The sequence below is a fragment of the Litorivivens sp. genome, from assembly GCF_057445395.1.
Window position 1 is genome coordinate 1 of record NZ_JBVBUV010000031.1, and the last position, 42,206, is coordinate 42,206.

Annotated in this window: 40 protein-coding genes and 1 riboswitch; of the genes, 28 read left to right on the forward strand and 12 right to left on the reverse strand. The window is 56.2% G+C overall.

The window, feature by feature from the left end:
- Positions 1–125 precede the first annotated feature (125 nt).
- Together egtD and egtB are read right to left on the reverse strand one after the other, a co-directional pair.
- Complete coding sequence (egtD, locus tag AC222A_RS10465) at positions 126–1,088, reverse strand: L-histidine N(alpha)-methyltransferase (RefSeq protein WP_372758445.1); 963 nt, start codon at positions 1,086–1,088, stop codon at positions 126–128.
- Complete coding sequence (gene egtB / locus AC222A_RS10470; protein ID WP_372748500.1) at positions 1,069–2,304, reverse strand: ergothioneine biosynthesis protein EgtB; 1,236 nt, start codon at positions 2,302–2,304, stop codon at positions 1,069–1,071. The genes egtD and egtB overlap by 20 nt, the downstream gene beginning before the upstream one ends.
- A gap of 99 nt (positions 2,305–2,403) precedes the next feature.
- Here egtB and AC222A_RS10475 point away from each other — a divergent pair, with 99 nt between their 5' ends.
- The 19 genes from AC222A_RS10475 to ribA all read left to right on the forward strand — a co-directional run bounded on the left by AC222A_RS10475 (position 2,404) and on the right by ribA (position 19,298).
- Positions 2,404–3,240, forward strand: a complete 837-nt coding sequence (locus tag AC222A_RS10475; protein ID WP_372748501.1) for a PhzF family phenazine biosynthesis protein — start codon at positions 2,404–2,406, stop codon at positions 3,238–3,240.
- A gap of 205 nt (positions 3,241–3,445) precedes the next feature.
- Entirely contained in the window at positions 3,446–4,708 is a 1,263-nt protein-coding gene (gene glyA / locus AC222A_RS10480; RefSeq protein ID WP_372748502.1) for a serine hydroxymethyltransferase, read from the forward strand.
- A 102-nt stretch (positions 4,709–4,810) separates the two neighbouring features.
- Complete coding sequence (gene nrdR / locus AC222A_RS10485) at positions 4,811–5,296, forward strand: transcriptional regulator NrdR (protein ID WP_372748503.1); 486 nt, start codon at positions 4,811–4,813, stop codon at positions 5,294–5,296.
- Complete coding sequence (ribD, locus tag AC222A_RS10490) at positions 5,296–6,408, forward strand: bifunctional diaminohydroxyphosphoribosylaminopyrimidine deaminase/5-amino-6-(5-phosphoribosylamino)uracil reductase RibD (protein WP_372748504.1); 1,113 nt, start codon at positions 5,296–5,298, stop codon at positions 6,406–6,408. Before nrdR ends, ribD begins: the two co-directional genes overlap by 1 nt.
- The gene (locus AC222A_RS10495; protein WP_372748505.1) at positions 6,408–7,070 is read left to right on the forward strand and encodes a riboflavin synthase; all 663 of its coding nucleotides are present in this window, start codon (positions 6,408–6,410) and stop codon (positions 7,068–7,070) included. The genes ribD and AC222A_RS10495 overlap by 1 nt, the downstream gene beginning before the upstream one ends.
- 24 nt (positions 7,071–7,094) lie before the next feature.
- Positions 7,095–8,234 carry a bifunctional 3,4-dihydroxy-2-butanone-4-phosphate synthase/GTP cyclohydrolase II gene (gene ribBA / locus AC222A_RS10500; RefSeq protein ID WP_372748506.1) on the forward strand — a complete coding sequence of 380 codons (1,140 nt, stop codon included), beginning with the start codon at positions 7,095–7,097 and terminating at the stop codon, positions 8,232–8,234.
- Positions 8,235–8,257: 23 nt separating this feature from the next.
- Positions 8,258–8,731 (forward strand): 6,7-dimethyl-8-ribityllumazine synthase, encoded by a 474-nt coding sequence (ribH, locus tag AC222A_RS10505; RefSeq protein ID WP_372748507.1) that lies wholly within the window; start codon positions 8,258–8,260, stop codon positions 8,729–8,731.
- 7 nt (positions 8,732–8,738) lie between these two features.
- Complete coding sequence (gene nusB / locus AC222A_RS10510; protein WP_372748508.1) at positions 8,739–9,194, forward strand: transcription antitermination factor NusB; 456 nt, start codon at positions 8,739–8,741, stop codon at positions 9,192–9,194.
- On the forward strand, positions 9,195–10,160 hold the full coding sequence (thiL, locus tag AC222A_RS10515) for a thiamine-phosphate kinase (protein WP_372782428.1): 966 nt from the start codon (positions 9,195–9,197) through the stop codon (positions 10,158–10,160).
- Positions 10,157–10,627, forward strand: coding sequence for a phosphatidylglycerophosphatase A family protein (locus AC222A_RS10520; protein ID WP_486774946.1), 471 nt, complete (start codon positions 10,157–10,159; stop codon positions 10,625–10,627). The genes thiL and AC222A_RS10520 overlap by 4 nt, the downstream gene beginning before the upstream one ends.
- Before the next feature lie 42 nt (positions 10,628–10,669).
- Positions 10,670–11,107, forward strand: a complete 438-nt coding sequence (locus AC222A_RS10525; RefSeq protein ID WP_372798009.1) for a thiol-disulfide oxidoreductase DCC family protein — start codon at positions 10,670–10,672, stop codon at positions 11,105–11,107.
- A 94-nt stretch (positions 11,108–11,201) separates the two neighbouring features.
- A riboswitch (TPP riboswitch) is annotated at positions 11,202–11,306 on the forward strand.
- A gap of 63 nt (positions 11,307–11,369) precedes the next feature.
- Entirely contained in the window at positions 11,370–13,247 is a 1,878-nt protein-coding gene (thiC, locus tag AC222A_RS10530) for a phosphomethylpyrimidine synthase ThiC (RefSeq protein ID WP_372759512.1), read from the forward strand.
- Positions 13,248–13,358: 111 nt separating this feature from the next.
- The gene (gene thiO, locus AC222A_RS10535; RefSeq protein WP_372799241.1) at positions 13,359–14,465 is read left to right on the forward strand and encodes a glycine oxidase ThiO; all 1,107 of its coding nucleotides are present in this window, start codon (positions 13,359–13,361) and stop codon (positions 14,463–14,465) included.
- Positions 14,466–14,509: 44 nt separating this feature from the next.
- Complete coding sequence (thiS, locus tag AC222A_RS10540; protein WP_372749005.1) at positions 14,510–14,713, forward strand: sulfur carrier protein ThiS; 204 nt, start codon at positions 14,510–14,512, stop codon at positions 14,711–14,713.
- Between the two features lie 40 nt (positions 14,714–14,753).
- Complete coding sequence (locus tag AC222A_RS10545; protein WP_372749006.1) at positions 14,754–15,542, forward strand: thiazole synthase; 789 nt, start codon at positions 14,754–14,756, stop codon at positions 15,540–15,542.
- 36 nt (positions 15,543–15,578) lie between these two features.
- A complete protein-coding gene (locus AC222A_RS10550) occupies positions 15,579–16,481 on the forward strand; it encodes an LOG family protein (RefSeq protein WP_372749007.1) in 903 nt (300 codons plus the stop codon).
- Positions 16,482–16,532: 51 nt separating this feature from the next.
- Entirely contained in the window at positions 16,533–18,017 is a 1,485-nt protein-coding gene (gene thiD / locus AC222A_RS10555; protein WP_486774947.1) for a bifunctional hydroxymethylpyrimidine kinase/phosphomethylpyrimidine kinase, read from the forward strand.
- Positions 18,014–18,637, forward strand: coding sequence for a retropepsin-like aspartic protease family protein (locus tag AC222A_RS10560; RefSeq protein WP_372749009.1), 624 nt, complete (start codon positions 18,014–18,016; stop codon positions 18,635–18,637). Before thiD ends, AC222A_RS10560 begins: the two co-directional genes overlap by 4 nt.
- Positions 18,638–18,707: 70 nt before the next feature.
- Entirely contained in the window at positions 18,708–19,298 is a 591-nt protein-coding gene (ribA, locus tag AC222A_RS10565) for a GTP cyclohydrolase II (protein WP_372749010.1), read from the forward strand.
- A gap of 116 nt (positions 19,299–19,414) precedes the next feature.
- Here the strand turns inward: ribA and AC222A_RS10570 are convergent, their stop codons facing one another.
- Entirely contained in the window at positions 19,415–20,788 is a 1,374-nt protein-coding gene (locus tag AC222A_RS10570) for an FAD-dependent oxidoreductase (RefSeq protein ID WP_372758499.1), read from the reverse strand.
- 170 nt (positions 20,789–20,958) lie between these two features.
- Here AC222A_RS10570 and AC222A_RS10575 point away from each other — a divergent pair, with 170 nt between their 5' ends.
- The 3 genes from AC222A_RS10575 to AC222A_RS10585 are packed head-to-tail and all read left to right on the forward strand — an operon-like array spanning position 20,959 to position 23,580.
- Complete coding sequence (locus tag AC222A_RS10575; protein WP_372750147.1) at positions 20,959–21,516, forward strand: chorismate--pyruvate lyase family protein; 558 nt, start codon at positions 20,959–20,961, stop codon at positions 21,514–21,516.
- Between the two features lie 58 nt (positions 21,517–21,574).
- Positions 21,575–22,456, forward strand: coding sequence for a 4-hydroxybenzoate octaprenyltransferase (ubiA, locus tag AC222A_RS10580; RefSeq protein ID WP_372750146.1), 882 nt, complete (start codon positions 21,575–21,577; stop codon positions 22,454–22,456).
- Complete coding sequence (locus tag AC222A_RS10585) at positions 22,456–23,580, forward strand: GNAT family N-acetyltransferase (RefSeq protein ID WP_372750145.1); 1,125 nt, start codon at positions 22,456–22,458, stop codon at positions 23,578–23,580. Before ubiA ends, AC222A_RS10585 begins: the two co-directional genes overlap by 1 nt.
- A 75-nt stretch (positions 23,581–23,655) precedes the next feature.
- Here AC222A_RS10585 and AC222A_RS10590 read toward each other — a convergent pair whose 3' ends face one another.
- Positions 23,656–24,213, reverse strand: coding sequence for a porin (locus tag AC222A_RS10590; RefSeq protein ID WP_372763706.1), 558 nt, complete (start codon positions 24,211–24,213; stop codon positions 23,656–23,658).
- Between the two features lie 266 nt (positions 24,214–24,479).
- Here AC222A_RS10590 and AC222A_RS10595 point away from each other — a divergent pair, with 266 nt between their 5' ends.
- Together AC222A_RS10595 and AC222A_RS10600 are read left to right on the forward strand one after the other, a co-directional pair.
- Entirely contained in the window at positions 24,480–24,917 is a 438-nt protein-coding gene (locus AC222A_RS10595; RefSeq protein ID WP_372749117.1) for a carboxymuconolactone decarboxylase family protein, read from the forward strand.
- Positions 24,914–25,426, forward strand: coding sequence for a carboxymuconolactone decarboxylase family protein (locus tag AC222A_RS10600; protein WP_372749118.1), 513 nt, complete (start codon positions 24,914–24,916; stop codon positions 25,424–25,426). Before AC222A_RS10595 ends, AC222A_RS10600 begins: the two co-directional genes overlap by 4 nt.
- Positions 25,427–25,476: 50 nt before the next feature.
- Here the strand turns inward: AC222A_RS10600 and folE are convergent, their stop codons facing one another.
- Positions 25,477–26,157 (reverse strand): GTP cyclohydrolase I FolE, encoded by a 681-nt coding sequence (folE, locus tag AC222A_RS10605; protein ID WP_372749119.1) that lies wholly within the window; start codon positions 26,155–26,157, stop codon positions 25,477–25,479.
- A 105-nt stretch (positions 26,158–26,262) separates the two neighbouring features.
- Here folE and AC222A_RS10610 point away from each other — a divergent pair, with 105 nt between their 5' ends.
- Positions 26,263–27,297, forward strand: coding sequence for a 1-acyl-sn-glycerol-3-phosphate acyltransferase (locus AC222A_RS10610; RefSeq protein ID WP_372749120.1), 1,035 nt, complete (start codon positions 26,263–26,265; stop codon positions 27,295–27,297).
- On the opposite strand, the gene AC222A_RS10615 is transcribed toward AC222A_RS10610, so the two are convergent.
- The 6 genes from AC222A_RS10615 to AC222A_RS10640 form a co-directional block, all read right to left on the reverse strand.
- A complete protein-coding gene (locus AC222A_RS10615; RefSeq protein WP_372749121.1) occupies positions 27,250–28,332 on the reverse strand; it encodes an EAL domain-containing protein in 1,083 nt (360 codons plus the stop codon). The two genes, AC222A_RS10610 and AC222A_RS10615, sit on opposite strands and share 48 nt — an antisense overlap.
- A 91-nt stretch (positions 28,333–28,423) precedes the next feature.
- Positions 28,424–31,012, reverse strand: coding sequence for a TonB-dependent receptor (locus tag AC222A_RS10620; RefSeq protein ID WP_372758417.1), 2,589 nt, complete (start codon positions 31,010–31,012; stop codon positions 28,424–28,426).
- Between the two features lie 125 nt (positions 31,013–31,137).
- Positions 31,138–31,533 (reverse strand): DoxX family protein, encoded by a 396-nt coding sequence (locus tag AC222A_RS10625; RefSeq protein WP_372758416.1) that lies wholly within the window; start codon positions 31,531–31,533, stop codon positions 31,138–31,140.
- A complete protein-coding gene (locus AC222A_RS10630) occupies positions 31,533–31,961 on the reverse strand; it encodes a DUF2784 domain-containing protein (protein WP_372749460.1) in 429 nt (142 codons plus the stop codon). Before AC222A_RS10630 ends, AC222A_RS10625 begins: the two co-directional genes overlap by 1 nt.
- A gap of 50 nt (positions 31,962–32,011) precedes the next feature.
- Entirely contained in the window at positions 32,012–32,569 is a 558-nt protein-coding gene (locus AC222A_RS10635; protein ID WP_372749461.1) for a lipocalin family protein, read from the reverse strand.
- 52 nt (positions 32,570–32,621) lie between these two features.
- Positions 32,622–33,761 carry a zinc-binding dehydrogenase gene (locus tag AC222A_RS10640; protein WP_486774948.1) on the reverse strand — a complete coding sequence of 380 codons (1,140 nt, stop codon included), beginning with the start codon at positions 33,759–33,761 and terminating at the stop codon, positions 32,622–32,624.
- 443 nt (positions 33,762–34,204) lie between these two features.
- Here AC222A_RS10640 and AC222A_RS10645 point away from each other — a divergent pair, with 443 nt between their 5' ends.
- Positions 34,205–36,511 (forward strand): TonB-dependent receptor, encoded by a 2,307-nt coding sequence (locus AC222A_RS10645; protein WP_372764771.1) that lies wholly within the window; start codon positions 34,205–34,207, stop codon positions 36,509–36,511.
- 22 nt (positions 36,512–36,533) lie between these two features.
- Here AC222A_RS10645 and AC222A_RS10650 read toward each other — a convergent pair whose 3' ends face one another.
- On the reverse strand, positions 36,534–37,793 hold the full coding sequence (locus tag AC222A_RS10650; protein WP_486774949.1) for an NADH:flavin oxidoreductase/NADH oxidase family protein: 1,260 nt from the start codon (positions 37,791–37,793) through the stop codon (positions 36,534–36,536).
- Positions 37,794–37,976: 183 nt separating this feature from the next.
- Here AC222A_RS10650 and AC222A_RS10655 point away from each other — a divergent pair, with 183 nt between their 5' ends.
- Entirely contained in the window at positions 37,977–39,158 is a 1,182-nt protein-coding gene (locus AC222A_RS10655; protein WP_486774950.1) for a DUF1214 domain-containing protein, read from the forward strand.
- Between the two features lie 236 nt (positions 39,159–39,394).
- Positions 39,395–41,614 (forward strand): catalase/peroxidase HPI, encoded by a 2,220-nt coding sequence (gene katG, locus AC222A_RS10660; protein WP_486774951.1) that lies wholly within the window; start codon positions 39,395–39,397, stop codon positions 41,612–41,614.
- Positions 41,615–42,206 lie beyond the last annotated feature (592 nt).

The window sequence follows — 42,206 nt, forward strand, 5'->3', positions numbered from 1 at the left end:
GTTTGTTGCTCTCGTTGGAGCAATTCATTTGATGGGTCCATTCTAGGGAGCGCGCGGGCAGCGCAATATTCGGGGATACTGAAGGTGGAGTAAGGGGTTTCTCGTAGGCGAATTGCGCAATCCCGCTATAGTGTGAAGTAGTGAACAGAGAACAGGTTGTCGTCATCCAGCCAGCAGGCCTCGGGCTGAAAGCCAGCGCTGGCGGCAAGTTCGGTGAATTCTTCCACGGTATACTTGAAGCTGTTCTCGGTATGTACGCTGTCGCCGGGACTAAACAGAAAGGCGTCGCCGTTGATCTTGACCTGTTGTTCGCGCTGGCTTACCAGATGCATTTCGATAGCACCCTGCGTTGGGTTCCAATAGGCACGGTGCTGCCAGTGCTCCAGGCAAAAGTTAGCGCCTACTTCGCGATTCAAGCGTTGCAGCAGGTTAAGGTTGAATTGTGCGGTAATGCCGCGACTGTCGTTATAGGCTGCTTCCACACGCTGTCGATCCTTTTTCAGGTCGACACCCACCAGCAGGCCTCCGGGTTCCTGTCCTTGTTGAGCAAGCGCCGCAAAGCGGCGCAGTAAGCCCAGTGCCTCTGCAGGCGCAAAGTTGCCAATAGTGGATCCCGGGAAAAACACCACCGTACGTCGGAAGTTGTGGGTCGGTCTGGGTAGTGACAATGCGCTGCTATAGTCTGCACACACGGGCTGGATATCGACCGCCGGGTAGCTCTCGCTCAGGGCGTTGGCCGCGCGCTGTAGTTGTTCGCGTGATATATCGATGGCGGTGTAGGCCGCGGGCGAGCTGAGGGCGTCCAGCAGCAGGCGAATTTTCAGCCCTTCGCCACTACCGTACTCGACAATACGTGCCTGCGGGCCAATATGCTGGGCCATATCCGGCAGATAGCGCCTGAGGATGCTTATTTCGGTGCGGGTGGGGTAGTACTCAGGCAGTTCGCAGATCTGTTCAAACAGCCTGGCTCCTACCGCGTCATAGAAATACTTGCAGGGCAGATGGCGCGGTGTTGCCTTGAGGCCGGCCAAGGCCTCTTCGAGCAGTGTGCGAGTATCGGGTTTCAGGTCAATCAGTGGTGCGGTCACGGGCCAGCCTTAGTCCGGCAAATTGCCAGCGTTGCTGTGGATAGAAGAAGTTTCGGTAGGTGGTGCGCTCATGGCCTGGTGGCGTAATGCAAGCGCTGCCACGCAACACCATCTGGGATGACATGAACTTGCCGTTGTATTCGCCCAGGCTGCCGGGCAGAGGTTTGAAGCCGGGGTAGGCTTGGTAGGGCGAGCTCGTCCACTGCCATAACTGGCCGAAAAAACCATCGCCGCCGGGGTGCAGCAGGTGTTGGTGCGACCCGGGCCTAGCGGCAACCTCCCACTCTGCCTCGCTCGGCAGGCGGGCGCCCGCCCATTCAGCGAAGGCGGCGGCCTCGTAGTAGCTTATATGAGAGACCGGCCGGTCTGGGTTGAGTGTCTGTAGGCCATGCAGTGTGAACTCGAGGATTTCGTCGTCATACACCCAATAGAGAGGTGCAGCGATATCGTTCTGCTGACACCAGTCCCAGCCCTCCGACAACCACAGGCGCGGGGTGTGATAGCCACCGTCTTCGATAAAGTCCAGCCAGTCGCCGTTGGTAACCAGAGCGTCGGCCAGCGCAAAGGGTTCAAGCCAGACCTTGTGACGGGGTTGCTCATTATCAAACGAAAAGTCGGCGCCGTGATGGCCAATTTCTACAAGCCCGCCGGGATGCTCTAACCACTCCCCAGTCTGGCCTGTAGCGAAAGCTGCGGGCATTGGTGTTTTACTGTAGGCGGGAAACAGCGGGTTGCAGAAAAACACGTGTTTGATGTCCATCAACAGCAATTCCTGGTGCTGCTGCTCGTGATTCAGTCCCAGTGTAATGAGGGTGTCAATGGTGTCTGGCGGGTCGCTCTGCTCCAGCCACTGGATCAAACGCTCATCAATGGCGTGGCGGTAGGCGAGTATCTCGTCCAGTGTGGGTCGCGACAGCAGGCCACGCGCGGGTCGTGCATGGCGGTCACCCTTGGAGATATAGTAACTGTTGAAAAGGTAGGCGTACTGGGGGTGAAAAGGCTGGTAGCCCTCACAGTATTCTGCGAGGATAAATTGCTCAAAAAACCAGGTGGTGTGCGCTAGATGCCACTTGCTCGGGCTGACATCCGGCATCGACTGAATACAGGTGTCTTCGGCGCTCAGGGTGGCGCAGAGCTGCTCACTGAATTGTCTCACCGTGCGGTAAGACTGAAGGCGTTGCGGCTGTGCGCTGATAGCGGTTTCTGCCATGGGCATAAACGGGCCTTGCTCTGTTGGTTGAGTTTACGCTGCTTTATCAATGACCGATCACCACACCATAAACCGATAGTGTGTAAGAAGGGTTAACCTGCCTTTATGATGAAAATATATCAAGTCGACGCCTTCGTCAGTGACCAGTATCGCGGCAATACTGCCGGAGTTTGCCTGCTGAAAGAGTCCTTGCAGGCCAGTCAGATGCAAGCAATCGCCACTGAAATGGGGTTTGCTGAAACAGCCTTTGTGGTGCCTGAAGGCGACAAGCGCTGGAATATTCGCTGGTTTACCCCGGCCGTTGAGGTCGATCTGTGTGGCCATGCCACGTTGACCGCTGGCTGGGTGCTGGCCGAGATTGCTGGCGAGGAAGGCGAATTGACCTTTTCCAGTCGCAGCGGTGATCTGTCGGTGACGGCGGAGGGCGATTACCTGACCTTGAACTTTCCGGCGCAGCGGGTCGAGCCGGTGACATTGCCCCCTGAAATTCTTGAGGCGATTGGCCTCGACGGTGAGATTCAGGGGTTTCGCGCCTGTGTAAACGCCGGCAATTGGATAGCACAGGTGTCGACCGAAGGAGAGGTCCTAGCAATAGATCCGGATATGGAGCTGCTACGCAAGGTTCCTGAGGGCGGGCTGATTGTTACCGCGCCGGGTGAACGCTGTGATTTTGTGTCGCGTTTCTTTGCGCCGAACTACGGTATTGACGAAGATGACGTGACCGGTAGCGCCCATTGTTCGCTGGCGCCCTACTGGGCGAAAAAACTGGGTAAGCAGGTCCTGCTCGCCCATCAGTTGTCTGACCGGGGAGGCGAGATTCACTGTACCGTGCAGGGCGAACGGGTGTTGCTGAAAGGGCAGGCCCGCTTGCGCACAGTAAGGCAGCTTAGTGGATCGTTTTTCACCAATGAATTTGTAGAGGGTGAGGGGCGGGCGTCCTAGGCCTGCTCGCGTGCGCTGCGCACTAGCGCAGCTTGCGCTTGGTGCCCGTTTGCCGCGATCCATCTATCGCGGTTGAAACACCCTGAAAACCCTTGCCATCGAAGGATGCCCCTCGGGCCCAATTATTGTACAATGCGCGCCTTTTCCAGCCGGGTTCAGCCACTATTGAGGGCAGCACCCCTATCACTTCTGTGGGAGACCGTGAATGTTTTCAAAAGACATGGCCATCGCCGGTTATGACGACGAGATTTGGACTGCTATCCAGGAAGAGGAAACTCGCCAGGAAGAGCACATCGAACTGATTGCCTCTGAAAACTACACCAGCCCGCGCGTGATTCAGGCGCAGGGCACGGTGCTGACCAATAAATACGCGGAAGGCTACCCCAAAAAACGCTATTACGGCGGATGTGAATACGTCGACAAAGCCGAAGAACTGGCCATTGAGCGTGCCAAGGCCCTGTTCGGCGCCGACTACGCCAACGTTCAGCCGCACTCCGGTTCTCAGGCCAATTCGGCGGTTTATCAGGCCCTGCTATTGCCCGGTGAGACTGTGCTCGGTATGAGCCTGGATGCTGGTGGCCACCTGACTCACGGTGCTAAGCCCAATTTCTCCGGCAAGATATACAACGCAGTGCAGTACGGTTTGAACCCTGAAACGGGTCTGATCGACTACGATCAGGTGGAAGCACTGGCACTTGAACACAAGCCGAAAATGATTGTGGCGGGCTTCTCTGCCTACAGCGGCATCGTTGATTGGGGCCGTTTCCGCGAGATTGCCGACAAAGTGGGCGCTTACCTTATGGTTGATATGGCCCATGTGGCCGGACTGGTTGCCGCGGGCGTTTACCCCAACCCGGTGCCGTTTGCCGATGTGGTAACCACCACAACGCACAAAACCCTGCGCGGCCCACGTGGCGGCCTGATACTGGCCAAGGCCAATGAAGCGCTGGAAAAGAAATTCAATTCAGCTGTTTTCCCCGGTGGTCAGGGCGGCCCCTTGATGCACGTGATTGCAGCTAAAGCGGTCAGCTTCAAAGAAGCGATGGAGCCCGAGTTCAAAACCTACCAGGCGCAAGTGGTGAAGAACGCGCAGGCGATGGCAGCTACTTTTATAGAGCGCGGTATCAATATAGTTTCGGGCGGTACTGAAAACCACCTGATGCTGGTTGATCTGATTGGCAAACCCTATACCGGCAAAGACGCCGATGCGGCGCTGGGTGATGCCAATATCACCGTGAACAAGAACGCCGTGCCTAATGATCCGCGTTCACCCTTCATTACCAGTGGGTTGCGTGTTGGTACACCGGCAGTGACCACCCGCGGCTTTAAAGAAGCCGAGTGCAAAGAGCTGGCCGGCTGGATGTGCGACGTGCTGGAAAGCCTGGAAAATGGTAACGCCGAGCAAGTTATTGCCGAAGTTAAGGGCAAGGTGCTGGAAATCTGCAAGAAATTTCCGGTTTACAAATGAGTCGGCCGTCAGGCGTTTCACGCCTGACCGGTTCTTCGTAGCGGCGCCAGAGTAGATAAGCTCTCTTCTGGCCCGCGATTGACTCAAACAGAGGCTCCACCCATGCGCTGTCCCTTCTGCACCCACGACGATACCAAAGTCATTGATTCGCGCCTGGTCGCTGAGGGTGGGCAGGTGCGTCGCCGTCGCGAATGTCTGTCCTGCGCCGAGCGCTTTACCACCTACGAATCCGCTGAGCTGTTAATGCCCAAGGTGATCAAGAGTAACGATCGCCGGGAGCCCTTCGACGAAGACAAATTGCGCGCCGGTATTTTGCGGGCACTGGAAAAACGCGCTGTCAGCGTGGAAAAAATTGAAGCGACGCTTACCGATATCAAGCGGGTATTGCAGTCTAAGGGTGAGCGCGAGATTCCATCACTGTTGATCGGTGAGCTGGTCATGGATCATTTGCAGAAGATTGATCACGTTGCTTATGTGCGATTTGCGTCGGTTTATCGCAGCTTCCAGGATCTTGATGAATTCCGGGCGGAGATCGACAGGCTGTCGGCCAACCCGATTCCGTCAACACCGGAGACGAAAGGTCAGTAATGTCTGCCGCCACTGATGCGCGCTGGATGGCGCGCGCCATCCAGCTCGCCGGGCGCGGTCACTATACGACCAGCCCCAACCCCAAGGTGGGTTGTGTACTGGTGCGTGACGATACGCTATTGGCGCAGGGCTGGCATATCAAGGCCGGCCAGGGGCATGCAGAGGTCAATGCGCTGGCCCAGTGTGCGGAAGCTGCAGGCGCCACCGCCTACGTTAGCCTGGAGCCTTGCTCCCACCACGGCAAGACCCCCCCCTGCGCAGAAGCCCTGATTGCAGCTGGAGTAGCGCGAGTGGTTGTGGCAATGCAAGATCCCAACCCGGAAGTTTCCGGGCGTGGTATTGCTCGTTTGCGTGAGGCCGGTATAGACGTGGTAGTCGGGATTGCGCAGGCCGAAGCCGAGGCCCTCAATCCCGGCTTTATTAAGCGGATGAAAACGGGTTTGCCGCGATTGCGCGCCAAGCTGGCGATGAGTCTGGATGGTCGTACCGCGATGGCGTCCGGGGAAAGCCAATGGATTACTGGAAGCGATGCGCGTCGCGACGTGCAGCGCCTGCGCGCGGCGAGCTGCGCGATTGTCAGTGGTGTAGAAACCCTGTTGCATGATGACGCCGCGTTGACCGTTCGCCCAGAGCAGGCGGGTTTGCCCGCCGAGCAGTGTCGCCAGCCGCTGCGCGTTATTCTTGATTCGCACCTGCGCACTCCGGTGGCTGGCAAGCTCTTTCAAGGTGGTGGCCCGATCCTGATTATCGGCGCCGAAAACGCGCCTGAGTCGCGCAATAAACTTGAGGCCGCCGGCGCTGAAGTGTTGCTGATGGCGGGTGCTGATGGTCGCGTAGATTTGACGGCAGTGGCTAAAGAACTGGGCCGGCGCCAGTGTAACGAGGTGCTGGTGGAAAGCGGTGCGACGCTGGCTGGTGCATTTTTGCAGGCAGACCTGTTGGATGCCTTGACCGTGTATATGGCGCCAACGCTGCTTGGCAGCATGGCTCGCCCCCTGTTTGAGTTGCCGCTGAATGACATGAACTCCCAGCGTCGCCTCCATATAGACAGTGTGCGCGCAGTGGGTAGCGACTGGCGCTTCGACGCGACTTTGCATACGGTGGCGCACTGATGTTTACCGGTATTATTGAAGCCGTAGGCGAAATCGTCACCATAGCAGACACGGGTGGCGACAAGCGTCTGACCATTGATGCGGGTGCACTTGATATGTCCGCGGTTAAGCTCGGTGACAGTATCGCAACCAATGGGGTCTGCCTGACGGTAACGAGCCTGAATGGCAGCCGCTTTACCGCAGACGTGTCGCGTGAAACCCTGTCCTTGGCGACTTTGGGCGCACTCAAGCCTGGCGCCTCGGTCAATCTGGAGCGGGCCATGCCAGCCAACGGCCGGTTTGACGGTCACATTGTCAGTGGCCATATTGACGGCACAGGGCAGATTTCGAGTCGGTCTGAGGATGCCCGCTCTGTCCGTCTGTCGGTGGCGGTACCCGCGGCGCTGCGCAAATACACGGCGCACAAGGGCTCAATCTGTATAGATGGCGTGAGCCTGACCATCAACGCCTTGAGTGCAGATGGCGTAGAATTGAACATTGTGCCGCATACGGCGGCGCAGACCATTATCACCCACTACCAGGTGGGGACAGTGGTCAATCTTGAAGTCGATGTGATTGCCCGTTATCTGGAGCGGTTACTGACGGGTGAAGCACACACGGAACCCTCGCGATTGAGCGAGGCTTTTTTGGCAGAACATGGATTTACCGGGCGCAAACGCTAGCGTTCGGCAGCAACGGGAAAGGTTATGAATCTGAACACGGTGGAAGAACTCATTCAGGATATTCGCCTCGGTAAGATGGTGATACTGATGGATGATGAAGATCGCGAAAACGAGGGCGATATTGTGATGGCCGCTGAGTGTGTGCGGCCACAGGATATCAACTTTATGGCGATGCACGCGCGCGGCCTGATTTGCATGCCCATGACCCGTGATCGCTGCGAGCGCCTCGGGTTGCCACTGATGGTGGATCGCAATGCGTCTGGTTTTGGCACCAAGTTCACCTTATCTATCGAGGCAAAAGATGGTGTTACCACCGGTATTTCAGCGGCGGATCGCGCGCATACCGTGCGAGTTGCGGCTGCGAAAAATGCCACGGCGGCGGATATCGTCCAGCCCGGCCATATCTTCCCGCTGATGGCGGAAAGTGGCGGCGTACTTACCCGCGCTGGCCATACCGAGGCGGCCTGCGATCTGGCGCGCTTGGCGGGTTTTCAGGCCTCTGGCGTTATCTGCGAGATCATGAATGACGACGGCACTATGGCGCGACGGCCCGACCTGGAAAAATTCGCGGAAAAGCACGACATCAAGATTGGTACGATCGCCGACCTGATCCATTATCGGGTGGTCAATGAACAAACCATTGAAAAGCTGGCTGTAGAATCGATAAACACAGATTTTGGCGAATTCCAGCTGCACAGCTACCGCGATAATGTGAACGATGATGTGCACTTTGCCGTGGTAAAAGGCGAGATTGATCACAATACTCCCGCACTGGTGCGGGTGCACTTGGGCTCATCCATTCGCGATCTGCTGCATATCCAGCTGCCGGGTGAAAACAGTGGTTGGAATATGAATCGCTGTCTCAAGAAAATTGCAGAAGAGGGCGGCGCGGTCGTACTGTTGGCAAACAGTGAATCGTCAGATGATCTGATTAGCAGTCTGGATATTGCCCGTGGCAATCGCCCGGCGCCGATGGGTGATAGTGCCCAGCATCAGAACACTTATATGAATGTGGGGCTTGGCTCTCAGATTCTGCGTGACCTGGGCGTCGGCAAAATCCGCCTGATGGGCGCGCCGATCAAGTATAATGCGATCTCAGGTTTCGATCTGGATATCGCGGAATTTGTAAGCGCCGACGGTGAAATCACCCCGGCCGAGCACTGAGTAAGAAGGGACAGGAATCGATTATGAGCACAAACAAACCTATCGAAGGCACCTTTGCCAATTGTGAAGGCAAGTATGCCATCGTGGTCGGCCGCTGGAATGCTTTTGTGGTCGAGAGCCTTCTGGAAGGTGCAAAAGACTGCCTGATTCGCCACGGTATTGCCGAAGGCGATGTCACCGTGGTGCGAGCTCCCGGTGCGTTTGAAATTCCGCTGGTTTGCCAAAAAGTGGCAGAAACCAAAAAGTACGACGCGATTATCGCTCTTGGTGCGGTGATCCGTGGTGGCACCCCGCACTTTGAATATGTGGCGGGCGAGTGCACCAAAGGTTTGGCGCAGGTTTCCATGCAGTATGGCCTGCCAGTTTCCTTCGGTGTGTTGACCGTCGACACCATCGAACAGGCGATTGAGCGCGCCGGTACCAAAGCGGGCAACAAGGGTGAAGAAGCCGCCCTGTCTGCGTTGGAAATGGTCAGTCTGCTCAAGAATATTGGCTGAGGTTTCTGTGTCGCAACCCCCGGAAAGTAACTTACCCGCGCTGCGCCGCAAAGCGCGGCACTACGTATTGCAGGCCCTTTACCAGTGGGAAATGGCCAAGCAGCCGCTGCATGAAATTCAGGCCCAGTTTCTGACCGACTACGATATGAAACATGTCGATACAGAATTTTTTGGTGAGCTGTTACATGAAATTCCCGCCAATTTGAATGAACTTCAGGCGGAGTTTGAGCCGTTGCTCGACCGCAAGCTGAGTGATCTGGATCCAGTTGAGCTTAATCTGTTGAGGATGGGGGCGTATGAGCTCAAGCACCGTATCGATGTGCCCTATAAAGTAGTGATCAACGAGTGCGTCAATCTTGCCAAGCGTTTTGGCGCTACCGATGGCCACCGTTACATCAACTCCGTACTGGACAAGGTGGCCGCCCAAACTCGCAAGATAGAAGTGGCTGCCGCGCAGAAATAAATGGCGCTCTGCGAATTTGAACTGATTCAGCGTTACTTTACTTCCTTTCAACAGGGCTCGGCGGTGGTTACCGGTATCGGTGACGACTGCGCAGAGCTGAGCCTTTCTCCCGGACACACCCTGTGCACCTCCATCGACACGATGGTGGAGGGTGTGCACTTTCCGAAAAAGGTCGATGTGAGTGGTCTTGGCTGGCGCGTGCTGGCGGCTGCGGTGAGTGACCTGGGCGCCTGTGGTGCCAAACCACTTGGTTTCTGTCTGGCGTTGACCCTGCCTGAAGCGAACGAAGCGTGGCTAGCTGATTTTGCCCGTGGGCTTGCCGACGCCTCAAACGCGTTCGGGATTCCACTGGTGGGTGGCGATACCACTAAAGGCCCCTTGTGCCTATCAGTGCAGGTATTTGGTGAGACCCCTGCCGGCAAGGCCCTGCTGCGTAGCGCCGCTAATAGCGGTGACGATATCTGGGTGACCGGTACGCTGGGTGACGCACGCGCTGCACTGGATTGTCTGGAAAAGAATAGTGTTAGTGTGCATGAGCAGCATTTTCTGACCCAGTACTATCGCGCCGAGCCACCCCTGAAGTTTGCGGCTGAGCTGATCGGTATCGCCCGTGCCGCCATCGATATATCTGATGGTCTCGCGGCAGATCTTGGGCATATACTTCATGCCAGTAAGTTGGGCGCGGAAGTTGATTTGTCTCGGCTGCCTGTCTCAGGCGCGCTGGCGCAAAGTTATCCGCGTGAGCAGGTGCACCACTATGCACTGACCGGCGGGGACGATTACCAGTTATGTTTCACGGCAGATTCAAACGCCCGAAGCGCCCTGAGAAAGCTTGCGGCGCAGTTCGATATTCGCCTTACCCCGATTGGGGGTATAACGGGTGGGCGGGAGCTGGTTTTACAGTGCGATGGCAAAGCCGTCGATCTGGACGTCTATAAAAACAAGGGATATCAGCACTTTCAATGAATACCTACGCGCTTTGCCGCAACCCCATTCATCTGGCCAGCTTTGGCTTTGGCTCCGGCCTTGCGCCCAAGGCGCCCGGCACGTTCGGTACATTGCTGGCAGTGCCATTGTGGCTGGGATTGAACCAGCTGGAGTTACCATGGTATCTGGCCATGTTGGCGGCGACCTTCGCCTTCGGTGTGTTCTGTTGCGGCTATACCGCCAAGGCCATGGGGGTGCACGACCACGGCAGTATTGTCTGGGACGAGTTTGTGGGCTTCTGGATAGCCATGATTGCGGTGCCTGCTGAACCGCTGTGGATTGTCGCAGGTTTTGCCCTGTTTCGGCTGTTCGACATCGCCAAGCCCTGGCCGATCAAATGGCTGGATAAGAAAGTGCATGGCGGTTTTGGGATCATGATCGACGATGTGCTGGCGGGCGTATTTGCGGCGGTGGTGTTGCAAGTGCTGATTCACTACGTGGTTTGATCATCTGCCACGGTAGTAGGCTGAAAGGCGGAGGGCTTTGGTTTGTCAGACAATCCGTGTGCGCCAGGCATCAGCCTGCAAGACCGCGTTATTCTCTTTGACGGTGTCTGTAAGCTTTGCACTGCCTGGTCACGTTTCCTGATTCGCTACGATAAGCACGACAAATTTCGGCTGGCGACAGTGCAGTCGCCGCAGGGGCAGGCAATACTGAGGTGGTATGGTCTGCCCACCGATCATTTTGAGACGCTGTTGCTGGTGGAAGGCGGCAGGCTCTATTGTAAGTCGGCAGCCATTATCCGCGTGCTGCACCAGCTACCTCTTCCCTGGCCGTTGTTTGCCTTGAGCTGGATGGTGCCGCGCCCCCTGCGAGATTGGCTCTACGACCGTATTGCCCGTAATCGCTATCGGCTGTTTGGTCGCTATGAACACTGTCCTTTGCCCGACACAAAGCACCAGGGAAAATTTCTCGATAACAACTAACGCATCATGGGGCCGCGCGCTCCCGGTTACTGCCTGAGTCAACAGTATTGTCCACTTGCCTGTTGCTACTTCGCCCGTTTCAGCGCTACACTGCCTGCTCTTGTCGGGGTGCCGGTTTCTCACAATAGAAGCTGGCTGAGAATCACCCGCTGAACCTGACCTGGATAATGCCGGCGTAGGGAACAAGAACTCTTCCGCCATTGCGGCTGCCCTTCGTTCCTCGCCCTCACTCCAGGCTCCACTGCCAGCGCGCGAGGGTACCATGTCATCATCTTCTGAATACCAGTTTCTGCGAGAGACCGCTCAGGTCGACCACGATTCCGTTCAACCATTTCCGGCGTCCAGTAAAATTTACGTTGAGGGCAGCCGCGGTGTTCGCGTGCCAATGCGTGAAATCAAATTGACGCCGACCCCGGTTGCCGGGGCTGATGGCGAAACCCGTCTGGAGCCAAACCCACCGGTACGGGTTTACGATACCTCAGGCCCCTACACCGACCCGGATGCCGAGATCGATATCCGTAAAGGGCTGGCACCGGTTCGTGAGCAATGGATTATTGATCGAGATGATACCGAGGTACTCAGCGGCGACAGCTCTGAATACAGCCAGAAGCGTGCCGCCGACCTAACCTTGGAAAAACTGCGGTTTGATCTGAAGCGCAAACCGCGCCGTGCCAAGGCAGGTAAAAATGTGTCGCAAATGCATTACGCCAAGCAGGGCATTGTGACACCTGAGATGGAATATATTGCCATTCGCGAGAACATGGCGCTGGCGCAGGCAAAAGAGCAGGGTGTGCTGGAACAACAGCACCCGGGTAATTCCTTTGGCGCCAGTATTCCCGACGAAATCACTCCGGAATTTGTGCGTGATGAAATCGCGCGCGGACGGGCCATTATCCCCGCCAATATCAATCACCCGGAACTGGAGCCAATGATTATTGGCCGTAACTTCCTGGTAAAGATCAATGGCAATATTGGAAACTCGGCGCTGGGCTCAAGCATCGAAGAAGAAGTGGCAAAGCTGACCTGGGGTATTCGCTGGGGCGCCGACACCATGATGGATTTGTCCACCGGTAAAAACATTCACGAAACCCGCGAGTGGATTATCCGCAACTCGCCGGTGCCGGTGGGCACTGTGCCAATCTATCAGGCATTGGAAAAAGTGGATGGTGTGGCAGAAGACCTGACCTGGGAAATCTTCCGTGACACGCTGATTGAGCAGGCAGAGCAGGGCGTGGATTACTTCACGATTCACGCTGGTGTACTGCTGCGCTACGTGCCGATGACCGCCAAGCGGGTGACCGGTATTGTTTCGCGCGGGGGCTCGATTATGGCCAAATGGTGTCTTGCGCATCACAAGGAAAATTTCCTCTACACCCATTTTGAAGATATCTGTGAAATCATGAAGGCCTATGATGTGTCCTTCTCGCTGGGCGATGGCCTGCGTCCGGGTTCGATTGCTGACGCCAACGATGAGGCGCAATTCGGTGAGCTGGAAACTCTGGGTGAGCTGACAGAAATTGCCTGGAAGCACGATGTGCAGGTGATGATTGAAGGTCCCGGCCATGTGCCCATGCACATGATCGAAGCCAATATGAAGAAACAGCTCGAACACTGTAAAGAAGCACCTTTCTACACGCTTGGGCCTTTGACGACTGATATTGCCCCGGGCTACGACCATATTACCTCTGGTATCGGTGCAGCTCAGATTGGTTGGTACGGCTGTGCCATGCTGTGCTATGTGACACCGAAGGAGCACCTTGGGCTGCCCAATAAAGATGACGTTAAAGAAGGCATCATTACCTACAAGATCGCTGCCCATGCCGCAGATCTGGCGAAGGGTCATCCCGGCGCGCAACTGCGCGACGATGCCTTGAGTAAAGCGCGGTTTGAATTTCGTTGGGAAGACCAGTTCAACCTCGGTCTTGATCCGGATACGGCGCGTGCTTACCACGACGAGACCCTGCCCAAAGAGTCCGCCAAAGTGGCGCATTTCTGCTCCATGTGTGGTCCCAAATTCTGTTCGATGAAGATTACTCAGGAGGTCCGCGATTATGCGGCCCAGCAAGAGCTGGACGCGGAAATGGCGAAAAAATCCGAAGAGTTCAAATCGCAGGGCAGTGAGATTTATCGGAAGGTGTGATCTGGTGCATCGTGGGTCAGTGAACGGCGGGGTGCGGGACGTGAAATACAGCTATCAACTGCAGCGCGATCGTTATGTGCCAGCATTGCCCGCCGGTTACGGAGTTGCGTCATGAATATCGCCATTGCCGGCGCCGGCCTGATGGGGCGCCTGATCGCCTGGCAGCTACAGCGCCGGGGGCATCAGCTTACCCTGTTTGATGCCGGCGATGAGCAGGGCACGCTGAGTGCGGCCTATGTTGCGGCCGCCATGTTGGCGCCCTACAGCGAAGCGGTAACCAGCGGCGCGGAGATGCTTGCGCTCGGGAAGAACGCAATAGGGCAGTGGCGCGAACTATTGCGGCAGTTGGCTGAAACCGGCGCCCATACCATAGACCTGAAAGACAGCGGCTCTGTGGTGGTTGCGCACGAACTGGACCGTGCCAGTCTTCAGCATTTTTCCCAGAAGCTCAGGGCGGTGGTGGGCGACGATACCAGCGTAAAAGCGTTAGATCGATCCGGCATTACCGAGCTTGAACCCGAGCTGCCGCAATCGTTTAGACAAGGCCTTTGGCTGGCGGGTGAAGGCTGCCTTGATAACCGTGCATTGCTGAGTGCACTGCACGATACCTTGGTGGCAGGTGGAGCCCAATGGCGCAGTCATGTGGCGGTGCAGAGTGTCGAGCCCGGTGTGTTGCACACCGCTGCCAGAGCTGAGTCATTTGACTGGGTTGTTGATTGTCGTGGTTTGGGGGCCAAAGCAGATTGGCCGGATGTGCGTGGCGTGCGTGGTGAAATACTCTGGGTGAAAGCGCCTGAAGTGCGATTGAGTAGACCTGTTAGGTTGATGCATCCGCGCTATCACCTGTATATAACGCCCAAGCCTGGTGATATTTACGTGGTCGGTGCGACAGAAATTGAGAGCGAATCTCAGGCGCCGGTGACGGTTCGTTCAGAACTGGAATTGCTATCTGCCCTTTACAGTGTGCACTCGGGTTTTGCCGAAGCGCATATCGTGCACAGCTTTGCGCGCTGCCGACCGGCACTGCCAGATAATCTTCCGCTGGTGCGGGTGATAGATGGCTTGTTACAAGTAAATGGCTTGTATCGACATGGGTATTTGCTGGCGCCTGTCGTATTGGCCTCAGCGTTGCGGGCATTTGAGGGTGATTGCAGTGCGCCTTTTGTGTCGCAGATGGCGCAGAATACTTTCGCGTGCAAGACAGGCTCTGGCCGTTAGCTCAGCGTGGGAGCTTGTCCTTCACACGAAAAGGATGGACGTAGATGATAGAAGTCAGTGTTAACAGTGAGCCTAGGCAGGTAGAGCAGAATAAAACGCTCGACGTCCTGCTTGGCGAGTGGGGTTTTGAATGCCAGCGCGTCGCCGTAGCAATCAATGAGGATTTTGTACCCCGCTCAACGTATGCTCAGGTGTCATTGAAGTTCGGTGACCGGGTGGATGTGGTAGCGCCAGTGCAAGGCGGTTAGACCAGCTTTGCTGGTGGATGAAAACAGATCAGGTATCAGCATGACAGACCAGTGGACGCTCTACGGACAAAGCTTTAGCAATCGCCTGTTAATTGGCAGTGCGCTTTACCCCTCACCGCAGGTGATGAGCGATGCTATTGATGCTTCGGGTGCGGAGATCATCACCGTGTCCCTGCGTCGTCAGTCGCCGGAAGAAGCGGGTGGGCAGTCGCTGTGGACGCACATCCAAAAGCTCAATAAAGCCCTGTTGCCTAATACGGCCGGCTGCCACTCAGTTAAAGAGGCGATTACCCTGGCGCAGATGAGTCGTGAAATGTTCGAAACTGACTGGATCAAGCTGGAGGTGGTGGGCGATGACTACAATCTTCAGCCCGATCCGATCGGTACCGTTGAGGCGGCAGAAAAGCTGATCAATCTGGGTTTTAAAGTCTTTCCTTATTGCACAGATGATCTGGTGATCTGCCAGCGACTGCGCGACGTAGGTTGTGAAGTGCTGATGCCTTGGGGTTCGCCCATAGGTACCGGACGCGGTTTGATGAATCCCTACAATCTGCAAACGATTCGCGAGCGCCTGCCCGATATGCCGTTAATCGTGGATGCCGGCATTGGCAAACCGTCCCATGCGGTGATGGCGCTGGAATTGGGGTACGATGGGATATTGCTGAATACGGCAGTGGCGCAGGCAAGTGATCCCGTGCTGATGGCGCGAGCGTTTCGCGATGCGATTGCCGCCGGACGTCAGGGCTATCTTGCCGGTGCCATGCCGGAGCGCCAGACTGCTAGCCCCAGCACTCCGACGTTGGGCATGCCTTTCTGGCATCAGCAATAATCAGGCTCCCTCTTTCTGTCAGGCCAAGGACATTGCATGAGCAAAAAAAAAGGTCCCCGCAGTTTTGGAAATGTCGCTTTTCCCTCCGCAGCTGAAGACGCGACCTATGCCAAGGAAATAGAAGAAACCCCGCAAACAAAAGCCTCCGCCTACCGCCTTGCCTTTGCTGATGACGAGTTTCTGCTCCGAAACGAGTTACGGCCAGTGCGTCTGCAGCTGGAACTGTTAAAGCCAGAAATGACCATGCAGGAATGGGAGATAGACGCAACAATTGTGATGTTTGGCAGTGCGCGCATCCCTGATCCGGCCACCGCAGAGCTGCAGGTCAATGAAGCCCAGGCAGCGTTAAAGGCCGACCCTGACAATGCGGCCAAGCAGAAGCTTCTGGTCGTGGCAGAAAATCGCCAAGCCCTCAGTGGTTACTATGATGAAGCGCGTCGTCTTGCCGCGATCATTGGTGAACAGTACTCCGGCACGCCGGGCATGCCCAAGGTGCACGTGATGACCGGCGGAGGCCCCGGCATCATGGAGGCAGCGAATCGCGGCGCCGATGATGTGGGTGCTGAAAGTATCGGTCTCAATATTGTACTGCCACACGAACAACGGCCTAACGCTTGGATAACGCCGGAGCTAAGTTTCCGCTTTCACTACTTTGCGCTGCGCAAGATGCACTTTCTGATGCGGGCAAAAGCGCTGGTGGTCTTTCCCGGTGGTTTTGGTACGCTGGATGAGTTTTTTGAAACGCTTACCCTGCTGCAAACCCAAAAGGTAAAAAGTCTGCCGATTCTCGTGTTTGGCCGTGAATTTTGGGAAAAGGTGCTGAATTTCGAGGTGCTGGTTGAGCACGGCATGATCAGTGAAGAAGATCTCGAGCTGTTCACGTATGTGGAAAGCGCTGATCAGGCTTGGGCGGTCATTCGCCAGCAGTGTGAAAGCTGAGTTTCTCTGACTCAATGTATTTCTCACGCGTTGTATTGTTGAGGTTAGTAAATGGCAACACACAGTAAACCCATTGCCTGGAGCATTGCCGGTTCGGATTCAGGTGGCGGCGCTGGGATTCAGGCAGATCTTGCCACCTTTCAAGATTTTGCCGTACATGGCTGCACGGTCATTACCGCGATCACCGCGCAGAACAGCTTTGCGGTGGGTTATGTGGCGGTGACACCGCGGCGAGCATTGGCAGCGCAGATCAATGCGCTGGATAGCGATCTTCCGGCGAGCGCCATCAAAGTGGGCATGCTGGCCAACGAGGAAGTGGTGGAGATGGTTGCCAAGTACCTGAAGTCCTATGAGGGCTTTGTGGTATGCGATCCGGTGACCCGTGCCAGCAGTGGCGATTCGCTGATTACCGGCGACGCGGCTAATGCCCTACTGGATCAATTATTGCCACGCGTAGACTTGCTAACACCCAATCGCAATGAAGCCGAAGCCATTCTCGGCAGGCAGCTGCGTGGTCTGGAAGATGTGGAGCGAGCCGGCAGCGAGATTGTCAAACTGGGTGCGCGGTCGGTGCTGATTACGGGCGGCCATTTTTCGGCACTTAACGGGGAACGTCTGGACTACTGGACCGACGGTGAGGACGGTTTCTGGCTGCATGGCCGGGATGTGCAGACTGTGAATAGCCATGGTTCTGGTTGTACTTTGTCATCGGCGATCACGGCGGCAGTTGCACGCGGCTATGATCTGAAAGATGCGCTGGTTTTGGGTAAGGCTTATGTCACTCAGGGCCTGCGCTTGTCGACCCAGCTCGGCGGCGGTCCGGGCGCCGTGGCCCATATGGGCTGGCCGACCCACTGGTGGGATTTGCCCACCGTCAGTCACACCTTGCGACAAACCCCCAATAAGCCCTTTCCAGACTGCGGTGGTGCGTTGGGCCTGTACCCGGTAGTGGATTCGGCGGATTGGGTTGAGCGTCTGCTGCCGCTGGGGATTACCACCATCCAGTTGCGGGTCAAAGACAAGACTGGCGATGCCCTGCGCGCTGAAATTGAGCGGGCGGTGGCAATCAGCGAGCGCTTCAATGCCCGGTTGTTTATCAATGATTTCTGGGAGGAGGCGATCGCAGCGGGCGCTTACGGTGTTCATCTGGGGCAGGAAGACCTGCAACGCGCCGATATTGCGGCCATTCAGCGCGCGGGTTTGCGTCTGGGGTTAAGCACGCACAGTTATTTTGAGATAGCGACAGCTCACAGCCTTAAGCCCAGTTACATTGCCATGGGCCCTATCTACGCCACCACCAGCAAAGTGATGCCCTTCGACCCGCAGGGTTTGAGCCAGTTAAAGCATTGGGTTGAGCTGCTGGGAGAAAAGTATACGTTGACGGCGATTGGCGGCATCGATGAAAAGCGCGCGCGCGATGTGCTTACCACGGGGGTGGGCAGTTGTGCCATGATCAGCGCGATTACCCAGGCAGACGATGTGGAGGCAACCGTGGCTGAACTGATGGCGTTACATGCTCAGGATAGGGCGCAGTGAAGCGCCTGGCGCTGCTGCTCAGCCTGCTCGCCAGCCTGGCGAGTGCGGATGTGCAGGTGAATGCGCTATTTGAAGGCTCTGCCTACCTGCTGGTGGACGGCCAGCAGAAATTGCTCCGCAAGGGCGAGACCTTTCGCGGCGTTACCTTGCTCGACGCCAACCCGGAGCGCGCGCTGATCGAACACGAGGGGGTGCGCCATGAGCTCAACCTGTCGTCGCGCATCAACGCGAACTACCGCGAAAACACGACCCGGGAGGTTGTGATTCATCGCGATAACCAATTGAAATACATGACAAATGCCACCATCAATGGGCGCACGATGGCGGTCCTGGTGGATACCGGTGCTAACCTTATGGCGCTGAGTTCCCGTCATGCCAGACAGTTGGGTATCCGTTACAAAGAAGGAAAACCGGCAATGGTCTCTACGGCCAGCGGCATGGCGCGCTCCTACCGGGTTCTGCTCAGGTCGGTAGCGGTAGGGGGTATCGTTGCCCAACTGGTACCTGCGGTGGTGGTGGAGGGTGATTTTCCGACCGAGGTGCTACTCGGTATGAGCTATCTAGAGCATGTCGATATGCAAGAAAAAGACAATATCCTCACCCTGCGCGCTCGCTACTGATCCTATTGGTCGAATTTGGCCGCCAATCAGGCTAGAATTGCGCCTCCCTGAAATACGGCTGGAGTTCAGCGTGTCCCTTAGGTTTATCGAATCCTCCAAGCTGCCCACCCCATGGGCGGTGTTTGATATTCATGGTTTTGAGGATACCGAAAATCAGAAAGAGCATATCGTGCTCACTCTGGGCGATGTCAGCACCGGTGATCCGGTCTTGGGTCGTGTTCATTCCGAGTGCCTGACTGGCGATGCGCTGTTCAGCATGCGCTGTGATTGCGGCTCCCAGCTGCAGGCGGCGCTGGAGAATATCGCCAAGGAAGGGCGTGGTGCCCTGTTTTATCTGCGTCAGGAAGGGCGCGGTATCGGCCTACTGAATAAAATTCGTGCCTACAAATTGCAAGACGGGGGCGCGGACACCGTAGAGGCCAATGAGAAGCTGGGCTTTCACGCCGATATGCGTGATTACAGCATCTGTAAGGTCATGTGTGATCATCTGGGGATCAGTCAGCTCAAGTTGATGACCAACAATCCTCGCAAGGTGAATGCCTTAACCGAGCACGGCATCAAGGTGGTGGAGCGGTTACCGCTGCGCACTGGCGAGAACCCGCATAATGCTCGCTATCTGGCGACCAAGGCGGGTAAGTTGGGGCATCTGTTCGATCACTGAGTGGGTTTCGGAAAATGAAAAGGGCGCCAGAGGCGCCCTTTTTTGTTGCCGGATAGATTGTCTTCGCGCGTCGGGTGCGCTCCCACGTGAGCTGCGTGCGGGAGCGCAACCGCTGCTTAGGCCAGCAGTGGCGGCAATTCCTTCTGCAGGGTCATTTTCTGCTTGATGCCTTCGCCGGTCAGGGCAAACCCCTGAAGCTGTCCGTTCTTGTCGAAGAACTTGGCCACCACATTGTTGCCCTCTTCCTCAATCTGCCAGTCGCCTTCCAGATCACGCGGCGGTGGGTTGACCACAACCGGGCAGGCCGGGGTTTTGATGGTAACAGGCATGGCAGGGTAGCTGACGTCTGTATTGGTGCCTGCCAGGGTTTTGGCCAGCGCACGAGCCTGGGCCATCAACGGTGCCACATAGACCAGCACGTGACCGTCCACTTCCACACAGTCGCCCATCGCGTACACATTTTTGGCGCTGGTCTCCAGCAGGCGGTTGGTGGTGATGCCGCGGTTCACAGCGATGCCGGCATCCGATGCCAACTGCGTGCGTGGGCGTACGCCCACGGCTGATACCACGAGGTCGCAGTCAATGGTGTCGCCAGTGCTCAGGGTGACAGTCAGGCCCTTGTCGCCTGCTTTGTTTACTTCGGTGACCAGCGGGCCGAAGTGAAATTTCGCACCTTTGTCTTCCAGTGCGCGCTGTACTGCGCGCCCGGCAGGCTCTGGCAGCAGGGTTGGCAGGCAATAGCCCATCGGGTCTACCGCTTCAACCGCAAAGCCACCATTGAGCAGGTCGTTGGTGAATTCGCAACCAATCAGACCGGCGCCGATCAGGCACACTTTCTTCACATCGTTTTTCTTGATGGCGGTGCGGAAATCGTCGTAGTCCAGCAGATCATTTACCGAGTATACGTACTCCAGTGCGTCGCCCTTGATCGGCGGCGTGATGGTGTCGGCGCCCAGCGCCAGAACCAACTTGCCGTAGTGAATCTGGGTTTCAGCATCGCCCAATTTGATGGTCTGGTTTTCGGTGTCGATCGCGGTGACGTGAGTCATGGTCCAGACACTGGCCTTGAGCTGCTTGCCCATAGTGCCTGCATCGGCCTGGGCCAGATCATTGGCAGTGGTGTCTTTGGTGTAGCCGGTCGATAGCATCGGCTTGGAGTAGGAGCGTCCGTCGTCAGCGGTGATCATGATGACCGGCGTGTCCTGATCCTGTTTGCGGAATTCGCGAACCAGGCCATAGCCCGCAAGGCCGGTACCCAGTACCACGAGTGGCGCGCGGGTTTCGTCGGTGGTTTCTTCTTCGTGGTGGGGGGCAGCTGCCGGTTCGCTGGTTTCGATCAGCTCAAAATCTTCCTTGCCTACGCCGCAATCGGGGCACAGCCAGTCATCGGGAATATCTTCCCATTTGGTGCCAGCGGCAATACCGGAATCCGGGTCGCCCGTTTCTTCGTCGTAGACCCAGCCACAGACAATACATTCCCACTTACTCATTTCTCTTCCTCGTCGTCAGTGTGTGGCGCTTGCAGTTTGTGAGGGAATCACGCATTCTGCCGCCACTTTTAAAGGGCGCCTCTTGTGTGGTCGGAACCGTTTGTGCACTTGTGCGAAACGGGCCGTGAGCGCCTGAAATCAGGGTTTTGCAGTATATAGGGAGCCGGGTATTGTACGCTGTTCGCCACTACCGATACCAGCCTGACGAGCCGCAATGGCGGGACTATCGCTGCCTGCTCAGTGAGCAGCTGCCGCGTGAAATCCGGCCCTGGCTGCTGGACAGAGGCTCGTTAACCGCCCGTCTGGTGCGGGCTAGCGGCGGAGACTTCCGGGTGCAGGTGCTGGAACAGTCGTGGCAATGCCCGCGCGGCAGCGAGCGGCACCTACTCGATATGGGTGAGCGCAAACGGGCGATAATTCGCGAAGTTTTGCTGATCTGCCGGGGTGAGCCTTGGGTATTTGCGCGCAGTGTACTGCCAGCCGCCAGCCTTGAAGGGCGGCTGCGCCACCTGCGCAAACTGAAGGATTCGGCGCTGGGCGCCTTGCTCTTCAGTGACCCCAGTATGCAGCGGGCGCCCTACGAAGTGGCCACGATTGCGGGCGATGATTCGGCGTTGCCGCCGGCTGTCCGCACGGATACTACTCTCTGGGGGCGTCGCTCCTGTTTCTTCCTCGGTGGCTTGCCGTTGATGGTCAGCGAGATCTTTTTGCCTGCTTTCAGACCTTGACGCTTGAAACACGCCGTTGGCCTTTATATGGTGATCCGGTTTACTACGAGTTGATTCCATGCCGGTTGACCTGACACAACTTCAGCAACGCTTCCCTGCTTTTATCCGCCTGATGCGCTTTGATAAGCCGATCGGTACCTACCTGGTATTGTGGCCTACACTGTGGGCGCTGTGGTTGGCGGCCGAGGGAGTTCCGCCGCTGTCTACCTTGATAATCTTTGTGCTTGGTGTTGTGCTGATGCGCGCCGCAGGCTGTGTGATTAATGACTATGCAGACCGTCATATCGATGGTCATGTGGAGCGCACCAAAGCGCGACCATTGGCCACCGGCGAAGTAGCGGCGAAAGAAGCACTGTGGTTGTTTGTGGGTCTGTGTCTGGTCAGTTTTGTACTGGTGTTGTTCACCAATCAGCTGACAATCCTGCTGTCGGTAGCAGCGGTGGCGCTGGCAGCGACCTACCCCTTTATGAAACGCCACACCCACTTTCCCCAAGTGGTGCTCGGTGCGGCCTTTGCCTGGAGTGTGCCCATGAGTTTCGCTGCGGTGCAGAATACCGTGCCGCTACAGGCCTGGCTGATTTACCTGGCCGTTGTGATCTGGACCATCGCCTACGACACTTTCTACGCGATGGTAGACAGGGACGATGACCTGAAAATTGGCGTCAAATCCACGGCGATCTATTTCGGTGAAGAAGACCGCTTGATCACCGGCATCCTGCAGGCCAGCGTGGTGTTTATTCTTGTGCTCATGGGCTCACGCTTCAGCCTCGGTTTTATCTACTTTGTGGGCGTTGCGGCAGCAGCAGGCTTATTTATTTACCAGCAGCGTTTGATTCGCTTTCGTCAACGTGAAAACTGTTTTCAGGCTTTCCTGAATAATCATTATGTAGGGATGGTGGTGTTCATCGGTATCGCCCTGCATTACTTGCTTCCCGGCTGATGTACTCCTGTCGATTTATTTCCAGTCTAGCGGAGGTGTCTGCCGAGCAGTGGAATGCGCTGCTAGCCACTGACTATCCCTTTTTGCGTTACGAGTTCTTATGGGCAATGGAATCCAGCGGCGCAACAACACGTAAAAGTGGCTGGGAGCCTTCGCACCTCGTCGTGGAGGACGCGGGTGAGCTGGTTGGGCACTTGCCGCTGTATCGCAAACACCACAGCTACGGCGAGTATGTTTTTGACTGGTCCTGGGCAGACGCCTGGCAGCGCAATGGCTTGAATTACTACCCCAAGTTGCTGTGTGCGATTCCTTACACGCCAGCCACTGGTCCGCGTCTGTCACTACGCCATGGTATTCCTGCGCAGCCGGTCTGCGAGTTTCTTCGCGCGCAGGCGGATATCTCGGTGTCGTCGGCCCATGTGCTGTTTACCAATCCAGATGAAGATGCACTGTGGGGTGATGCTGATTTTGTTCGTCGAGTTGCACCTCAGTACCACTGGTTTAACCGCGGTTACAGCGATTTTGAAGATTTTTTGGCAGCATTCAGTTCACGCAAGCGCAAGGCATTGCGTCGCGAACGGCGGCTGGTTGCCGAGCAGCAAGTGGTGTTGCGGCGCGTGCCGGGGCGACAGATCACGACCGACCTGTGGCGGCACTTTTACCACTGTTATCAGATGACCTATGCCAAGCGCAGCGGCCACGGTGGTTATCTGAATCAGGCGTTTTTTGAGCAGATTGGGCAGACCATGCCGGACAACCTGTTAATGGTGATGGCTGAACAACACGGTGAGCCGATTGCCGCCGCGCTTAACTTTCACGACAGCGCCACGCTCTATGGTCGGTACTGGGGGTGTCTTCGCGAAGTGGAGTTTCTGCATTTTGAGGCCTGCTACTATCAGGGTATTGAATACTGTATTGAGCAGGGACTGCAGCGCTTTGACCCTGGGGCGCAGGGCGAACATAAAATTCAGCGTGGCTTTGACCCTGTGGAAACCCGTTCGCGACACTGGATTGTCGATCCGCGTTTTCGAGAGGCCATAGCGCGATTCCTTGATCAGGAAACACCGTCGATTCACGCCTATCTGCAAGATGCGCGGCAGATGCTGCCTTTCAAGCGAGGTTAAATAGGTGGTAGGCGGCGGGTTGGTTGCTAGGAGAGGCAATGGACAGCGCCTTGGTGGCGCTGTCCAATCGCCGGCTTAGAAGTTAAAGCGGGCAGAGAAGGTCAGGGTATCTACGTCGTCGATTGAGCCGTATTCCAGGCCCAGATCCACGGTTTCAGATGCGCCGTACAGGCCGCCAATGCTGAAGCCAGTCTCGTTGTCGTCGTCACCTCGAGCGTGGTCCACGGAGAAATTCAGCTCTGCGTTTTTGCTGATTTCAGCGCGAACACCGGCAGACAGCAACTCACCATCGTTATCAACGTCGATGCCGGCAAACTCGATTTCGCTTTCCACCAGAGAAACTTCAGCGACAAAATCGACCGTCTCGCTAACTGCGGTGCGGAAGCCTACGCCCAGGCTGTAAGAGTCCATGGAGATTTCGTCGGTGATGCCCATGATGCTGTATTCGTCGTCGGTTTCCGCCTGGCTATAAGCACCCAGAATATAGACATTCTCGTGAACAGAAACGCTGCCTTTTACACCGAAGCCCATTGCGTCTTCGCCATCCAGATCAATCTTGGCAACGCCGACTTCAGCGTAGGTGTAGGAAAGGTCGGCCGCAAAGGCGGGCATGGCAACACCGGCAGCCAACATCGCTGCGATTAGATTTTTTTCATTGTTTTTAGGTCTCCCCCTAAAATTAGTATTGTTATCGTGCTGAAAAGCACCGCGGCGGATACTAGCAAGCAGAACGGTCTAACGAAAGATTTAAGTGGCGGTGTAGTGGATTCACCGGGGGCGTTTCGATGAATAATCTGAATGTCGCAAATCATAAACTACCGATTATGCCAAGAGATTAAACCGCCTAACTTGCCGGCACGCATGCCCTGTGCCACTGTCAGCAAAAAGGGGAGGTGATTATGACGTGGCTGACGCATCCGGCGAATGATTTCGCGCAGGTGTTTTCATTGCGCACTAACCTTTATAACGATTATCGACTCTTCGAAGCTGCGCTTGAGAAACAACTGGATCAGCGCCTGATGTGGGTGTGCAAAGCGCGATGTGCGCAGCTGCACCACTGCACAATGGATGGTGAGTTGAAGCGTTCGTTAGGTGACGATCTTATCGCCGCGCTGCCCCAGTGGTATAACGATCCCCGTTTTTCGGCGCTTGAGAAATCCGCCCTGCAGCTGGCCGAATGTTTCTGTCTCGACCCACACAGTATCAGCGATGACATGGCGGCGGCTGTGGTCGCTCATCTGGGCGATGCCGGGCTGGTTGCGCTGCTGGAATTTCTTGCGTTGTGCGATGGCTTTGCCCGTTTTCGAGCGATTCTGAACATCGAGGAGGCTGCATGACCAAATCGCGTGTGAGCTTGCCCGCCAACGCCGGTGATGATCCCATCAGTGGCAGCGCACTGGCCCTGCAACCCGAGGCTCTGGCTGCCTTCAATCAGCTCTACGGCACCCTATGGAGTCGTGGTGTTCTGGATCATCCCAGTAAAGAGTTGGCGCGGCTGCGCAATGCCCGCAAAACCAATTGTGTATTCTGCAAGAACGTCAGGTTTTCGCAGGCCAAGGCTGAGGGTCTAGACGAAACGCAGGTCGAACAGATTCGCGATGGCTATGAGGACAGCGATCTTTCCTCGCGGCAAAAGCTGATTCTGAGTTACACCGACACGTTTCTGATCGCGCCCAACGAGATCGATGACGCGTTACAGAATGCGATGAAGGGCGAGTTTAGCGATGAGGAAATCGTCGAATTGACTGCAGCCCTGGCGCTGTTTATGGGCTTTTCCAAAATCGCGGTTTCACTCGGTGGCATGCCCGACTCGCTGCCCACCTTTGAAATGCCCACGCCGGACTAGTTTGGAGCTAAGTTTGGACTAAGTTCCGCCCCGCTTGTATGGCGCGGCTCTCACGCCATAAATGCTGCACGCAAGGACGGTTGTTCCCTGAAGACGCCACCCATGGCCGTCGTTTGCGTCGTAGAGGTAGCATCCTGAACGCCTCGGGCCTTTACGCAATAGTGTGCAGCATTGATGCTGACGGCAACGTCCGGTGTTTCAAGCAGGGTTTGCAGGGCGACAAGTAATTGTCGAGTCAAGCGTTCCTGTACTTGCGGGCGCCGCGCAAAGAATTGTACCAGTCGATTGATTTTGGATAGACCAATAACCGATTGCCGCGGAATGTATGCCACATTGGCAAAGCCATCGATCGTAATAAAATGATGCTCACAGGTACTAGTCAGGCTGATGTCGCTAACCTTGACCATTTCGTCTACCCCCATTTTGTTTTCAATCGCCGCAATCTTCGGAAAGTTGTGGTAGTCCAACCCTGAAAAAATCTCGTACACATACATCTTGGCAATGCGGTGGGGTGTTTCACTGAGACTGTCATCACTCAGATCTAGACCAAGGGTCTGCGCGACAGTGGTCATAGCGGCGCGAATACGCTGGTACTTCTGGTCGGGCGTGAGATGAGTATCGGCGACGGGTGTTTCCAAACCGGCCTCAATTAATGCCCTTCTGACGGCTTTGGCTTCGTTGGAAAGATTGGGCTGGTCAAACCATTGGGGTTGGCTATTGGTGGCTTCCATGGGATATTTTACTCGAGTCAGTCTATGGTCTGTTACGTGGTGGCAGGGGTAGTGGATCAGCCCGAAGGATGAGCGTTGGAACGCGAACACACAGGACAGTAAACCGTGCATTTTTTGTTGAAACACACTCTATTGCGGCGTTTCTTCTCCATATCATTGGTGGGGCTAGTTTCGTTGCTGCTACTGGTGAGCCTTCCGGTCTGGTTGCCGCTTAGTCTGCTTGTTGGGCTGCTGGTTTCCGGCTGGCAGTCCGCCACCCGCTGCCTTTGTTTCATTACAGTGTTCGCGGTGTGTGAATGTCTGGGGGTGCTGGCCGCAGGAGCAATCTGGCTTCAGCGCCCTTTTCTTTCCCACGACGAATATCTTGCGGCCAATCGACGCTTGCAGACCTGGTGGGCAAGTACTCTGAAGGGCGCTGCAGAAAGGTTGTTTCGATTGCACTTCGAGGCAGATGAGATGGCAGCGCTCGATGGACCGGCCGCCATCGTATTGCCGCGTCACACCAGTATTGGTGACACCGTGCTGCCATTGGTATTTTATGCAGCCCAACGCAACTTTGCGGTGCGGTATGTACTCAAACGCGAGCTGTTGCTTGATCCGTGCCTGGATATTGTTGGCAATCGCCTGCCCAATGTTTTTCTTGATCGAGCCTCCGACGAAATGACATTGGAGCTCGATGCGCTGCAATCTCTGGCCAACAGCGCTGGCGAGCGCGACGCGCTGATCATTTATATGGAAGGTACACGTTTTTCCTCGCGTAAACTTGATCGCATTGTGAGCAGGTTGGAATCATCGGATAGTGAGCTCGCCGCTGGCTGGGAGACTGTATTGCCCCCTCGAATGGGAGGCGCGCTGGCGTTGATTGAGGGAGCGCCTGAGAAAGACCTGCTTTTTTTTGCACACACCGGTTTTGAAGGGGCGGGCTCGTTCGCGGCGCTGTTTAATGGCAGTTGGCTAGATGGCCGCGTACGCTTGTGTTTTTGGCGTATAAAAGCGGCGGATATTCCGCGTGATATTCAGGCGCGTCGCGCGATGTTGTTGGCGCAGTGGCGTCATATGGATAAGGTCGTGCAAGGCTTGGCAGCGGGTTTATCAGTGGGTGATGGGCTCTGGCCGGCCGAAGTGAAAACCCTGCAGTAAATCGACGCCGATCTCCTTGCATAATGTGGCGACGTCTTCAGTCTCAACTCCTTCAGCGAGGGTTTGAATTCCCATTTGTTTTACCATGGTGTTGAGTGAGTTCAGCAGCTGGTATTTTGGTGAGTCGGCGCTGGTTAAGCCAGCGACCAGGCTGATATCAAATTTGAGAATATCCGGTGGTACCTCGGCAAGCTCAAGTAGGCGGGCCTGTCCGGAGCCAAAATCGTCGTAGGCAAGGCGGATATTCATGGCGCTCAGCGCGCTTTTCATTTCTGCCATGAGGGTGAGGTCGGTAACGGCAGTCTCGTGTACCTCAAATATCAGATCCAGCGTGGGGTGTAGTTTGCGCAGCCGCTCCATCTCTCGCAGTAGCCGTTCAGGTTGCTGACATTCCTTGGGATGTGAATTAAAGAACAGCGGGGTGGATGCGCCGGCTGCTTCTGCTTCTGCGAAGCCTTTCTGGCGCAAGAGCTCGCTTAGTTCAATCTCCAAATCCAATGCTTGGGCGAGCTCAAACATTTCATAGGGGCTGCTGCCTATTGCGGGGTGAGTGCCTCGGCCAAGCAGTTCATGGCCATAGGTTTCGCCTGTCGTGCGAATAATTACCTGCTGAAACCCACAGACCAACCCCGCCTGAAGCATTTCTGTGAATTCGCGTATCTGGGTGGGAAAATGATTGGGCAGGGTGGTGTCGCCGACCATGGTCTGGCTGCCGAAGTCCTCTTCGGCTTCTTCTGCGGTGAGCGCGAGAAATTCCTGGCTGGCGAAATGCAGCACGTCGCCGTTTTGAATCAGCGTCGGGTGTTGTATACGCTCACGATTTACAAACGTACCGTTGGTGCTGCCAAGATCCAGCAGCACAATGTCGTCTCCGTGCTGCTCAAACTGTGCGTGTTTTCGAGAGGCCTGGGAACTGTTCAATACCACAGCACAGCCCGGCAGGCGTCCGACAACCGCAGGGAATTCCAACAGCTCTATGCGACGGGGCTTGCCGCCGCGCTCCGGATAACTTTCAAGAAGAAACAATAAACTCAAAGGCTTACCTTGTGGTTAGGCTGTTGAGAATAAGCGCTGATGAGTCATTGTAGACCAAAAGATAGGGGCAGCCTAACTGCCGGGGCGCGCCTTAAAACTGTCGCCTCACATCAATCCCCAGCATGCGTGGCTCCCCCCAGCTTTCGTTAAAGGTGCCCGATGAATCGGCCACCGCGACAACACCAATACGGTAGCGCTTATCGGCGAGGTTTTTGGCCCACAACGACACCGTAAGATCACCGTCGGGGTTCATCCAGGTGAAGCGCGCATCGAGCAGGGTAAAGGCGGGCTGTCCGGCCAGTTCTGTGGATTGCTCAAAGGCACGGTAGGAGCCGGGGTCAAAACCGTAGAAAATATCGCTCTTGTAGCTAGCGTCCAGCCGCGCGGTGAGTAAGCCGAAGCCGGTGCTCCACTGGTATTGGGCGCCGATGGCCGCTGATTTTTCCGGTGATACCGGGAAGGTTTCATGTGTTCGATCTACATAGACTTCACGGCCAGACAGTGCAGCCGCCAGATCGAGCTCGGTGTATTCGGTATAACGATACTCATTGGCACTGAAGCTGGCGTTGATCTGCAGCTCCGGGCTGGGCAGCCACAGCAGCTCCATTTCCACACCGCTAATTTCAGATTCACCGGCATTGCCAAACACTACCACCACATTCTGGGCTGAATCCGCGCCCACGGCAATGAGCTGCTGGTCGGTGTAGTCCATAAAGTAGACGGCGCCATTGAGACGCACGCTGCGGTCAAAGGCATCGAGTTTAAAACCGATTTCGTGGTTGGTCACGACCTCCGGTTCTACCCGCTGCAGCCCATCGACACCGCGCGGCTCAAAGAATCCCGATTTAAAGCCGCGGCTCCAGGTAGCGTACAGCATGGTGCTGTCTACAAAGCTGTCATTCAGCCAGGCCTCCGGTAAGTGATAGGACAGGGAGACCATAGGTGTGCTCTGGCTGAAGCTTTCATCGCGTTCATCAAAGCGGCGGCTGTCGTGGTTGATGGGGTAATCCAGTAGGGCGTCGCCGTCGGCATCCGGGAACAGGGCAGCAGCTATGCTGACGGGGTCATCCAGCCAGCGCAGCGGCCCCAAATAGGGGAAGAAATCTGCCGCGCCAGGACCAAATACGCCGACATTATTGGGTGCGCCAAACAAGCCTGTGCCGGTCATTCGATTAGCGATGGCTTCCATGTCGGCTTCGGTGGTGGCCAGCTTTGAGTGGCGCTGTTCATTGGTGTAGCGGTATCCGAGCGTCAGCTCAATCTGGGATGTCAGATCGTAGGACACCTGGGCAAACAGGGCGGTGGTGGTGTTTTCCAGTTCAAAATCCGAAATCACCAGCGGTGAGCCGATAAAGCCGATCAGCGGAACTGTACCGCCGGGTGCTGGCCGAGTGGGGGGTGTTCCGGCGGCTAATTCGCCCAGGGTCTGGCTGTCGAGGCCGCGGAACACATTGGATACGGTAAAGTTCTCGCTGTTGGTTTCGCGCATGGCAAAGGCGCCAAGGGTATAGCGCAGCGATTGATCGGCATTGCTGCCGTTGAGCTGAAATTCCAGGCTATAGGAGCTTCGGTCGCTGTCGTCGGTGTTGATATAGCTGCTCCACAGCGCCGGGCCACCGTCGGGGTCGCTGGCCTGTATCGGCCCTTCGGTTTCACTGCGCAGACCAAGTACGGTTTTTAGCTGCAGGGTTTCCGACAGCTCCCAGCTGGCGGTCGCGGCGAGCAAGGCGGTATCCAGATCCTTGTCGAGGCGCGGATTGGGCCCCTGATCTGCCTTCAGGTCGCCCAGTCGTTCGCGGGAATTGGCTTTGCAGTTCTCTTCAAAGGCAGTGAGATTGGCCGGGTCGGTATCGCCGGGGTGAACTACCCAAAGCCCCTGATAGTAGAGCGAATCCTTGGTAGGTATCTGGCAGTTTATGCCCGCTAGATTCTCGCGAATCTTGCCGAGAAAGGTCTGGGTGTCGAGGCTGAAACTTGCGGAGGGTTCCCAGCGCGTCTGAAACAGTAGCGCCTGTCGGTCATTGCTCGGGTTGCCGCGATTGCCTTGGGAAATATTTTCGAAGTAGCCCTCGTCCTTGGTGATGTGTACAGCGGTGCGGGTAAAAAAGGTGTCACTGACGGGAATGTTGATACCTGCCTTGAAGCGTCGATGCCGGTAGCTTCCCAGCCCCATTTCCACATAGGCCTCGTCGCTGTCATCGGGCTTGCGCAGGCTGACAACCATGGCGCCGCCGGTGGTATTTTTGCCAAACAGGGTGCCCTGTGGGCCACGTAAAACCTGAATGCTGGCGATGTCTACGGTGTCGAGCAACTGGCCATCGGAGCGTGGCAGGAAGAGATCGTCCAGATAGACGCCAACCGTCGGATCAACGCGAGCAAAGCCAGTGCGTTCGCCGATGCCGCGAATATAGATTTGGTTGGCCTGCCCCTTTCGGATTTCGAGGCTGGGCACGCTTTTGGTCAGTTCCTGAGTGTTGGCAATGCCGCGTTCGCGCAGGTCTTCACCGCTGATGGCACTCACGGCGATGGGGATATCCTGCATGCTTTCGCTGCGTTTGCGGGCGGTCACCAGCACTTCTTCGAGCACGCCGCTGGCGGCGATGGCGTCTGTTGTCGCAAAGGCGGCAAGCAGGCTGAGTGTCAGAAGGTTCTTGTCCGTGCGACGATAACGAAAAGGCATCGTGGTACTCCTGCGCTGCTCGGGCTGCATTGCCCGAATCGTTTTTATGCAAACCTATAGTAGATGTGCTGGCGCAGGGATGGGTGACAATTGCGTAACCTTGTTTTGCCTTCGTACCGCTCTTTTTATATAGCTTTGGGCTCTCGGGTAGACCACCAGATGCAATAAAGAAGAAAGACCTGGACCAGCAGCCGGATACTGAGGAAGGCCTCAGACGTATCGGGAAACAGCTGCGGGTTGAGCCACATATGAACGTTTACCGGCGTTACCACCAGTGTGAGCACAAACAGGCCGTTGCCCGCCCAGCGGCGATAGCGTGGGATGAGCAGGCCGAAGGCACCGAGCAGCTCAAAAACACCGCTGATATACACGGCCGGATAATGCCAGGGCAGATAGTCCGGCATGATGTTGGCGAAAAAATCGGCGGCAAAGAAATGGCCGAGACCGCCGGCGAAGAACCATAAAAAAACAAAAATCAACGCGGCTGCTTGCAGTCGGTTTGGCGGCAGGTTCAGAGTCATTAGGTGTGCTCTTTATCAGAAGTATTAGCATTAAATGGTCGAGGCGGTAGCCACCGCCAGCTGGCCAGGGTGACGCCGCCAACCAGAGTGTACAGCGCGATAAATACCCATGGCGGCGCGCGATAATACAACAGGGATTCCAGCCAGTGACCAACGAAACTGCCGGCGTAGACTGCCTCGCCCGCTTGATCCCGCAGTGCGATTTCCCAGTGCGTCAGTGGACACAGCATGCCGAGCCAGGCCTGAGCCGCCACTACGCCGATGGCGAGCAGATGCAGATAGCGGAACCAAGGGTTGCGCAGCCACGGCCAGCGCCAGATAGCGCCAAGCACGAGTGCAATAACGCCACCGCTGATAAACAGCACCACGAGGGTGTGAATCAGCAGAAGTGCGTCAGCCGCCAGTGCATAGCCCTGTTCCACAGTCATAGTGGTTTAACGCTCCCACGTTCGAAGGCTGTGGTCAATCTGTTAACGGCTTAGCGCGCTGGCCGCGGTTGAGTTTCGGGCCACCGCTGGGGCTGGCGGACAAAGTCGTCCAGCGAATAGCCCATTGCGGCAATGCGCTGCAGCATGGCCTGCCATTGATTGTCGTCAATGGTTGGTTGGCGAGCCATCAGCCACACATAGTCGCGTGCCTGGCGGGCAATGATGGTCAGCGAATAATCGGCATCCACGTAGGCTATGCGGTAGTCGGCTTTGAAGGGCCAGAGAAACTGCATTTTCCACTCACTGTTTCCAGTACCCGGTACCACGCTGGCGCTGGGGCGAAAGGTCTTCAGCGGCCCGTCGGGGCTGCCTTTGCGGAAACGGTAGACGGTGACGATGCGGCCGTCCTCGTCGAGGCTGTAATGTTCTATGCCGTTTACCGCGTCGCGTTCCGGTGGCAGGGGAATAAAACCCAGAACATACCAGGCGCCCATGAAGCGCGGCAGATCCACGTTCGGTGGGGTTGGAAGGGGCGGTTTGGGCGTGCCAGCCGAGCAGCCCAGGAGGGCTAAACAGACGGCAAGGAAGAAAAAATGTCGCACAGACACCTCAAGTTTGCATTGGCTTAAGGGACTGTACGACATAGCGGCGATTTTGGAGCTACAGCGACGGGTTGATCAGGTATTTTTTGCCCGTTGCCTGCTGACTGTAACCGGCGACGATGTCTGCTTTGAGAGCGTCGGTCAGCGAAATCTCGTCGCTATAGTGGCTGGCAAAGGTGGTGGTCAGCTCGTCGGCTACCCGCTTTTGTAATTCGAGCGTGCGCTCTGGCCCTACTTTTTGTAGGAAAGGTGTCAGCAGCCATGCATTGATGCCCCAGCTGAAACCGAAGTTCCGGCTGATTACCGTAGGCGACAGGTCAAGGCTGCCGTAGATATAGAGCTGTTTAAAGGTGTTCGAACCATAGGGGCCGGGCAGCTCCGTGTCTTTCAGAGCCGCTTTTTCCATGCAGGTGAGAATGCGGCTGCCGAGCTCGCCACCGCCGGTCGCGTCAAACGCCACGTAGGCGCCAGTGGCTTCAATGGCGGCAGTGAGCTGCTGCGAAAAATCTGCGTCGCTGGAGTTGCACACATATTTGGCGCCCTGGCTTTTGAGTAGCTCAGCCTGCTCGGGTTTGCGCACAATATTGATCAGCTCGACGCCGTCTTTCAGGCAGAGACGGTTTAGCATCTGCCCCAGGTTGGAAGCGGCCGCCGTGTGGATGATCGCCTTGAAACCTTCTCGGCGCATGGTTTCCACCATGCCGAGTGCTGTTAGGGGGTTCACGAAACTGGACGCGCCTTCGCGTGCGCTGGTGCCTTCGTTCAGCGGCAGACACTGCATGACGTTGACCTTGCGATACTGGCAGTAGAGCGCGCCATCCATGACGGCTACGGTTTTACCCAGCAGGGCTTGGGCGGCCTTGCCAGAGCCGGCTTTGACTACGGTGCCGGCGCCTTCGTTACCGGCGGCCAGCGGTTTGCCAATACGCGGTTTTACTCGGCTTTCAAGGCCGGGACGCAGTTTGGCACGATACTCAGTGGCTGCGCCGCTGCCGGTGGTTTCCCCGGTGCTCACATCAGCTGGCGAAATCAGGGTGGCCTGATCGGACGGATTAATCGGAGTGGCTTCGATGCGCACGACCACCTCGTCCTCGCCCGGCTCGGGTATGGGTGCTTCTTTGAGCAGCAGTTTCAGGTATCCGTCGTCGGTTACCAGTGAGCGCAGTTGCAGGCCGGTTTTTGGTGTGTCGTTGGTCATTCCCTAAATCCTCAAAGCAAACAATCCTCTAGCCTAGCACCTGTGGCAGCTGTGTGCGTCAAAGACTGCGCAGAAGTGCGGTCGCTAGTTGTGCAAAATTGCAGGGGGCGCCTTACTCAAATAGCAAGAAATCCGGCAGAGTCTGCGGTTACGCTGATTAGGGAAAATAGCAGCGCGCAATGCGCTGAAGTATTCATCCGGTGAAGTGGCAATATGACGACAAAAAATATACTCACGCTGGCCGGATCAGGCCGCTGGCGGTAAGGCTGCGGATGCCAACAATTATCTGCTGGCGGCAGATTGCCCGTCATGAGATTCGAACCGTTTCTTTACCAGTGCTATATTCAATAGCTTAGACCTCACCATAAATACAATCAGACGAGGCTTTAGTGTTGATCAATAAACAATCACCTGCTCTCCTGTGCGCCGTTTTAGCGGCTGTCTTGCCATTTTCTGCCGCCAGCGAGGCGGAACCCCGCGTTATTGAAGAGGTGCTGGTTACCGCCAACAAGCGGGTGGAAAGTGCCCAGGATGTACCGCTATCGATCTCGGTGATTGGTGGCGACTTTGTGCGCGAATCGGGAATTAGTGATGTAGGCGAAATTACCCGCTATATCCCTAATGTGAATTTCGATGCATCGCTGGCGCTTTATACCACGGTAACCATTCGCGGTTTTGGTACGCCACCGCTGGGGATCGGCTTTGAGCCTTCCATTGGCCTGGTTATTGATGACGTGCCGTTCGGTCGTTCTACGTTTACTCAGGATGCGGTGTTTGATCTCGAACGACTGGAGGTACTGCGCGGGTCTCAGGGCACGCTGTTTGGGAAGAACACATTGGGTGGGGTATTCAACTTTCACACGGCGGCGCCTACGGTTGAGCCCGAAGCCTACGTCAGTTACTCGCGTAAGGAAGATATTACTAACGATGCCGTTGAGCTGGCTATTTCCGGGCCATTGCTGGGCGACACCGTGCTGGGCCGTCTCGCCTACCGCTACAGTAATGGCGATACGCTGGAATACAACAGCACCCGCAATGAGCAACAAACCCAGCGCGATGAGGGGCTGAGAGCCAAGCTGCACTGGGATATCTCCGACACCTTGGCCACCAAGCTCAACCTGTTGCGAGCCCGATCACGCACCAAGGGTTATACCCAATCCCTGTATATTGCCAGTGAACGCAGTCTGCGGGTGTTTCGTGAATATGATCCCGAGACTGAAGCTGACCCCTACGATCAGAATACATCCACCGACGGCCTGACCTTGTCGGACCGTGAAACAGATGCCGCTTCGATCCAGACCATCTGGCAAACACCGGCCTTCTTTGGGCTCGATGCCACCCAGCTCACCACGATACTGGCCTGGTCGCAGGTGAAAACACCCTATGCGCTGGATGTGGATTACTCGCCGGTCAATCTGGTGGTGTTCAATGGCCCGCCGCGCGGCAACCCCTACTCCCAGCGGTCGATCGAATTTCGCTTTGATGCCAGTGCCCCTTCCATGTTCGGGCTGGGTGATGGCGTGGATTTTGTGATTGGACTGTTTGGTCAGCGCTCCAAGGTGAATGTGTTTCAGGATATCGATGTGGACCTGAACGGCCTGGTGGCCTTTGGCCGGGCGGGCGCCATTGTGCAGAATCAGCAGGCGCCCTTTGATCCGGTTCTGTTTGGTCTGCCGGTTGATACCACGGGGCTGATAATCGCCGGCGAGCGCGAGCGGTTTATCGCCGGTACCTCGGCACAAACCACCTCCTATGCACTGTTTTCCCAGCTTAACTGGGGGCTGACCGAAAGGCTGAATCTAACGCTGGGGTTGCGCTATGGTGAAGATGAATCCACTGGCGCTTCATTTTCTGCGGTGGCAGAAGGCAATAGCCTGTCGGCCGGGTCGCTGCAGCAGGAATCTTTCAGCAACGCCGATCTGGAGCGCAAGGAAACCAACGTGTCGCCGAAAGTGGCTATCAACTATGAAGTGGTTCCAGACATCAATCTATATGCCAATGCAGTGAAAGGCTTTAAGGCTGGTGGCTTTGACTTTGCGCCGCTCAACCCGAACAACTTGGAATATGCGGCGGAATCGGCAGTCACCTACGAGGTGGGCTTCAAGTCGCGCCTGTTGCAGGGTTCGCTGGTACTGAATGCGGCGATTTTTGATTCCGAGGTGGAAGACCTGCAGATTCGTACTTTTAATGGAGTGACACTGGTAACAGACAACGCTCCGGAATCCGTGAGTCGTGGCGCCGAGCTGGATTTCTTCTGGTTGCCACCGTTGCAGGGGCTGAGCCTGTCGGGCAGTGTCGGCTATCTGGACGCGACGTATGAGAACTTTCCCGATGGGCCGCCCGTGTTCACGTCGGGTCAGGATGATGGGCAGGATCTGGCGGGTAAGCCCCTGCCTTATGCCTCCCAATGGAATGCGACATTGTCGCCGCGTTATGAGTTCGGGTTGTTCGGTATTGACGAATTGCGTGCCAGCGTCCGCCTGAATATCAGTTATGACAACGGCCGCTATCTCGATTCGGATATTGACCCCAATACCTGGCAGCCCGGGGTCACCCGGGTTGATGCCGGTTTAGGCCTTAGATCGGAAACCCAGGGTTGGTCAGTGTCGCTGCACGCCAAAAACCTGACGCAGGAAAAAGACGCGCTGCTGATTCTAGATCAGCCGTTATTGCCCGGGAACTACACTATGACGCCGTATCCGAATCACACCACTTACCTGTTAAGTGTGCGCTGGGATATCGGCGGCTAAGGGGGTCGCCGTACCCCCGCGTTCAAACGTTAAAGGCGCGGTTTTTTACGAATGCCATTTCCGCGCGGCGGTGCCGCGCAAATATTCGCAGCAGGTTTTTATCGCTGGTATCCGGCTGGCGATGGTTGGCCAGATCCACAATATGGCGGTAATACCACTGGGTTGCGGCGCCGAAGTTCAGCGCCCGGATTTGTCGGTTTGAACTGGTGGGACCGAGCCAGCCCGGCCCCAAGCGCAAGCGTTTTTCCCAAGGTGTGAAAGTAACGTCTTCGCCGTTGAGCAGTTCGTGCACATTGGGTTGTGTGCACAGCGGGCGCCCCAGTCCAATTACATCAAGCGCGTTGTCTGCCAGTGCCGCGTGCATCGTATTGCTGCTGCGAAAGCCACCGGTTACCGCCAATGGCAGCGAGGTGGCACTGCGAATCTCCTTGGCATAACTGAGAAAGTAGGCTTCTCTAGCTTGGGACGCCGATGCGGCGGGTGTATCGCCCATCAATGCCAGTTGCTCATAGGTGCCGCCAGAAATTTCCAACAAGTCGATGCCAGCCTGTTCGAGCCAGCGGGCGACCTGTGTGCTTTCATCCAGCGAAAAGCCGCCTTGGGAAAAATCCGCGCTATTCAGTTTTACCGAGATCGGGAAATCCGTGCCCACGACGTCGCGGGTGCGCCGTACCGCCTCCAGTAAAAAACGGGCGCGATTTTCCAGGTTACCGCCCCAGGCATCACTGCGCCGGTTGGCAATGGGCGAGAGGAATTGACTGATGAGGTAGCCGTGGGCAGCGTGAATTTGAACCCCGGTAAATCCGGTCTGCTTTGCGACGCCCGCGACGTGGGCATAGCGGCTGAGCGTGTTGTCGATATCGTCCGCTGTCATGGCGCGCGGCTGGCCAAACAACCCGGCGAGTTTAAGTTTTACCTCGGATGGGGCCAGTGGCCGAGCGGCCACCAGTTTCTGGCATTGTCGGCCGGGGTGGTTTATCTGCATCCACAAATGATTGCCGGCCTCGGTGCCAGCTTTTGCCCAGTTGCGCAGTGCGTCCAGCCCGCCGTTGTTATCAATCACCACGTTGCCCGGACGCTCCAGAAAGCGTCGGTCTACCATAACGTTGCCCGTGACCAAGGTGCCTGTGCCGCCTCTACTCCAGCAGCGATAGAGGGTGTTGTGTTGTTCGGTGGCCCGGTCGTGTGCATCGGCGAGCCCTTCGGTCATCGCGGATTTAAGTAAGCGGTTGGGCAGTATGGCACCGCAGGGCAGGGTTAGCGGTGTATTCAGTATTGTCATCCAGTTTGCCTTGCCTGTTATCGTTATTAAGTAAACCTGCTGCACGGAAGCTATTGCAGGACGCTAACGTAGTGGAGCTAAGGTAGGGAAGGTAGCGGCCCACGGTGTCTGAATCAACGGTAATCCGCCGTCCGTGTTCGCACCGCTATAGTCAGTTAATCTAACACGGAAGGTGAGAATGACATGGCGCGACTTTTCGGTGGGTTGGTTGTTTTGTTGCTGCTGGCAGCAAGCTATTTTTATGGTCTCACTCACGGTAGCGTGACAGTGGAAGCGCCGCCAGCGGCATGGGCGCAGAGCGAGCCCGCTGCACAGGCATGGCAGCAGCATATGGTCAGTCTGGAGGCCGCTGCGGCTCGGGTTATGGCGATAGCGCCGGATACCCGCGAACGCGAGGCGGGGTTGGCGTATCTCGCGCAATTATCGTCGGCGGCGTTGGAAATGAAAGTGGCCAAGGGCGATCCGGCCTATCCTGGCTTTACCGACTGGATGGCGGACTACCGCAAGTTTCTGGGCGACAGCCCTGATGCGGTTTACCACACCGCTGAAATTGATGCCCGTTATCAGTATGAAGTGACGGGCAATCGAGGTGATGCTGCCTACCTGGGGTTTATGCTCTACGGCACCGCCGCCAATGGCTGGAATCGGCCGGCGGGCAATCTGTCCACCCAATCCCTGACAGTTGATGCCAAGGGCAATTTTCGAGTGTTGTTGAGCACCGAGCGCCCCACAGATTACCGCGGCGATTGGCTGCAGCTGGACGATGATATTCATATGCTGATGGTGCGGCAGTACTACCATCGACGAGATAGGGCTCGGCTTGCCCGTTTGGCCATTCGCAACCTGAGTGCAGTGGGCAGAGAGCCCTTGCCGCTGGCCAAGCGTCTGCATGCAGCCACGACTTTTTTTAATGAAACCCTCAATGGCAATATCGCACTGATGGCCATGCTGCAGGCTTCGCCCAACAGCTTTGAGCCGCCAACCTCTTATAACCAGTCCTTTGGCGGCGTATTTTATCCCACCCACGACAATACCTATTTTGGCACGTGGTTTAGCCTTAACGACGATGAAGCGATGGTGGTTGAGGGCGTGGCGCCGGAGGTGGACTACTGGTCAATCTCTATACAGAACCGCTGGATGCAGTCGCTGGATTACCAGGCGGCTCCGCACACCAGCCTTAATAATAGAGATATTGAACTCGACGAAGATGGTCGCTATCGGGTGATTGTCTCTCGCGAAGCATTGGCGAACGCAAACTGGCTCGATACCAACGGTTACAACCATGGATTGCTATCGATTCGCTATCAGCTGGCCGAAGGGGCTCAGCCGCCGCGTCTTAAAATCGTAAAACGCGACCAACTCTAGCTTGTGTTTGAGTGCATCGCGGGGCTGTTTGGGCTCGTTTTCGGTCGCATGATTTACGATCGAAAAAAGCTATCATATCGTTCAATAAATACTATTTTCCCTATGGGTGAATTGGGTCTATAACTAATAAGACGTATACGGCCTGCCGTCGCACCCCCGTGCGTGTCACGGCCCACCCCATCCATTGCTTCGGAATGCCCGTAGAAGTGGATCTTGTCACCATAAGGAGAACAACCATGATCAAGCCCGCGATACCCTCATTGACAGCGCTGGCCATCGCTTTGTCGCTGTCTATGCCGGCGGCCGCTGGCAAGGGCGGCCCCACCAACGAGTTCTGGTGGCCGGATAAGCTCGATTTGCAGCCCCTGCGACAGCACGATGCGCAATCCAATCCGCTGGGTGAGGATTTCAATTACGCAGAAGAATTCAAGAAACTGGATCTGGCTGCCCTTAAGAAAGACCTTGAGGCGCTAATGACCGATTCTCAGGATTGGTGGCCCGCGGACTACGGCCACTATGGTCCCTTCTTTATCCGCATGGCCTGGCACAGTGCCGGCACCTACCGTGTATTTGACGGGCGCGGCGGTGCCGGTGGTGGCCAGCAACGCTTTGAGCCGCTGAACAGTTGGCCCGACAACGTCAATCTCGATCGCGCCCGCCGTCTACTGTGGCCGATCAAGCAGAAATATGGCAACCAGATTTCTTGGGCCGATCTAATGGTGCTGACCGGCAACGTTGCCTTGGAATCCATGGGCTTTAAAACCTACGGCTTTGCGGGCGGTCGCGAAGACGACTGGGAGCCGGATCACGTGTACTGGGGTGCCGAGAAGAAGTGGCTGGCGGGTGACAAGCGCTACCACGGCGACCGCAAACTGGAAAAGCCACTGGCGGCTGTGCAGATGGGTTTGATCTATGTGAACCCCGAGGGCCCCAATGGCAAACCAGATCCTCTAGCCGCAGCCAAAGATATTCGAGAAACCTTTGGTCGTATGGCGATGAATGACGAAGAAACCGTCGCCTTGATCGCCGGCGGGCACACCTTTGGTAAAGCGCATGGTGCCCACAAACCCGAGGAGTGTGTCGGCGCGGACCCGGCCGCCGCACCTATTGAACAACAGGGGATTGGCTGGAAGAACACGTGTGGCAAAGGCAATGCGGAAGATACCATTACCAGTGGCCTGGAGGGCGCCTGGACGGTGAGCCCCACACAGTGGACCACGCAGTACCTGGATAACCTGTTCAACTTTGAATGGGAGCAGACTCGCAGCCCGGCGGGCGCCATCCAATGGGTGCCGAAGAATGGTCAGGCGGCCAATCTGGTGCCGGATGCCCATGTGGAAGGCAAACGCCATGCGCCCATTATGTTCACCACGGATTTGTCGCTGAAAATGGATCCCGCCTACCGCGAAGTGTCGAAACGCTTCCGGGAGAATCCGGAGGAGTTTGAAAAAGCCTTTGCTCGCGCTTGGTTCAAATTGACCCATCGCGATATGGGCCCCAAGGCCCGCTATATTGCGGGTGATCTGCCGGCCGAAGATTTGCTCTGGCAGGATCCGATACCGAGCGCGGACCACAAGCTGATTGGCTCCGGCGATATCAAAAAGCTCAAGTCCAAGATTCTGGATTCCGGGTTGACCGTGCCCGAACTGGTGCGCACCGCTTGGGCGTCGGCGGCAACTTATCGAGGAACCGATATGCGTGGTGGTGCCAACGGTGCGCGGTTGGCGCTGGAGCCGCAGAAAAACTGGGCTGTTAACAACCCGGCTGAAGTGGCGAAGGTACTGTCTACGCTGCAGTCCATCCGCAAGGACTTCAATGAATCCCAGTGGTTTAATACAAAAGTGTCGCTGGCTGACATGATAGTTCTGGGTGGCGCCGCTGCGATAGAAAAGGCGGCGAAAGACGCCGGTCACGACATTGTGGTGCCATTCACACCGGGTCGTGCGGATGCGACGCAGGCGCAGACGGATGTGGCCTCCTTTGCGGTGCTGGAGCCCAAGGCTGACGGCTTTCGTAACTACTACACCCGAGAAAGCCGCTACACGCCTACCGAGGCTTTGGTGGATCGCGCCAGCCTGCTGGAGCTGACTGTGCCGGAAATGACTGTCCTGGTGGGGGGGCTGCGCGCGCTGAATGCCAACAGTGGCGGCGCCCAACACGGTGTCTTCACCAAACGTCCGGGCACCCTGAGCAACGACTTCTTTGTCAATTTGCTATCGCTGGATACCCAGTGGAGCAAGGCGAAGCAGCAAAAGGGTATCTATGAAGGACGCAACCGCAAAACCGGTGAGCTGCAATGGACAGCGACGCCAGTGGATTTGATCTTTGGTTCCAACTCGGAGCTTCGGGCGGTGGCTGAGGTCTACGCGATGAATGGTTCAGGCAAGCGCTTTGTGCAGGACTTTGTCGATGCCTGGGTCAAAGTAATGACCCTGGATCGGTTTGACCTGAGGTAAACCGAACTTTTCCTTCCCAGTGAAAGGGGGCTTCTCAGGAAGCCCCCTTTTTTTATGGTTCTTCTTTTATGGCTCTTCGTAAATCCATGTGTAGGCAGGCTTTAATTTAGGGGCTCTACACCCTTTCCCAGCGGGTAGAGGTTGCTCGCGGGCGAGCGCTACATAGCGAATGTTAACGCCCTCGGTGTTCCCTCGAAGTAGCGATCAGCCTTTTTGTGCCAGCTTTTTATGGATCGATTCGCAAAATGCGAATTGATTTTGGAGGAGTATTTGCAAAATGCGAATTCTGGCCTTGTCGTGCCAGTACGCCAGGGGCCCTCAGTCGGCTGTAGGCACGCTGTGATCATCCATAACCAAATGATTTATAACAACTTATAAAAATAATTCTAAAAGTTGGCAAGGTTGGTACGCGCTCTGCAATAACCCTGTCATAGAGCAACACAAGGCCAACAGGCACAGCTCTTTAACCGGGTGACCGCGCCACTGAAGAGGGGGCAACGAATCCCAAACCTTAAACTGAAAAATTTTGAAAACCCAAACTCAACACACGAGGAAATACCCATGAAAGCGAACGTATCTAACTTGAAAGGCA

Coding starts and splice junctions, on each gene's coding strand:
- egtB (WP_372748500.1), bottom strand. CDS start 2,304: ATGCCCATGGCAGAAACCGCTATCAGCGCACAGCCGCAACGCCTTCAG.
- AC222A_RS10475 (WP_372748501.1), top strand. CDS start 2,404: ATGATGAAAATATATCAAGTCGACGCCTTCGTCAGTGACCAGTATCGC.
- glyA (WP_372748502.1), top strand. CDS start 3,446: ATGTTTTCAAAAGACATGGCCATCGCCGGTTATGACGACGAGATTTGG.
- nrdR (WP_372748503.1), top strand. CDS start 4,811: ATGCGCTGTCCCTTCTGCACCCACGACGATACCAAAGTCATTGATTCG.
- ribD (WP_372748504.1), top strand. CDS start 5,296: ATGTCTGCCGCCACTGATGCGCGCTGGATGGCGCGCGCCATCCAGCTC.
- AC222A_RS10495 (WP_372748505.1), top strand. CDS start 6,408: ATGTTTACCGGTATTATTGAAGCCGTAGGCGAAATCGTCACCATAGCA.
- ribBA (WP_372748506.1), top strand. CDS start 7,095: ATGAATCTGAACACGGTGGAAGAACTCATTCAGGATATTCGCCTCGGT.
- ribH (WP_372748507.1), top strand. CDS start 8,258: ATGAGCACAAACAAACCTATCGAAGGCACCTTTGCCAATTGTGAAGGC.
- thiL (WP_372782428.1), top strand. CDS start 9,195: ATGGCGCTCTGCGAATTTGAACTGATTCAGCGTTACTTTACTTCCTTT.
- AC222A_RS10520 (WP_486774946.1), top strand. CDS start 10,157: ATGAATACCTACGCGCTTTGCCGCAACCCCATTCATCTGGCCAGCTTT.
- thiC (WP_372759512.1), top strand. CDS start 11,370: ATGTCATCATCTTCTGAATACCAGTTTCTGCGAGAGACCGCTCAGGTC.
- thiO (WP_372799241.1), top strand. CDS start 13,359: ATGAATATCGCCATTGCCGGCGCCGGCCTGATGGGGCGCCTGATCGCC.
- thiS (WP_372749005.1), top strand. CDS start 14,510: ATGATAGAAGTCAGTGTTAACAGTGAGCCTAGGCAGGTAGAGCAGAAT.
- AC222A_RS10545 (WP_372749006.1), top strand. CDS start 14,754: ATGACAGACCAGTGGACGCTCTACGGACAAAGCTTTAGCAATCGCCTG.
- AC222A_RS10550 (WP_372749007.1), top strand. CDS start 15,579: ATGAGCAAAAAAAAAGGTCCCCGCAGTTTTGGAAATGTCGCTTTTCCC.
- thiD (WP_486774947.1), top strand. CDS start 16,533: ATGGCAACACACAGTAAACCCATTGCCTGGAGCATTGCCGGTTCGGAT.
- AC222A_RS10570 (WP_372758499.1), bottom strand. CDS start 20,788: ATGAGTAAGTGGGAATGTATTGTCTGTGGCTGGGTCTACGACGAAGAA.
- ubiA (WP_372750146.1), top strand. CDS start 21,575: ATGCCGGTTGACCTGACACAACTTCAGCAACGCTTCCCTGCTTTTATC.
- AC222A_RS10585 (WP_372750145.1), top strand. CDS start 22,456: ATGTACTCCTGTCGATTTATTTCCAGTCTAGCGGAGGTGTCTGCCGAG.
- AC222A_RS10590 (WP_372763706.1), bottom strand. CDS start 24,213: ATGTTGGCTGCCGGTGTTGCCATGCCCGCCTTTGCGGCCGACCTTTCC.
- AC222A_RS10595 (WP_372749117.1), top strand. CDS start 24,480: ATGACGTGGCTGACGCATCCGGCGAATGATTTCGCGCAGGTGTTTTCA.
- AC222A_RS10600 (WP_372749118.1), top strand. CDS start 24,914: ATGACCAAATCGCGTGTGAGCTTGCCCGCCAACGCCGGTGATGATCCC.
- folE (WP_372749119.1), bottom strand. CDS start 26,157: ATGGAAGCCACCAATAGCCAACCCCAATGGTTTGACCAGCCCAATCTT.
- AC222A_RS10620 (WP_372758417.1), bottom strand. CDS start 31,012: ATGCCTTTTCGTTATCGTCGCACGGACAAGAACCTTCTGACACTCAGC.
- AC222A_RS10625 (WP_372758416.1), bottom strand. CDS start 31,533: ATGACTCTGAACCTGCCGCCAAACCGACTGCAAGCAGCCGCGTTGATT.
- AC222A_RS10630 (WP_372749460.1), bottom strand. CDS start 31,961: ATGACTGTGGAACAGGGCTATGCACTGGCGGCTGACGCACTTCTGCTG.
- AC222A_RS10640 (WP_486774948.1), bottom strand. CDS start 33,761: ATGACCAACGACACACCAAAAACCGGCCTGCAACTGCGCTCACTGGTA.
- AC222A_RS10650 (WP_486774949.1), bottom strand. CDS start 37,793: ATGACAATACTGAATACACCGCTAACCCTGCCCTGCGGTGCCATACTG.
- AC222A_RS10655 (WP_486774950.1), top strand. CDS start 37,977: ATGGCGCGACTTTTCGGTGGGTTGGTTGTTTTGTTGCTGCTGGCAGCA.
- katG (WP_486774951.1), top strand. CDS start 39,395: ATGATCAAGCCCGCGATACCCTCATTGACAGCGCTGGCCATCGCTTTG.